This is a genomic window from Streptomyces sp. NPDC051173 (genome assembly GCF_040689515.1).
In the GTDB taxonomy this organism is placed as follows: Bacteria; Actinomycetota; Actinomycetes; order Streptomycetales; family Streptomycetaceae; genus Streptomyces.
Genome location: NZ_JBFBBD010000001.1, coordinates 112,383 through 170,053, shown reverse-complemented (window position 1 = coordinate 170,053; position 57,671 = coordinate 112,383). Strand labels below are relative to the sequence as shown.

Genomic DNA, 57,671 nt, shown 5'->3' with positions numbered 1-57,671 from the left:
GTTGGAGCTCTCGCTCGGCCCCGCGGCGGCCCACGAGGAGGCCCTCGGCGACCTGCTGGCCACCTGCCCGACGGACTGACCACGGCCGGGGCCTAGGCCGGGCCCCGTCGAGCGGAGCCCTCGGGCGACCGGAGCCAGGCCGTGTCCGGCGGATCTTTGTCAGTCTGCGGGCCCGTTGCCGCCTGCGGCGGGAACGCCCTTCGGGCGTGTCCTCAAGCGCCGGACAGGCTGAATTGCGCGCCCACATCAACCACATCCAGCCCGTTGGGGGCACCTCCCAGCGGTAGCTGGGGGAGATTGAGGACACCGCCGCGCAGCGGTGGTGCGCAGACGGCGCCACCCGCAGCACCGACCACAAGGTCCGCCGGACACGGCCTAACGCTCCGCCGGAAGCCGAGCGCGTCGCCCGCGGGCACACCGTGGCTGGTCACGCCCGCGCGGCGGAGCCGCGCGGCGTCACGGTCCCGCGCCCTTCGGGCGCGGCCGAACCGCACGGGACTTCGCCGAGCCCGCTCAGATCACGGCGCCGGGCGCGCCGGCGCCGTCGACGACCGGGCGGCCCGCGGCTTCCCAGACCTGCATGCCGCCGTCGACGTTCGCCGCGTCCAGGCCCTGCTGGACGAGGTAGGCGGTGACCTGGGCGGAGCGTCCGCCCGAGCGGCAGATGACGTTGATCCTGGCGCCGTCGGGGGCCTTCTCCGTCAACTCGCCGAAGCGGGCGACGAAGTCGCTCATCGGGATGTGGAGCGCGCCCTCGGCGTGCCCCGCCGCCCACTCGTCGTCCTCACGGACGTCCAGCAGGAAGTCTTCGGGCGCGAGAGCGTCGACGCCGACCGTGGGTACCCCAGAACCGAAATGCATGTCCCCGACGCTACCCGACCAGTGAGGCCAGCTGGGCCCTGCGCTCGGCGACCTGGGCGACGAGGCCCTCGGCGATCTCCTCCAGCAGCTGGTCCGGGTCGTCGGCCGCCATCTTGATCATCGAGCCGATCGCGGAGCCCTCCAGCTCGGCGGCCACCGCCGCCAGCATCTCCTTGCGCCGGGCCAGCCACTCCAGGCGGGCGTAGAGCTCCTCGGCGGGGCTCGGCCGCGGCTCCTCGGGGGCGGGGCCCGCGGCCCATTCCTCGGCCAGTTCCCGCAGCAGGGCCTCGGCCCCGTCCGCGTAAGCGGCGTTGACCCGCACGATGAACGCCTCGCGCCGTACGCGCTCCGCCTCGTCCTGTGCCAGGTCCGGGTGGGCCTTGCGGACGAGCTCGCGGAAGACCCGCCGGGCCTCGTCGCTCGGGCGCACCCGCTCCGGAGGCCGTACGGGCCGCTCCGTGAGCATCGCCGACGCCTCGGGCGACAGGCCCTCCGAGTCCATCCAGCCGCCGAGCAGCTCCTCCACTCCCGGCAGCGGCTGCACGAGGGCGCGTGCCTCGCGGGCCCGCCGGAGGTCCTCGGCGTCGCCGCTGCGGGCCGCCAGGGCCTCCGCGATCTGCGCGTCCAGCTCGTCGAGCTGTGCATACACGGGGCCGAGCCGCTGGTGGTGCAGCCGGGAGAAGTTCTCCACTTCCACCCGGAAGGTCTCCACCGCGATCTCGAACTCGATCAGCGCTTGTTCCGCGGCGCGGACGGCTTGGGCCAGGCGCTGGGTGCCCGGCTCCTCGGCGTGGAGATTCTCGGCTTCCGGATTCATCACCCGCCCAGCGTACGAGTTCCCACGCCCTCCGGGCCCCCGAGCCCCACCGGCCCCTCCGTCCTCAGCCGCCGGACCGGGCTCGGACCGCCGTCGGACGGGCGCGAAAGCCCGCCGCACGCGCCCTCGAAACCCCGGACGTGTCCGGACACACACCACGCCCCCGCGGCTACACCCCCATCTCGGCCGCCACCCGGCCGCTCCGCACCGCCGCCACGAGCTCCGCGTGGTCCGCCTCCGTGCGGTCCGCGTAGGCCACCGCGAAATCGGCCAGCGCCTCGTCCAGCTCGGGCGCCTTGCCGCAGTAGCCCGCTATGAGCCGGGGGTCCGCAGTGTGCGCGTGGGCCCGCGCGAGGAGCGCGCCCGTCATCCGGCCGTAGTCGTCGAGCTCACCGGGGGCGAGGGCGGCCGGGTCGACGCTGCCCTTGCGGTTGCGGAACTGCCGCACCTGATACGGCCTGCCGTCGGCAGTCGCCCACCCGAGCAGCACATCGCTGACCACCTGCATCCGCTTCTGCCCCAGCACCACCCGGCGGCCCTCGTGCCCCGCCGGGGGACGGCCGGGCGCGAAGCCGGCCTTCTTCGCGTACGGCAGCAGCGCCGAGGGCCGTGCCTCTTTGACCTGGAGCACGAGCGGCTCGCCGCGGTGGTCGAGCAGCAGCACCACGTAGGAGCGCAGCCCCACGCTCCCCGTGCCCACCACGCGGAACGCCACGTCCTGCACCTCGTAGCGCGCGAGCAACGGCAGCAGTTCCTCCGGCAGGGTGCCCAGATAGTCGCCCAGCGACAGGGCGACCGCCGCCGCCTCACCGGCCGGCACCCGGCTCAGCACGGGCGGGGCGTCCACGAAGCGCAGGCCCCCGCCCTCGGCCTTCTCGGTCGACTTCGCCGCGAAGCGGGCACTGGTGTTCCGCCGGGCCTTCGCCGCGACCCGCTCCAGCGTGCCCAGCAGCGCCCGCGCGTCGGCGTGCGCGACGAGCTCCTCGTCGGCGATGGCGTTCCAGGCGTCGGCGGCGGGCAGCTTGGCGAGCAGCCGCATCGTGTGCCGGTAGGCGCCCGCGGCGTCGCGCGCGGCGGCCCGGCAGGTGTCCTCGTCGGCGCCCGCCTCCCGCCCGGCCAGCACCAGGGAGGTGGCGAGGCGCTTGACGTCCCACTCCCACGGCCCGTGCAGGGTCTCGTCGAAGTCGTTGAGGTCGATGACGAGTCCACCGCGCGCGTCGCCGTAGAGACCGAAGTTGGCCGCGTGGGCGTCGCCGCAGATCTGCGCGCCGACACCCGTCACGGACGTACGCGCCATGTCGTGCCCCATCAGCCCGGCCGAGCCGCGCAGGAAGGCGAAAGGCGAGGCGGCCATCCGGCCGACCCGTATCGGCGTGAGCTCGGGAAGCCGGCCGGCGTTCGACGCCTCGACCGTCTCCACGGCCCCGGGGCGCCCCGCCTCGGCGGCCCACCCGGCGTGCGAGGACCTGGGCACACGCGCCCGCAGCGCCTTGCCCTCGGCCTTCGGCGAGCCCGGCTTCCCGGCTCCGCCCGCCCCCGCGAATCCTGGTACGTACGGCAGTCGCGACACAGCGCGCCCCTCCCCCTCGACGCCCAACTACCCAGAATCTACCGGCCCCCACTGACAACGGCCGGGCCCGACCGGGGCCGCACGTTCCTCAGCTGAACGCCTTCGGGCACTGCGCGCTGCTCTCCGGAAGGTGTTTCCCGGCCCACCGCCCCAGCTCCTTGAGCGCGGGTTCCAGCGCCGCGCCCGCCTCCGTCAGCCGGTACGCGACGCGCAGCGGCGGACCCGCGTGCACCTCCCGTACGAGCAGCCCGGCCGCGGCGAGCTGGGTGAGCCGGTCCGACAGCATGCGCTCGCTGATCCCCGGGATCGCCCGCCGCAGGTCGGCGAAGTGGACCGGGCCCTGCAGGAGGGTGGCGACGATCAGCCCCGTCCAGCGCTTGCCGAACAGCTCGAAGACCCGCGTCATGCCCTCGTCGACGCTCTTGCACGCCTGCTCACCACGGTCCGCCATGCGTCCAGGGTACTGCGTTCCCCATCGCTGCTATAGAAAAGTAAGTCCCTGTGTTATTAATAGTTGCATACGGAACTACACCCCCGTAGTCCCGTCCCGTCGGCGTCACGCCCGTCATCAGGAGAAACCCATGGCCACGCTGCTGCACCTCGACTCCTCCGCCCTCCCGCAGGGCTCCCACTCCCGCGATGTCACCGCCGCCTTCCGCAAGGCATGGGAGGAGCAGCACCCCGACGGCACGGTCATCTACCGCGACCTCTCCGCGAACCCGCTGCCGCACATCACCGCCGACGGCGTGCAGGCCCTCTTCGCCGCCCCGGAGGCGCGCACGGAGGAGCAGGCGGCCGCCTTCGCGCTGCGCACCGAACTGGCCGAGGAGCTGGAGCGCGCCGACGCCGTGCTGATCGGCGCCCCCATGTACAACTTCTCGATCCCCTCCAGCCTCAAGGCGTGGCTGGACCAGGTGATCATCATGGGCCGCACGGCCGGCGTGGAGACGCCCTCGGCCGCCGGTACGCCGACGACCGTCGTCGCCTCCCGCGGCGGTTCCTACGCGCCGGGCACCCCGCGCGAGGACGCCGAGTTCGTGACGACCTACCTGGCCAAGGTCCTGGGCGACATGCTCGGCCTGGACGTCGACTTCATCGTCCCCGAGCTGACCCTGGCCCGCTCCGTGCCCGCGATGGCCGCGCTCGTCGACAAGGCCGACGCCTCCCGCGCCCAGGCGCACGAGGACGCCGCCGCCAAGGGCAAGGAGATGGCCGCGCGCTTCGCGGCCTGACACCCGGGGCATATGCCGGGAGCCCCCGGACGGCCCGCCCCGACAACATCTGGCCGAAATCGACCGTTCGCCGCGTCATGCCTGGTCATGAGTGACCAGGCAGACCGAATCCCACCGCACTGACGGAATCTTTAGCCGAATCCAGGCTTTTAGCTAAGCCTAAAGGTGGCATTCTCTTCTGCAGAGGACTTCATGAGCCGCCGACGGCGGCCGAAGTGGCCGTCGGCACCACGGTCGACGCCGCGATTCTGGGGGGTAGCCATGGCCTGGCGCCACGGTACGGAGCGCAGCCGTCATGCCGATCTAGCGGGGGCCCGCGCGGCACGGCACGCCACAGCCTCACTCGCGGGTCTCGTCGCGGAACGGGGCATGTCCCGCAAGGAGTTGGCCGACCGGATGGGCGTCTCGCCCGGCAGGGTCAGCCAAATCCTCTCGGGCGACGAGAATCTGACGCTCCGTTCACTGGCGGCCGTCGCCGAAGCCCTGGACGTGAGCGTGGAGATCTCGTTCTGTGAGCAGCCCGCCGCCGAGCACCGAGAGCCGCTGGAGACCGTACGACCGGAGACCGCGGACCGGCTGCGCCCCTTAACTCCGTCCCACCACTGAACCGCACACCTCGTGCCGCAGAGCGAACAGCAGCTTGTCGTCGCTGCGCTTGCCGTACGCGTGTGCCAGATCGAGCAGATACGTGCAGAGGTGCTCGGCCTCGCCGAACGCCCTTCGCGCCTGCCGGATCTCCTCCCGCGTGCGTTCACGCCCCTGCTGCTCGCACAGCTTCTCGATCTTCGTCTCGATGGTGATCCACTTCTGGGCCGCGGTCCGCACGTCCCGATGGCGCTCGCAGATCTCCCGCTTGAGGTGGGTGCGCCCCCTGGCCGTACGCCCCGGGATGTCCACCCGTGTCATCAGATGCACCCTGACCCGGTCCGCGAAGGCGTCGAGGTCCCAGCCGTCGGGAAGGCCGGCCACCATCGCGTGACACCACTCCGCGCGGTCCGTCCGCAGGCGCAGGGCCAGGCTGTTGAGCAGCAGCGAGTCCCCGAGGGTCACGATCGCCATCAGCGGGTGCTCACCGGATTCCCCCGCCTTGCGCTTGGGCACCAGCCCCAGACCGGCCACGGCGCCCACCGCCGCCGGCGGCACGCTCGACGCGTGCGGCAGCAGCAGTCCACTGGCCAGGGCCGCCATGCCGGAGGTCCAGATCAGCACGGCGAGCGCCGCGGCGGCCGACCGCGCGGTCCCCAGCAGCCGCCCCTCCTCACGGAAGCGCCAGACCAGACACACCCAGGTCACAGGCGCGCAGACAACGGCGGGCAGCACCCACTCCGACAGCACGGACGACTGGCCCCACGCCACAGCGTCCCCCATTCCGGTTGCAGACGAGGCTCCCCGCGACACCGGACTCGACGCTCTTCACACAGAGCCCCAGCGCGATTACGGAATGATGTTCCCACTGCCGCCGCTACCGTGTGCAGCGATTCCGGCCAAGACTTCGCTCAGGACCCCGCAAATCCAGCCATGGTTCGAACAAGAGCTGGACAAGAGCGGGACAAAGCAAAACGGACCCCTCCGTGTGACTTACGTCACTTCGGAGAGGTCCGTTTCGATACCTCATGGTGCGCGAGGGGGGAGTTGAACCCCCACGCCCTTTCGGGCACTGGAACCTGAATCCAGCGCGTCTGCCTATTCCGCCACCCGCGCATGGGTGTTGTCTTCAGTCCTCCCGCACCGTCCCCGGACTTTTCGTCCGCTTCTTGTGCGTTCGCCTTCCGACATCGAGAACATTAGCACGCTGTGGCGGGTGTCTTCACACTCGTTCCTGGTGGGCGGGCGGGGCGGTCCCGGAGCGGTACGGAGCGGCGCAGAGCGGTGTCGGACCCCTCGTGACCTGCCCCGGACACGGAGCGTCCGCGGAGGGGAGCAGCGGGACGGAACCGGAGGCCGCCGGCCCCGCCGGAAGGTCATCCGGAAGGCCATCCCGACCCCGCCGGACCGGCGGGACCGCGGGCACCCCACCGGTTGCGGGACACTGGCTCGCAGCCGCCTCTACGATCCCTAGTGAAGGCGGCACCGGGACACCGGGTGAAGGCGACACTCGTCACTCCTGGCGCCGAAGGGGAACCAGCCGTTTTCCCGACGCGTGGATACGATCAGTAAGCAGTATCAGGAACGACACTGAGCATCAGGAACGTCACTGAGGGAAGGAGGTGCCCCGTGGGAGTACTGAAGCGCTTCGAGCAGCGACTCGAGGGTCTCGTGAACGGCACCTTCGCCAAGGTGTTCAAGTCCGAGGTGCAGCCGGTGGAGATCGCGGGCGCGCTCCAGCGCGAGTGCGACAACAACGCCACCATCTGGAACCGCGACCGCACCGTCGTCCCCAACGACTTCATCGTGGAGCTGAGCGCTCCGGACTTCGAGCGCCTCAGCCCGTACTCCGGCCAGCTGGGCGACGAGCTCTCCGGCATGGTCCGCGACTACGCCAAGCAGCAGCGCTACACCTTCATGGGGACCATCAAGGTCCACCTGGAGAAGGCCGACGACCTCGACACCGGGCTGTACCGGGTGCGCAGTCGCACCCTCGCCGCCAGTGAGTCGCAGGACCCGCAGGCCCAGCGCCCGGCCGCGCCCCGCCCCGGCGGCGGCAGCGGTCCCGTCACCCACGGTGCCGGCCATCCGGCGCCGCCCTCGGGGCTGCCGCCCATGCCCGCGGGCCCGCCGCCCGGCGGTGCCGGACGGGCACCGCGCAGCGCCGGACCCGGCCCCACGGCCGCTCCGGCGTCCGGTGGCCAGACCCGGCGCTGGATCGAGATCAACGGCACGCGGCACCAGATCTCACGCCCCACCCTCGTGCTGGGCCGCAGTACCGAAGCGGACGTACGGATCGACGACCCCGGCGTCTCCCGCCGGCACTGCGAGATCCGGGTCGGCACCCCCGCGACGATCCAGGATCTGGGGTCGACCAACGGCATCGTGGTGGACGGACAACACACCACGCGCGCTACGCTCCGCGACGGCTCACGCATCGTCGTGGGCAGCACCACCATCGTTTATCGGCAAGCCGAAGGGTGAAGCGGGGGCAATGTCAGAGCTGACCCTCACGGTCATGCGGTTGGGTTTCCTCGCCGTCTTGTGGCTGTTCGTCATCGTGGCCGTCCAGGTCATCCGCAGTGACCTCTTCGGCACGCGGGTCACCCAGCGCGGCTCCCGCCGCGGCGGCTCGGAGCGGCAGACGCAGCGCGCGCAGCAGCAGACCGCACCGCCGCAGCAGCGCCAACAGCAGCAGGGCGGCGGCCGGCGTGCCGACCGCGGCCGCCGCGGCGCGCCCACCAAGCTCGTGGTCTCCGAAGGCTCCCTGACCGGCACCACGGTGGCCCTCCAGGGCCAGACCATCTCGCTCGGCCGCGCCCACGACTCCACGATCGTGCTGGACGACGACTACGCCTCCAGCAGGCATGCCAGGATCTATCCGGACCGCGACGGCCAGTGGATCGTCGAGGACCTCGGTTCGACCAACGGCACCTATCTCGACCGGACCAGACTGACCACCCCGACCCCGATCCCGCTCGGCGCGCCGATCCGTATCGGCAAGACCGTCATCGAGCTGCGGAAGTAGTAGGACCATGACGACCGGAGGGTGGGCAGCGTGTCTGGGAAGGGGCTGTACCCGGAGCCGACGGGCGAGGTGCGCATGAGTCTGTCACTGCGTTTCGCCGCCGGATCGCACAAGGGCATGATCCGGGAGGGCAACGAGGACTCCGGTTACGCCGGCCCCCGCCTGCTCGCCATCGCCGACGGCATGGGCGGCCAGGCCGCCGGCGAGGTCGCCTCCTCCGAGGTGATCTCCACCCTGGTCACGCTCGACGACGACGTCCCGGGCTCCGACATCCTCACCTCCCTCGGCACGGCCGTGCAGCGCGCCAACGACCAGCTCCGGCTCATGGTCGAGGAGGACCCGCAGCTGGAGGGCATGGGCACCACGCTCACCGCCCTGCTGTGGACCGGGCAGCGGCTCGGCCTCGTCCACGTCGGCGACTCCCGCGCGTACCTCCTGCGCGACGGCGTGCTCACCCAGATCACCCAGGACCACACCTGGGTGCAGCGCCTCGTCGACGAGGGCCGGATCACCGAGGAAGAGGCCACCACCCACCCGCAGCGCTCCCTGCTGATGCGCGCGCTGGGCAGCGGCGACCACGTGGAGCCCGACCTCTCCGTCCGGGAGGTCCGGGCCGGGGACCGCTATCTCATCTGCTCCGACGGTCTGTCCGGCGTCGTCAGCCACCAGACGATGGAGGAGACGCTCGCCACCTACCAGGGCCCGCACGAGACCATCCAGGATCTGATCCAGCTCGCGCTGCGCGGCGGCGGCCCCGACAACATCACCTGCATCGTCGCCGACGTCCTCGACGTCGACGGCGGCGACACCATGGCCGGCCAGCTCAACGACACCCCGGTGATCGTCGGCGCGGTGGCCGAGAACCAGCTCCAGCCGGGCGACGACGGTGCCCTGCACACCCCGGCCGGCCGGGCCGCCGAGCACGCCCGCGCCAACCGTCCCGTGCCTCCGCAGGGCGGCGGCTTCGGCCCGCCCGGCAGCGGCGACACGGACATGGGCGGGACGCCCGAAGGCTCCTTCGGCGCCTTCATGGACGAGGAGTACGTCAAGCCCGTCCGCCGCGGCAGGTGGATCAAGCGGTCCCTCATCGTGGCGGTGGTGCTCAGCGTCGTCGCCGGCGGCCTCTACGGCGGCTACGGCTGGACCCAGACGCAGTACTTCGTGGGTGCCAAGGACAACGACCACGTGGCCGTCTACCAGGGCATCAACCAGAAGCTGGCCTGGGTCAGCCTGAGCAAGCTCTATCAGGACCACCCCGAGATCGAACTCAAGTACCTCCCGGTCGACCAGCGTGGCCGCGTCCAGGACACCATCGCGCTCGACGGCCGCGACAAGGCCGTGCAGAAGGTCAAGGACCTCGGCCTGCTCGCCGGCGCGTGCAAGAAGGAGGACGAGCGGCACAAGGCCGAGGAGCAGGCGCGGGAGAAGGAGAAGCAGAGCGGCGAGCGGGCCGGCGGCGCGGTGGGCGACACCGCCAAGGACCCGAAGGCCGACGCCAAGCCGGGCTCCCGGACCGCCCCCACGGCGTCGCCCACGCCCGCCCCTGGCCCCACCCTCAGCGAGGAAGAGCAGAAGTTGGTCCCGCAGTGCAGCACTCAGCAGTGAAGCCGTAGGGGGCCATCCAACTCATGTCAGCCATGTCATCCATGCCGGGTATCAGCAACACCACCACGATCAGCACGGTCGGCCCGCCCAGCAGACGCAACACCGAACTGGCGCTGCTCGCCTTCGCGGTGATCATCCCCTGCTTCGCGTACGCCAACGTGGGCCTCGCCCTCAGCGGTGAGATGCCCTCGGGCATGCTCGGCTACGGCCTGGGCCTCGGCCTGCTCGCCGGCGTCGGCCACCTCGTCATCCGCAAGTTCGCCAAGTACGCGGACCCGCTGCTGCTGCCGATGGCCACGCTGCTCAACGGGCTCGGCCTCGTCCTGATCTGGCGGCTGGACCAGTCGCCGCGGCTGGCCAACCTCGCCAAGAACCAGGGCTTCAAGTACGTCGCGTCGGCGCCCAACCAGCTGATGTACTCGGCGCTGGGCATCGGGCTCTTCGTCGCCGTGGTGATCTTCCTGAAGGACCACCGCATCCTCCAGCGCTACACCTACATCTCGATGGCGGCCGCGCTGGCCCTGCTGATCGCCCCGGTCTTCTTCCCGGCGAAGTTCGGCGCGCGCATCTGGATCACCCTGCCGGGCCTGGGCTCGATCCAGCCGGGCGAGTTCGCGAAGATCATCCTGGCGATCTTCTTCGCGGGCTATCTGATGGTGAAGCGCGACGCCCTGGCCCTGGCCAGCCGCCGCTTCATGGGGATCTATCTGCCGCGCGGCCGCGACCTCGGTCCGATCCTGGCCGTCTGGGCGTTCAGCATCCTCATCCTCGTCTTCGAGACCGACCTCGGCACCTCGCTGCTGTTCTTCGGCATGTTCGTCGTGATGCTCTACGTCGCGACCGAGCGCACCAGCTGGATCGTCTTCGGCCTGCTGATGTCCGCGGCCGGTGCCGTCGGCGTCGCCACCTTCGAGCCGCACGTCCAGGCCCGTGTGAACGCCTGGCTGGACCCGTTCGGCGGCTGGGGCAAGTCCGCGGCCAGCGAGCAGATCTCGCAGGCGCTGATGGCCTTCGGCTCCGGTGGCGTCTTCGGCTCGGGCTGGGGCCAGGGCTACTCCGACCTCATCGGCTTCGCCGCCAACTCCGACTTCATCCTCGGCACCGTCGGCGAGGAGCTCGGCCTGGCCGGCACCATGGCGATCCTGATGATCTACGCGGTCATCGTCGAACGCGGTGTGCGCACGGCCCTGGCCGCGCGTGACCCCTTCGGCAAGCTGCTCGCGTGCGGCCTGTCGGCGGCCTTCGGCATCCAGGTCTTCGTCGTCGCGGGCGGCGTCATGGGCCTCATCCCGCTGACCGGTATGACCCTGCCGTTCATGGCAGCCGGCGGCTCCTCCGTCATCGCCAACTGGGCCCTGATCGCCATCCTCATCAAGATCAGCGACACCGCGCGCCGCCCCGCGCCGGCGCCCGCTCCCTCCCCCGACGCCGAGATGACCCAGGTGGTCCGACCGTGAACAAGCCCGTGCGCCGGATCGCGATCTTCTGCGGGCTGCTCGTGCTGGCCCTGCTGCTGCGCGACAACTGGCTCCAGTTCGTCCAGGCGGACGAGCTCAAGACCAACAAGCACAACCACCGGGTCGCGATCGCCCGTTACAGCCAGCCGCGCGGCAACATCATCGTCGACGGCCAGGAAGTGACCGGCTCGGCCGAGACCAACGGCATCGACTACAAGTACAAGCGGACCTACAAGAACGGCGAGATGTGGGCGCCGGTCACCGGCTACAGCTCGCAGGTCTTCGACGGCTCCCAGCTGGAGAAGCTCTACGACAAGATCCTGACCGGCGACGACGACAAGCTGTTCTTCAACCGCACCGTCGACATGCTCACGGGCAAGGGCCAGAAGGGTGGCGACGTGATCACCACCCTCAACGCCAAGGCCCAGGAGGCCGCCTTCAAGGGCCTCGGTGACAAGCGCGGCGCGGTCGCCGCCCTCGACCCGCGCACGGGCAAGATCCTGGCCCTGGCATCCACCCCGTCGTACGACCCGTCGAAGATCGCGGGCGCGAACGACAGCGCGGCGTGGACGGCGCTGGAGAAGGACAAGAACCAGCCGATGCTCAACCGGGCGCTGCGGGCCACCTACCCGCCCGGTTCGACGTTCAAGGTCGTCACCGCGGCGGCGGCGCTGGAGAACGGGCTCTACTCGGACCCGGACCAGAAGACCCAGACGCCGAACAAGTACGTCCTTCCGGACTCCGCCACCGAGCTGAAGAACGAAGGCAGCATCCAGTGTGAGAACGCCACCATGCGCGAGGCTCTGCGGATCTCCTGCAACACCGTCTTCGGCAAGATGAGCGCCGACCTCGGCAACGACAAGATGAAGAAGGAAGCGGAGAAGTTCGGCTTCAACAGCGAGCTCCTCACGCCCGTACGCGCCGAGAAGAGCGTCTACCCCAAGGACGACCGGCCGCAGAACGCCATGGACGGCATCGGCCAGGCGTCCAACCGCGCCACCCCGCTCCAGATGGCCATGGTCGTCTCCGCGATCGCCAACAACGGCAAGCTCATGGAGCCGTACATGGTCGACAAGGTGCGCGCCCCGAACCTCAACGTGATCGAGACGCACCAGCCCAAGGAGATGGCGCAGCCGCTCTCCGCGCCGAACGCGCAGAAGATCCAGTCGATGATGGAGACCGTGGTCGAGAACGGCACCGGCACCAGCGCGAAGATCGACGACGTCTCCGGCGTCACGGTCGGCGGCAAGACCGGCACCGCCCAGCACGGTGTCGACAACAGCGGCAAGCCCTACGCCTGGTTCATCTCCTACGCCAAGACCGACAACGGCTCGCCCGTCGCAGTCGCCGTGGTCGTCGAAGGCGACGACAGCACCGCGCGTGACGACGTCGCCGGTGGCGCGCTCGCCGCGCCGATCGCCAAGAACGTCATGGAGGCCGTGCTCAAGACGTCGAAGTGACGCCGCTCACCCCACCAGCCGTGCGCCGCAGCTGACGGTACCGGTCGTGTATCGGGTGACGGTGGCGCCCGGAAGGGGCGCAGCGTGCCGGGTACGGTAAGCCCGGACAGCACACCGCCGGACCCACGCCGGTGCGGTCAGGAAAACGGAAGGGCTGGAGCTATGGAAGAGCCGCGTCGCCTCGGCGGCCGGTACGAGCTGGGCTCGGTGCTCGGCCGCGGTGGTATGGCCGAGGTCTATCTCGCCCACGACACCCGGCTCGGCCGCACCGTCGCCGTGAAGACGCTGCGGGTGGACCTCGCCCGCGATCCGTCCTTCCAGGCCCGGTTCCGCCGTGAGGCCCAGTCGGCCGCCTCGCTCAACCACCCGTCGATCGTCGCCGTCTACGACACCGGCGAGGACTACGTGGACGGGGTCTCGATCCCGTACATCGTCATGGAGTACGTCGACGGGTCCACCCTGCGCGAGCTGCTGCACTCCGGCCGGAAGCTGCTGCCCGAGCGCTCACTGGAGATGACCATCGGCGTCCTCCAGGCGCTGGAGTACTCGCACCGGGCCGGCATCGTCCACCGCGACATCAAGCCCGCGAACGTCATGCTGACGCGCACCGGCCAGGTCAAGGTCATGGACTTCGGCATCGCCCGCGCCATGGGTGACTCCGGCATGACGATGACGCAGACCGCGGCCGTCATCGGCACCGCCCAGTACCTCTCCCCGGAGCAGGCCAAGGGCGAGCAGGTCGACGCGCGTTCCGACCTCTACTCCACCGGCTGCCTGCTCTACGAGCTGCTGGCGGTGCGGCCCCCGTTCATCGGCGACTCCCCGGTGGCCGTCGCCTACCAGCACGTACGGGAAGAGCCGAACCCGCCGAGCGTCCACGACCCCGAGATCACGCCCGAGATGGACGCCATCGTCCTCAAGGCGCTGGCCAAGGCCCCGGACTACCGCTACCAGTCGGCCGACGAGATGCGGGCCGACATCGAGGCCGCCCTGGAGGGCCAGCCGGTGGCGGCCGCCGCGGGCGCGTACCGGCCCGCCGGCTACGGCGAGGACCAGCCGACCACCATGCTCCGTCCGCAGGACCACGGCGCCGGACAGACGTCCATGCTGCCGCCGGTGCGCGACGACGACGGGGGCTTCGGCGGGTACGACGACAGCGGCCGCAGGCGCGGCGGGGGCGGCAGGAAGAGCAGCCTCTCCACGATCCTGCTGATCATCGCGGGCATCCTGGTGCTCGTCGGCGCGATCTTCATCGGCAAGTCGCTGTTCGGCGGGAACTCCAACAGCTCCCAGGTGAGCGTGCCCAACCTCGTCGGGCAGACGCTCAAGGACGCCCAGCAGCAGGGCGTCAACGGCGACTTCAAGGTCGTCCAGAGCGATTCGAAGCCGTGTGACCAGGACAAGGGCAAGATCTGTGCCCAGGACCCCAAGGACGGCGGCAAGGTCGACCGGGGCGGCGAGGTCAAGGTGACCGTCTCCTCGGGCGCCGAGCAGATCGAGGTCCCGGACGTCACGGAGAAGCAGGCCGACAAGGCCCGCCAGATCCTGGAGGACAAGGGCTTCACCGTCGACGTGAAGACGACCGTCACCGACAGCGCCACCGCGGGCAGCGTCATGGACCAGGACCCCAAGGGCCTCACCAAGGCCGACAAGGGCTCCAAGGTCACGCTCACGGTCGCCGCGGCCCAGCAGGCAAAGCAGGTGCCGTCCGTGGTCGGCCAGGCCTTCGACGCGGCGAGCAAGCAGCTGTCGGACCTCGGCTTCGTGGTGAACAAGCAGGAGGAGGAGGCGGACCAGCAGCCGGGCACCGTCCTCCGGCAGAGCCCCGACGGCAACACCAACGCCAAGCCCGGCTCCACGGTCACCCTGACCGTCGCCAAGGCGAAGGCGAACCAGAAGGCGACCGTGCCCGCGCTGAGCAACCAGAAGCTCAAGGACGCGAAGAAGGCGCTGACGGACGCGGGTCTGAAGGTCGGCAACGTCTCCGGCCCGCAGGACGACAACGCGACCGTGATCGCGTCCGCCCCGGCCGCCGGCACCCAGCTCGACAAGAACACGCCGGTCAACCTCTTCACGCTGGCGGGAGCGCCGGGCGGGGCGAACGGTGACACGGGTCGGCCGGGGGACACCGGTGGTGACACCGGCTTCATCGGCGGGTTCACCGGCGGACGCCGCCACTGACCTTCTGCGAGAGGCTGTTCTCAAACGCCGGTGGGGCTGGAATTTTCCAGCCCCTCCGGCGTTCGTGTCAGCGCAGTTCCTTCGGCTTCGTCCGCGCGCTGTCGACCTTCTCCGTATGGTCGAGCTCCGCCCAGACGATGTAGCGGTAGTCCGAGGTGTAGACCGGGGTGCAGGTCGTCAGGGTCAGATAGCGGCCCGGCTTCGTCTTCCCGGACTCCTTCGGCACGGCGTCGAGGACGTCCACGTCGTACTTCGAGGTCTGCTTCAGCTCGGCGTAGACCTTGTAGACGTACCAGACGTCGCGCGTCTCGAAGACGACCGCGTCACCGGTCTTGATCTTGTCGATGTTGTGGAACTTCGCGCCGTGCCCGTCGCGGTGCGCCGCCAGGGTGAAGTTGCCCTGCTTGTCCCAGGGCATCGCGGCCTTCACGGGGTCGCGGTAGAAGCCGGCGACGCCCTCGTTGAGGACGTCGGTGCCGGTGCCGCCCTTGACGAGCACCTCGCCGTTCTTCATCGACGGCACGTGCAGGAAGCCGATGCCGTCCTTGGTGTCGAGGGCGCCCGGCCCCGGCTTGGCCCAGGTGTCGCGCACGTGGTTGCCCTGCCGCTTCGCCTCGCGGTCGGCGAGGACGTTCGTCCACCACAGGGAGTAGACGACGAAGAGGGCCATGAGCACGCCCGCGGTGATCAGCAGCTCGCCGATCACTCCGACGGTGGCGGCGATCCGCCTCCGGGCGGGCACCCGCCGCCGTGGCTCACCGTCGTCGTTCCGTGCCACCGCGCCGTACCCCGTTTCGTTCCACTGTTCCGCTGTGCCGCTTTGTGCCGTCAACTCGTTCACTCGACGAGGGCGTCCGGCTTGCCCTTGCTCCGGGGCCGCTCGTCGACCATCTTGCCCCAGACGATCATGCGGTACGTACTGGTGAATTCCGGCGTGCAGGTCGTGAGCGTGATGTAGCGGCCGGGCGCCGTGAACCCCGAACCCTTGGGTACGGGTGCGATGACCGTGACATTCTCCGGAGACGTCTGTTCCAGGCGGCTGGTCATCTCATAGGTGTAGAAGGTGCTCCGCGTCTCCACGACGATCTTGTCGCCGGGCTTCAGTCGGTTGACGTACCGGAACGGCTCGCCATGGGTGTTGCGATGGCCCGCCAGCGCGAAGTTCCCCTGCTTGTCCCAGGGCATCGCGGTCTTCAGCGGCTTCTCGCCGTAGTGGCCGACCATGCCCCGGTCCAGGACCTGGTGCTTGCCGGTGCCCTCGGCGATCGGGGCCTTCACGTCCAGCGCGGGGATGTAGATGATCGCGAAGCCCTCGCCGGGCGAGAACGCTCCCGCGTCCCGGTCCACGCCGGCGCCCTTGTCCCAGGTCCTCTGGAGGTGCTTGGCCGCGCCGCCCGCCTGCTGATGGGCTATCACGTTCGTCCACCACAGCTGATACGCGACGAACAGCAGCATCAGGGCGCCGGCGGTGATGAACAGCTCGCCCATCAGGCGGCACAGCAGAACGCCGAGGCTCTCCCTGGGCGCCACCCGGGCCGCGGCCGCCGCCTGGGGGCTCCGCTGCGCCTTGTGTGATCTGTGCGTCCTACGGGCCTTCTGAGCCTTGTGTGCCGCCTTCCGCCGCTCGGCCCGGCCGCCGGGTCGTACCGCCTGCGCCGGAACCACGGCGTCCACCCTGCGCAACTCCATGGTCGCGTGGTCCTCGGGCGGCAGCGGCTGCGATACGACCCTGGGGGCCGGTTCGGGGCGGAGCGTGGTCACGCCCCGGCCTTGCCCACCACCGGGGCGAGCCCCGCGGAGCGCTCCACCGCGTCCTTGTCACCGCACGTCACCAGCCAGTTGGCGAGCATCCGGTGGCCCCACTCGGTGAGCACCGACTCGGGGTGGAACTGGACGCCCTCGACCGGCAGGTCACGGTGGCGCAGGCCCATCGCGATGCCCGACTCCGTCCAGGCCGTGATCTCCAGCTCGTCCGGCCAGTTCTCGCGCTCGACGGCGAGCGAGTGGTAGCGGGTGGCCGTGAAGGGCGAGGGCAGGCCCTGGAAGACGCCGGAGCCGCCGTGCGTCACCAGCGAGGTCTTGCCGTGCAGCAGCTCGGGGGCCCGGCCGACGACACCGCCGTACGCGACGGCCATCGACTGCATGCCCAGGCACACGCCGAAGACCGGTACGCCCGTCGCGGCGCAGTGCCGCACCATGTCGATGCAGACGCCGGCCTGCTCGGGCGCGCCCGGACCGGGCGACAGGAGCACGCCGTCGAAGCCGTCCTGGGCATGGCTCAGTTCGACCTCGTCGTTGCGCAGGACCTCGCATTCGGCGCCGAGTTGGTAGAGGTACTGCACGAGGTTGAAGACGAAGCTGTCGTAGTTGTCCACGACGAGGATGCGCGCACTCACCGGTTGACCGCCATTCCGTTGTCGACCGTCACATCGTTGAACGGCAGCAGCGGTTCCGCCCAGGGGAAGACGTACTGGAACAGGACGTAGACGATCGCCAGCACGAGCAGCAGCGAGATCAGTGCCCGCACCCATGCGTTGCCCGGCAGATGCCGCCAGATCCAGCCGTACATGCTGTCCCCACTTGCCGATGACGTAGTCGATACAGGTCGATGGAGTATCGATTTGCAGCACCAGGGTAAGGGGCGCGGGAGAGCCGGGTGGGTCAGCTGAGCAAAGCCTTCGGCTTGCCCTCGGCGACCGGGCGGGTGGCGTCCAGGTGGGCCCAGACGATCAGCCGGTGGCTGTGGCCCCACTCGGGTTCGCAGGTGGTGAGGGTGAGATAGCGGCCGGGCCCGCGGTAGCCGGACTCGGCGGGCACGGGGTCGATGACGCCGATGTCGTCGGGGCGGGTCTTGTAGGGGGCGCCGTCGACGCGGTAGGTGAACCACGTCGTGCCGTCGGTCAGCACCACCGCGTCACCGGAGCGCAGTTCGGGGAGGTCCTTGAGGGGGTCCCCGTAGGTGCGGCGGTGCCCGGCGACCGCGAAGTTGCCCGTCTCGCCGAGCCCGGCGGTCCGGTCGTAGTGCCCGAGGCCCTTCTTGAGGATCGCGGTGGAGGTGCCCTGGAGGACGGGCTTGGCCCAGCCGGAGCCGAGGCGGGGGATGTACATGACGGCGAAGGCGTCCCCGGGGACGTAGGCGGAGGGCCGCTGCGGAACCGTTTCACCGCTGTCGCTCCGCCCACCCTCCGGTGGTGCCGCCGCCGACTCCGTCGCCCCTCCCGCCGGCTGACCCGCCGCTGGTCCCGGTGCTTGCCCCGGTGCCTGTCCCGGTGCTTGCCCCGCCGGCTGCGCGCTCGGCCCGTCCGTCGGCCGCTCCGTCGGCGGTGCGGCGGTCGACCAGCGTTCGTGGAGACGGTCCAGCTCGCCGTCCATCGCGCTGTCCGCCCGCACGCCGGTCCAGTAGAGGACGTAGACCACCAGCAGGACGATCAGAGTGCCGATGGTGACGCACAGCTCGCTGAGTGTCCGGACGACGAGTCTCGCGCTCATCGGCCGACCCCCTCCCGGGTTACCCCATGGGCTTGGCGTAGTGGAGATCCACTGTGCCCGAGTAGCCGGGAAGAGTCACCGCGTCGTGCTGGTCGACTTTCCAGCCGAGGCCGTACGCCGTCACGTACTGCAGGTAGTTCTGGATCGCGGGCGAGCCGTCCAGGGCCTTGCGCAGGGCGCCGCGGTCGCCGACGGCGGTCACCTTGTACGGCGGGGAGTAGACCCGGCCCTGGAGGATGAGGGTGTTGCCGACGCAGCGGACGGCGCTGGTCGAGATCAGCCGCTGGTCCATGACCTGGATGCCCTTGGCACCGCCCTGCCACAGGGCGTTGACCACGGCCTGGAGGTCCTGCTGATGGATCACCAGGTCGTTCGGCTGCGGGTCGGGGACGCCGGGGATCCGCGGGGTGGCGTTGGGCGGCGCGTCGGTGAGGGTGACCGAGAGGCCCGTGCCCTGGATCTTGCTGGTGCCCGCGTCCGCTTCCAGGTCGGCGAGCTTCTTGTTCTCGGCGGCGCTGTTGCCGTTGTCGCGCCGGGCGAGGGCGTCGACCTGCGAGCGCATGCCCGCGGCGCTGTCGTCCAGGTCGGCGTTCTTGCGGCTGCGTTCCTGGATGAGGTCGGACAGCCGGAGCATCGAGTCGTCGGTGCGGATGTTGGTGCCGTGCGCGGTGTTGAAGCTCGTCCAGAAGATGAGGCCGGCGAGCGCGAAGACCCCGCCGGTCAGCAGCCGCACCGGCCGGAATCGCCGGGAAGGCGTGCTGGTGGAGTCCGCAGAATTGCTCAACGTACCCTTATCCTCTCCGACGCCGCGGAAGCACTACGCTAACGGACGCCCGGGGGAAGGGAGCGTTCCCGGCGCTTCCCGACTCGGCGGCCAGCCCTTGTATCCCCAGCGCGGTCACGCAGCGCATCGACAGGAGAGTTCCTCGTGCCGAAGTCACGGATCCGCAAGAAGGACGACTTCACGCCACCGCAGGCGAAGCAACAGAACATCAAGCTGAGCAGCGGCCGCGGTTGGGTCGCCCCGCTGATGCTGGCGATGTTCCTGATCGGGCTGGCGTGGATCGTCGTCTTCTACGTGACCAGTGGCGATATGCCGGTCGAGTCGCTGCACAACTGGAACATCGTGGTCGGCTTCGGCTTCATCGCCGCGGGGTTCGTGGTCTCCACGCAGTGGAAGTAGGGGTCGCACCCGGGCTTCGCGCAAGCCCTCCGGTCGGCCTTCCGGGGAGTTATCCACAAGCTCGTCCACAGTGGGGAAAAACTCAGAAGATCTGTGGATAACTTCCCCGGCATTGACACCGGTGTGACTGATCACCGACGCGGTGTAGCACGGGTCACAGGGCCCCACCCAGCGGAAACGTAGCTCTGTGCGATGCCGGACAGCTGTTCCCCACGGCATGCACAAGATCCCGCACGCGCTGTGGACAACCCGGCTCACCGGCGCCTGGGACCTCTTGAGGAAAAGATCACCCGGTGAGCTGAAGCGTCCGGACCACCACGGTCCCCACGATCACCAGCAGCGCCAGCCCGCAGGTCGCCCGCTGCACCAGCACCCGCTTGTCCCTCGGGGCGTGCACCAGGCCGTACGCCACGGCGGTGCCCACCACCAGGCCGCCGATGTGTGCCTCCCAGGCGATGTTCGACCAGGCGAAGGTGAAGATCAGATTGAGCACGAGCAGCGCGACGACGGGCCGCATGTCGTAGTTCAGCCGCCGCATCAGCACGGCCGTCGCACCCAGCAGACCGAAGATCGCTCCGGAGGCGCCGAGCGAGGGCTGGGCCGGATCGGCGACCACGAAGGTCAGCGCGGAGCCGCCCAGACCGGCCAGCAGATAGAGCGTCAGATAGCGGGCGCGGCCGAGCGCGGCCTCCAGCGGGGGCCCGAGCCACCACAGCGAGAGCATGTTGAACGCGATGTGCATCGGCTCCTGGTGCAGGAACACCGATGTCAGCAGGCGGTACCACTGGCCTTCCGCGACGCCCTCGACCGGACCGCCGAAGGTCAGCCGCGCTCTGCCGAACAGCTCCAGGCCCTCCACGAGCCGGTCGCCCGCGATCATCACCACGATCCACAGGGCCACGTTGAGACCGAGGAGGATCTTGGTCACCAGGCGGGGGTCGGACGCGTGGACGGCGCCCGTGACCGTGCGCGGGGCACTGGCACGCGACGGCGGCGCGCCCTGGCCCGCGCTCCCGGCATGGCCGCCGACGCACTCCGGGCACTGGAAACCGACCGATGCGCTGACCATGCACTGCGGGCAGATCGGCCGCTCACAGCGGGTGCAGCGGATGCCTGTCTCCCGGTCCGGGTGCCGATAGCAGCCGAGAGCCTGGTCGTTCATGCGTTCCCCTTGTGCCTGTCACGGGCGGGCCTTGTCGGTGACGCGCGGCCCCGCCCGTCATACGGACGAGCAGGGCGCCGGGTTCCCGGAAGCCACGCCTCGTAAGGGTGAGGCCAACGACTCGGAAGGTGACGTCAGGCCTTGCGGGACTCGACGACGACCGACTCGATCACGACATCCTCCACCGGGCGGTCGGTGCGCCCGGTGGTCGCGGTGTTGGCGATGGCGTCGACGACCTTGCGCCCGGCCTCGCCGCTGACCTCGCCGAAGATCGTGTGCTTGCCGGTGAGCCAGACGGTGGGCGACACCGTGATGAAGAACTGCGAGCCGTTGGTGCCCGGGCCCGCGTTGGCCATGGCCAGCAGATAGGGCCTGGTGAAGGCGAGATCGGGGTGGAACTCGTCCGCGAAGGTGTAGCCCGGGCCGCCGGTGCCGTTGCCCAGCGGGTCGCCGCCCTGGATCATGAAGCCCTGGATGACGCGGTGGAAGACCGTGCCGTCGTAGAGCTTGTCCGTGGACTTCTGGCCGGTCTGCGGGTTGACCCACTCCCGCTCGCCCTTGGCGAGCTCGACGAAGTTCCGCACCGTCTTGGGCGCGTGGTCCGGCAGCAGCCGGATCTCGATGTCGCCCTGGGTGGTCTTCAGGGTGGCGTACAGCTGCTCGGCCACGTTCTACCTTCCGTAAGTCTTCGCCGGACGGCTACCGATCCTCGCACGGACGGCTTCGCGCCGAGTAGCGGGCAAACGCCCTCGCGCGGCGCGAAATCGTGGCATTGTCGATCGAAGCTCTTCGTAACCCGCTGATGCCCTCTCGGTGCTCATTGATGCCTACTGGCGTTCACCGGTGTGCCCGGTGCCGGAGCCCCGCTCGATGACCCGGATGCCCGCTCGCAGGTGCCGGACCGCCCACCGGCAGGCATGATTTTCCACTGGGTGGAAAGGCGACAAAACACACGCCACCGAGGAGGAGGTTCTCGTGACCCGCAAAGACAGCGTGCGCGCCGCGACCTGCACGGCGAAGGACAGCGTGCGGCACGCCGCGGAAGTGGTGGCGCCCTACGCCGGCACGGCCAGGGACGCCGCCGTGCACTACGCGCACGAAACCCGCACCCGGCTCGCTCCCAAGGTCTCGGCCGCCACACGACAGGCCCGCAGCAGCGCGGGCGAGCAGTACCACGCGCACCTGGCCCCGCGCCTGGAGCACGTCCGCGAGTCCCTGCCTCCGAAGGTCGACCAGGCCGCCGCCCGGGCCCGCGCCGCCGCCGAGCCGGTGCGCGACGAGGCCGTCGCCCGGGGCGCCGCGGCGATGGCCGCGCTGCGCGGCCAGGTGTCCGCCGCCGACATCGAGAAGCTGATGGCCAAGCGCGGCCGCCGCTGCCGAGCGGGCCGGGCCGCCAAGCGCTTCGTCCTCCTGGGGCTGCTGGCGGGAGGCGCGTACGCCGCCTGGAAGTGGTGGGACAAGCAGGCCAACCCGGACTGGCTGGTCGAGCCGCCCGCCCCCACCGAGGTCTCCGACCGGAACCCGCTGAGCTCGGTGGACGGCAGCTCCGCCTCCCTCGACCCCGACGTGCAGGCCAAGCAGGACCGGGAAGACCTCGCGGAGGACACCGCCGAGGAGCGCGACGACCGCATCTGACCTGGGCCGGCGCCGGCAGGACAGACGAAAAGCCGCGAGGCGGGAGACCGATCGGTCTCCCGCCTCGCGGCTTTTTCCCGTGGAGCCTAGGAGAGTCGAACTCCTGACATCCGCCATGCAAAGACGGCGCTCTACCAACTGAGCTAAGGCCCCTTCGCCGCTCAGGATACCCGGTGACGGCCTCCTTTCCCGACCGGGTATCGCCGCGACCCACCACTCTCCGTAGGATGCACCGCAAGATTCGCGGCAGCGAAGCGAAGGGGAGAGCGAGATGGACGCAGCACAGCAGGAAGCCACCGCCCGCGCACGGGAGCTCCAGCGGAGCTGGTACGGAGAGCCCCTGGGGGCGCTGTTCCGCCGTCTCATCGACGATCTCGGCCTCAACCAGGCCCGTCTCGCCTCCGTTCTCGGCCTGTCGGCGCCCATGCTCTCGCAGCTGATGAGCGGTCAGCGGGCGAAGATCGGCAACCCCGCGGTGGTGCAGCGGGTGCAGGCCCTCCAGGAGCTCTCCAGCCAGGTCGCCGACGGCAGCGTGAGCGCCGCCGAGGCCGCCGACCGGATGGAGGAGGTCAAGAAGAGCTCGGGCGGCTCGGTCCTCAACTCCACCCAGACCACGGCCAGCAGCGGCGCACCGACCGTGCGGCGCGTGGTGCGCGAGATCCAGTCGCTGCTGCGCTCGGTGGCCGGCGCGGGCGACATCATCGACGCCGCGCAGACCCTCGCCCCCACCCACCCCGAACTGGCCGAGTTCCTGCGGGTGTACGGCGCCGGGCGCACCGCCGAGGCGGTCGCCCACTACGAGGCGCACCAGAGCTGACCGACGCGAACGCGATGGGTGAGGTCTTCGCGGGGCGGTACGAGCTGGTCGACCCGATCGGGCGGGGCGGGGTGGGAGCCGTCTGGCGGGCCTGGGACCACCGCAGGCGGCGCTATGTGGCGGCGAAGGTGCTTCAGCAGAGCGATGCCCACACCCTGCTGAGATTCGTCCGCGAGCAGGGTCTGCGCATCGACCACCCCCATGTGCTGGCGCCGATGAGCTGGGCGGCGGACGACGACAAGGTGCTGTTCACCATGGATGTGGTGCGCGGCGGTTCGCTGGCCCATCTCATCGGTGACTACGGCCCGTTACCGCCGTATTTCGTATGTCTCGTGCTCGATCAGCTGCTGTCCGGCCTGTCGGCGGTGCATACGGAGGGGGTGGTGCACCGGGACATCAAACCGGCCAACGTCCTTTTGGAGGCGACCGGTACGGGCCGCCCGCACGTGCGGCTCTCCGACTTCGGGATCGCCATGCGCAAGGGCGAGCCGAGGCTGACGGACACCAACTATGTGATGGGGACGCCCGGTTATTTCGCGCCCGAGCAAATGCTGGGTGACGAGCCCGACTTCCCCGCGGACCTCTTCGCCGTCGGACTGATGGCCCTCTATCTCCTCACCGGCCGCAAACCCGACGCGGAAGCGCTGGTGCGGAGATTCCTGGAGCACGGCACACCGACCGCGCCGGAGGGCGTACCGGAACCGCTCTGGCATGTGCTCGCGAGTCTGCTGCAGCCCGACCCGTGCATGCGGTTCCGTACGGCCACGGGCGCCCGGAAGGCACTGGCCGAGGCCGTGGAGCTGATGGGCGGGCCGGGGCCGGACGAGGAACCGATCGAGGTCTTCGACCATCTGGGGCCGCTGCCACCGGGGTTCGGCCCCGAAGGGCCCGAGCCGCGCGGGACGCCCGAGGCACCCGGCCCCCCCGCGACGCCCCGGCTGCCGCCCGGTCAGCCGCCTGGAACGCCTCCTGAACCGCCCTTCGCGCCCGTCTCGGCCGCCACGCGCCGCCCCGCGCCCCCGACTGCCCCCGCCGTCCCGCCGACGCCTCCCGTGCCCGTACGGCCCCCCTCGCACGCGCCCGCGCGCCCGCCCGCCGGAGCCCCGCGCCCGCCGTCCCGGACGGTCGGGCCGCCGCCTGCGAAAGTCGCCGTGCCGGTGCTGATCGTGGCGCTGCTCTGCCTCGCGGTGGGCATCTGGGCGCTGACCGTGGGCTGATTCACGTTCGCAATCATTTTATTTACTGCCGCAAACACAGCAGGGCCCCGACCGCGTCGGCGGCCGGGGCCCTGCGTCAGGACTCTGTCGTCTTACACACCCGAACCTGCGGGCACGGAGTCGGTCGCCTCCGTCCACAGGTCCTGCTCGGCGCGATCCGCCTGGATCTGGCGGTACACGAGGAGCCCGCCGATGGCGGCCAGTGCGACCAGGAGGAGCTTCTTCACCGCGCGACCTCGTCTTTCCTTGACGTAAGGGGACCTCTGGTGGCCGATGATACACACCGACCGATACCGATCGGTGACCTGTGCCCGGTCCACTCCCCACACCCGGCGCGGGCCCAACTCCCCCACCACGGAAAACAGATCGGGCCGGACGGAGAATTCTCCGTCCGGCCCGATCGTGCGGTGGGGCTAACAGGACTTGAACCTGTGGCCTCTTCCTTATCAGGGAAGCGCTCTAACCGTCTGAGCTATAGCCCCGCGCGACACCGAAAGATTAGCGCACTTGGGGCCCAGTCCCAAAATCGTCCGGGCCCCCGGTGCAGGTCGGCGCTATTCGTCCTCGGCGAGGGTCAGCTCCACGCCGCCGACGAAGCCCGCCGAGAGGTTGTAGACAAAGGCCCCCAGCGTCGCCAGCGCGGTCGCCAGCACCACGTCGATCACCGCGATGACCGACGTGAAGAGGAGGACGTTCGGCAGCGACAGGAAGGACTGGAGGTCGAAGCCGCCGCCCTCGCTGGAGGTGGTGGCGTCACTGATCGTGCCGCCGACGGTGGAGATGACCCCCATGGCGTCCATGACCGTCCACAGCACCGCGGCCGCCACGATCGTGCACACGCCCAGCGCGATGGACAGCAGGAAGCTGACCTTCATCACCGACCACGGGTCGGCCTTGGCCACCCGCAGCCGTGCCGAGCGCGTACGCGGCGCGGGACGGGCCGCTGCCGCCGCCGGAGCCGCCGGGCGGGGCGCCCTGGGCTGCTGCTCCTCCGCGGCCCGCTGAGCGGGCGGACGGCCCTTGGCGGGACCCTTGGAGGCCGGGGCGCCCTGAGCCGCCGCCGGTGCCTTGGCGGCCGCCGCGGGGGCCTTCCCCGCCGGCTCCCCGGCGGAGGCGTCGCCGCTCTTCCCTGCGTCCTCGGCGGTCGCCTGGTTCTTCGTCTCCTTGGCGGGCTTCGCCGCCTTCCCGTCCTTCGAGCCCTTGGGGCTCGTGGAACCGGAACCCGAAGCGGAACCCTCCGCCGGCGGCTCGTACGCCTTCGGCGGGTGATAGGGCTTCGGGTCGCGGGTGTCCGTCACAGTCCCCCCCTTGGAGTCGGCCCCGGACGTGCCGGAGCCACGAGCGCCGGTCTTCTCTGCGGCAGGGGCGGCGGTGGTGGGTTTGGCACCCGCACCGCTTGCCGCGGCGCCCGTGGCTCGACTCACGACTTACTCCTCGGTGTCCTCGGCCGGGGGCTCCGCGCCCTCGGCCATCTGCGGCCCGTCGCCCGCGGCTGCGTCGGCCAACTCCTCGACCTCTTCAGCCTCGCGACCGGCCTCGGCGTTACGCGCGATACCCACGACGGCGTCGCGCTTGCCCAAGTTGATCAGCTGAACGCCCATGGTGTCACGGCCTGTCTCCCGCACCTCGTTGACCCGGGTCCGGATCACACCACCGCTGAGGGTGATGGCGAGGATCTCGTCGGTCTCCTCGACCACCAGAGCGCCGACCAGCGATCCACGATCCTCCACGATCTTGGCGGCCTTGATACCGAGGCCACCACGGCCCTGGACGCGGTACTCGTCGACGTTCGTCCGCTTCGCGTACCCGCCGTCGGTGGCGGTGAACACGAACGTCCCGGCCCGGACCACGTTCATCGAGAGCAGCTCGTCGCCCTCGCGGAAGCTCATGCCCTTGACGCCCGAGGTCGCGCGGCCCATGGGGCGGAGAGCTTCATCCGTTGCGGTGAACCGGATCGACTGTGCCTTCTTGCTGACCAGCAGCAGGTCGTCCTCGGCGGACACCAGCTCGGCACCGATCAGCTCGTCCTCCGCGCCGCTCTCCGTCTCACGGAGGTTGATGGCGATGACACCGCCCGAGCGGGGCGAGTCGTAGTCCTTCAGCGGAGTCTTCTTCACCAGGCCGGACTTGGTGGCGAGCACCAGATAGGGCGCCGCCTCGTAGTCGCGGATGGCGAGGATCTGGGCGATCTTCTCGTCCGGCTGGAAGGCCAGCAGGTTCGCCACGTGCTGACCGCGGGCGTCCCGGCCGGCGTCCGGCAGCTCGTACGCCTTGGCGCGGTAGACCCGGCCCTTGTTGGTGAAGAACAGCAGCCAGTGGTGGGTGGTCGAGACGAAGAAGTGGTCGACGATGTCGTCCTGCTTCAGCTTGGTGCCCCGGACGCCCTTGCCGCCGCGCTTCTGCGAGCGGTAGTCCTCGGTCTTGGTGCGCTTGACGTAACCACCGTTGGTGATGGTGACGACGATGTCCTCCTCGGCGATCAGGTCCTCGATGGACATGTCGCCGTCGAAGGGGATCAGCTTGGAGCGCCGGTCGTCGCCGAACTTCTCGACGATCGCGGTCAGTTCCTCGCTGATGATCATCCGCTGCCGCTCGGGCGAGGCGAGGATCGCGTTGTACTCGTTGATCTTCGCCTGGAGCTCGTCGTGCTCGGCGGTGATCTTCCGGTGCTCCAGGGCCGCCAGGCGGCGCAGCTGCATCTCCAGGATCGCGTTGGCCTGGACCTCGTCGATCGCCAGCAGGCCCATCAGGCCCTCGCGCGCGATCTCGACGGTGTCGCTGCGCCGGATCAGCGCGATGACCTCGTCAATGGCGTTGAGCGCCTTGAGCAGGCCGCGCAGGATGTGCGCGCGCTCCTCGGCCTTGCGCAGCCGGAAGCGGGTGCGCCGGACGATGACCTCGACCTGGTGGGTGACCCAGTTGCGGATGAAGGCGTCGATCGAGAGCGTGCGCGGCACACCGTCGACGAGCGCCAGCATGTTCGCGCCGAAGTTCGTCTGGAGGTCGGTGTGCTTGTAGAGGTTGTTGAGGACGACCTTGGCGACCGCGTCCCGCTTGAGCACGACGACCAGGCGCTGGCCCGTGCGGGAGGAGGTCTCGTCGCGGACGTCGGCGATGCCGCCGACCTTGCCGTCCTTCACGAGGTCGGCGATCTTCTGCGCGAGGTTGTCCGGGTTGACCTGGTAGGGCAGCTCGGTGACCACCAGGCACTGGCGGTTCTGGATCTCCTCGACCGCGACGACCGCGCGCATGGTGATCGAACCGCGGCCGGTGCGGTACGCCTCCTCGATGCCCTTGCGGCCCACCACGAGGGCGCCGGTCGGGAAGTCGGGGCCCTTGATCCGCTCGATGAGCGCCTCGAGGAGCTCCTCGGAGCTCGCCTCGGGGTTGGCCAGATACCACTGGGCGCCCTCGGCGACCTCGCGGAGGTTGTGCGGCGGGATGTTGGTGGCCATGCCGACCGCGATGCCCGCCGAACCGTTGATCAGCAGGTTCGGGAAGCGGGCCGGCAGGACCGTCGGCTCCTGGTTGCGGCCGTCGTAGTTGTCCTGGAAGTCGACGGTCTCCTCGTCGATGTCCCGGAGCATCTCCATGGACAGCGGCATCATCTTGCACTCGGTGTACCGCATGGCGGCGGCCGGGTCGTTGCCCGGGGAACCGAAGTTGCCGTTGGAGTCCACCAGCGGCATCCGCATCGACCAGTGCTGGGCGAGGCGGACGAGCGCGTCGTAGATCGAGGCGTCACCGTGCGGGTGGTACGTACCCATGACGTCACCGACGACACGGGCGCACTTGTAGAAGCCCTTCTCGGGGCGGTAGCCGCCGTCGTACATCGCGTAGAGCACGCGGCGGTGCACCGGCTTGAGGCCGTCCCGCACGTCCGGGAGCGCACGCGAGACGATGACGCTCATCGCGTAGTCGAGGTACGAGCGCTGCATCTCGGTCTCGAGCCCGACGGGCTCGACGCGCATCCCGACGCCCTCCAGCGGGGCGGCGGCGCCCTCGGGAGTCACTTCGGGCACGGGGGCGGTGGGAGTCTCAGGGGTCTCGTCGGCCATTGCTGTTCAAAGTCCTTTCGCGCTGCGGCTGTTTGTCGTGGGCCGACAGGCTCAGATGTCGAGGAAGCGGACGTCCTTGGCGTTGCGCTGGATGAAGGAGCGCCGTGCCTCGACGTCCTCGCCCATGAGCACCGAGAACAGGTCGTCCGCCTGCGCGGCGTCGTCCAGGGTGACCTGGCCGAGCACGCGGTGGTCGACGTCCATGGTGGTGACGCGCAGCTCCTCGGCGTTCATCTCACCGAGACCCTTGAAGCGCTGGACCGAGTCGTCCTTGATCCGCTTGCCGTTCTCCCGGCCGAGCTGGATCAGCGCGTCGCGCTCGCGGTCGGAGTAGGCGTACTCGAAGTCGTCCCGGCCCCACTTGATCTTGTAGAGCGGGGGACGGGAGAGGTAGACGTGACCGGCCTCGACCAGCGGCCGCATGAAGCGGAAGAGGAAGGTGAGCAGCAGGGTGTTGATGTGCTGACCGTCGACGTCGGCGTCCGCCATCAGGATGATCTTGTGATAGCGGAGCTTGGCGATGTCGAAGTCCTCGTGCACACCGGTGCCGAAGGCCGAGATGAGGGCCTGGACCTCGGTGTTCTGGAGGATCTTGTCGATCCGCGCCTTCTCGACGTTGAGGATCTTGCCGCGGATCGGGAGGATCGCCTGGTACTGCGGGTTACGGCCGGACTTGGCCGAGCCGCCGGCGGAGTCACCCTCGACGATGAAGATCTCGCACTTGGTCGGGTCGTTGGACTGGCAGTCGCTGAGCTTGCCCGGCAGCGACGCCGACTCCAGCAGGCCCTTGCGGCGGGTGAGGTCGCGGGCCTTGCGGGCCGCGACGCGCGCGGTCGCCGCCTGGATGGACTTGCGGATGATGTCCGCGGCCTCGTTGGGGTTGCGGTCCAGCCAGTCCGTCAGGTGCTCGTGGGCGACCTTCTGCACGAAGGTCTTCGCCTCGGTGTTGCCGAGCTTCGTCTTCGTCTGGCCCTCGAACTGCGGCTCGCCGAGCTTGATCGAGATGATCGCGGTCAGACCCTCGCGGATGTCCTCACCCGTGAGGTTGTCGTCCTTCTCGCGAAGCAGCTTCTTCTCGCGGGCGTAGCGGTTGATCAGACCGGTGAGCGCGGCGCGGAAGCCCTCTTCGTGGGTGCCGCCCTCGTGGGTGTGGATGGTGTTGGCGAAGCTGTAGACACCTTCGCTGTACTGGCTGTTCCACTGCATCGCGATCTCGACCGAGAGCATGCGCTCCTTGTCCTCGGCCTCGATGTCGATGACGGTCGGGTGGATCAGCTCGCCCTTGCGGGCGTTGAGGTACTTCACGAAGTCGACGATGCCGCCTTCGTAGTGGTAGCTCACGGCGAGGGGCTTGCCCTCCTCGTCGACGTGGTCGGCGCGCAGGTCCGTCAGCGAGATGCGCAGTCCCTTGTTGAGGAACGCCATCTCCTGGAAGCGCCGCGCGAGCGTCTCGAAGGAGTACTCGGTGGTCTCGAAGATGTCGCCGTCGGCCCAGAACGTGACGGAGGTGCCCGTCTCGTCGGTCGCCTCGTTCTTCTGGAGGGGGGCCGTGGGGACGCCGAGCTTGTAGTCCTGCGTCCAGCGGAAGCCGTCGGTCCTGACCTCGACCGCGACGCGCGTCGACAGGGCGTTGACGACCGAGACGCCGACGCCGTGCAGACCGCCGGAGACGGCGTAGCCGCCGCCGCCGAACTTGCCGCCCGCGTGCAGGACGGTGAGGACGACCTCGACGGCGGGCTTGCCCTCGGAGGGGACGATGCCGACCGGGATGCCGCGGCCGTTGTCCACGACGCGGACGCCGCCGTCGGGGAGGATCGTCACCTCGATGGTGTCCGCGTGACCGGCCATGGCCTCGTCGACGGAGTTGTCCACGACCTCCTGCACCAGGTGGTGCAGGCCACGCTCACCGGTCGAGCCGATGTACATGCCGGGTCGCTTGCGGACCGCGTCCAGACCCTCCAGAACGGTGATCGCGCTGGCGTCGTACGACGCCTCACCTGCGGGGGAGCCCGTGGGGGTCTCCTCGCTCGTGGAAGGGATGTTCTCGTTGGGGTTGCCGGAATCGGCCACGAAGCGCCCTTTCTGGCACAGCACAGGCCTTCCCCTGCCTACGGCGGGGAGACCCCACCCGGGGCAGGCAGGAGCGGCTGCGTCGTTCTGCGTTGGTCGACGTGTCCCGCGAACCGGCGGGATTGGCACCAGTCTACCGGTAGCACTGACATGAATGGGGGTTTGGCGGTGCCTGAGTCCTCACGTGCCGCCCTGAACCGGCATCAGCCGACTCCCTATATGTGGGCCCGGCCCTCAGGAGGCTCACAGCGGCACTCAGCGCTTCGGGCTGTCAACCGCCCGCTACCGTGAGCGGAGTCCCGGCCCGCGGCCGGCGCGCGGCGCCCGCACGCCGTGGGCGCGCCGGGTGCCGCCGGAGGTCGGCCGGACGTCAGCGGGACACACCGGATCACCCGTAGGTGTCGCCCGGCCCGGTGCTCCCCGGGGCCCGCAGCGGCCCGTACCTGCGGCCGGGACCGCCGGGCCCCAGCACCTTGATCACCTTCACCGTGCCCTGCCCGAGATCGGCGTTCAGGCGGGCCACCAGCTGCGGCGCCAGCAGCCGCAGCTGCGTCGCCCACGCCGTCGAGTCGCACTGCACGGTCAGCACCCGGGCGTCCTCGTCGTACTTCTGCGGCTCGCAGTGCAGCGCGACGTCCGGCCCCACCATCTGCGGCCAGCGGCCCATCACCCCGCCCACCGCGGCGGGCGCCTCCCAACCGCGCTCGGTGATCAGGCGGTTGATCGCGGCGCCCAGCGGCAGCGGGTCCCGGCCGTCCGCCCGCGCACCAGAGCGCAGGCCGCCGCGGCGCGCCTGCTTCTTCTGCTGCACGGCGTTGCCCCGCGCCCGCGCCTGCTCCTTCGCGGCCCGCAGCGCCACCCGCGCGAGATCCACGCCGGACGGCTCGGCCGCCTTGGGCGGCTCGGGGTTCTCCGGGCCCTGGGTGGTCATACGCGCTCGACCGTGCCTTCCGCGACCGCGTACCGCGCGCCCACCAGCACGCCCGGCACGTCGTCGTCCACCGCAGCCGTCACCAGCACCTGCTCGCCCGGAGCCACCAGCTCCGCCAGCCGCTCGCGGCGGCGGGCGTCCAGCTCGGCGAAGACGTCGTCGAGCACGAGCACCGGCTCGTTGCCCTCGGAGCGCAGCAGGTCGTACGAGGCCAGGCGCAGCGCCAGCGCGTACGACCAGGACTCGCCGTGGCTGGCGTACCCCTTGGCGGGCAGCCGGCCGAGGTTGAGGAGGAGTTCGTCGCGGTGGGGGCCGACCAGGGTCATGCCGCGCTCGATCTCCTGCTTGCGGACGTCCGCGAGCGCGGTGATCAGCGCCTCGTACAGCTCGTCGCGGGTGTGGGCGCCCTCGATGGCCGCGGGGCCGCGGTATTCGAGGCCGACCGGGCCGCCGCCGGGCGCCAGCTGTTCGTACGCCTTGTCCGCCAGCGGCCGGAGCGTGGCGATCAGGTCGAGGCGCTGGGCCAGCAGCTCGGCACCGGCGCGGGCCAGGTGCTGGTCCCAGATGTCGAGGGTGGAGAGGTCCAGACCGCGACCGCCATGCCGGCGGGCCATGGCCGCGCTCTTCAGCAGGGTGTTGCGCTGCTTGAGGACCCGGTCGTAGTCGGAGCGCACACTGGCCATGCGCGGGGAGCGCGCGGTGATCAGCTCGTCCAGGAAACGGCGGCGCTCGCCCGGGTCGCCCTTGACCAGGGCCAGGTCCTCGGGGGCGAACAGCACCGTACGCACGATGCCGAGCACGTCGCGGGGGCGGACCTGCGAGGAACGGTTGATCCGGGCCCGGTTCGCCCGGCCGGGGTTGAGCTCCAGCTCGATCAGCTGCTGCCGCTCACCCTGCACGACGGCGGCCCGGACGATCGCGCGCTCCGCGCCCATCCGCACCAGCGGCGCGTCGGAGGAGACCCGGTGGCTGCCCAGCGTCGCCAGATAGCCGACCGCCTCGACGAGGTTGGTCTTGCCCTGGCCGTTGGGCCCCACGAAGGCCGTGACGCCCGGGTCGAGCGGGACCTCGACCCGGGCGTACGAGCGGAAGTCGGCCAGCGACAGATGCGATACGTGCATGGGGTGGCGCCGACCTCTCCCGGCTGCTGCTTCGCTGCTTCTTACTTCTTGCTCTCGACCGCGTGGCCACCGAACTGGTTGCGCAGCGCGGCGATCATCTTCATCTGCGGGGAGTCGTCCTGGCGGGACGCGAAGCGGGCGAACAGCGACGCGGTGATCGCGGGCAGCGGCACGGCGTTGTCGATCGCGGCCTCGACCGTCCAGCGGCCCTCGCCGGAGTCCGCGGCGTAGCCCCGCAGCTTGTCCAGGTGCTCGTCGTCGTCCAGGGCGTTGACGGCGAGGTCGAGCAGCCAGGAGCGGATGACCGTGCCCTCCTGCCAGCTGCGGAAGACCTCGCGCACGTCGGTGACGGAGTCGACCTTCTCCAGCAGCTCCCAGCCCTCGGCGTACGCCTGCATCATGGCGTACTCGATGCCGTTGTGGACCATCTTCGCGAAGTGGCCCGCGCCGACCTTGCCCGCGTGGACGGCGCCGAAGTCGCCCTCGGGCTTGAGCGCGTCGAAGATCGGCTGGACCCGTGCGACGTTGGCGGCGTCGCCGCCGTACATCAGGGCGTAGCCGTTCTCCAGGCCCCAGACGCCGCCGGAGACACCGCAGTCCACGAAGCCGATGCCCTTGGCCGCGAGCTCCTCGGCGTGCTTCTCGTCGTCCGTCCAGCGGCTGTTGCCGCCGTCGACGACGATGTCGCCGGGGGAGAGCAGCTCGCCCAGCTCGTCGACGGTGGACTGGGTCGCGGCGCCGGCCGGGACCATGACCCAGACGACGCGGGGACCCTCGAGGGAATCCACAAGCTCCTTGAGGCTGTGGACATCCCCGAGGTCCGGATTGCGGTCGTACCCGATGACGGTGTGGCCCGCGCGGCGGATGCGCTCGCGCATGTTGCCGCCCATCTTGCCGAGACCGATGAGACCGAGCTCCATGGGTGATCCTCTATGCCTTGATTTCCGTGACGTCCGGGTCCGAGCCTACGCCCGCCGGCCCGCGCACACCTGTGGGCTCGGGCGCTCAACAGTCGAGTGGGCCGGCCGTGGCCGGCCGACCCACTCCTACCGCGAGTTTTCGCAGGTCAGCCGGACAGGCGCACCGGCATGATCAGGTACTTGTACGCGTCGTCCGCCTCGGCGTCCACCGCGGGCTTGCCGCTGAGCAGCGCCGGCTTGGTGGAGGTCGTGAAGGAGAGCTGGGCGACCGGGGAGTCGATCGCGGAGAGGCCCTCCAGCAGGAAGCCCGGGTTGAAGGCGATCGAGATGTCGTCGCCGTCGAGCTGGGCGTCCACCCGCTCCACAGCCTGTGCGTCGTCGCTGGAACCGGCCTCCAGGATCAGCACGCCCTGCTCGAAGCTCAGCCGCACCGGGGTGTTCCGCTCGGCGACGAGCGCCACGCGCTTGACGGCCTCCACGAAGGGGGCGGTCTCGATCACGGCGACGGAGTTGAACTCCGTCGGGAACAGCGTGCGGTACTTCGGGAGGTCGCCCTCCAGCAGCCGCGTGGTCGTACGGCGGCCGGCGCCCTCGAAGCCGATGAGGCCCTCGCCCGCGCCGGAACCGGCCAGGGCGATGGAGACCGTGTCGCCGCCGCTGAGCGACTTGGCGGTGTCCAGCAGGGTCTTGGCGGGCACCAGGGCGACCGCGGAGATGTCCGGGGTCTCGGGCTTCCACATGAACTCGCGGACCGCGAAGCGGTAGCGGTCGGTGGAGGCCAGGGTGACCGTGTCGCCCTCGATCTCGATCCGGACACCGGTGAGCACCGGCAGCGTGTCGTCACGGCCGGCGGCGATGGCGACCTGGGCGGCGGCCGCGGCGAAGACCTCACCGGGGACGGTGCCCGTGGCGGTCGGCATCTGCGGCAGCGCCGGGTACTCCTCCACAGGAAGGGTGTGGAGTGTGAATCGCGAGGAGCCGCAGACGACCGTGACGCGCACACCGTCGGTGGAGATCTCCACAGGCCTGTTGGGAAGTGCGCGGCAGATGTCGGCGAGCAGGCGGCCGGAGACGAGGACGGTGCCGTCCTCCTCCACGTCCGCGTCGACCGAGACGCGGGCCGAGACCTCGTAGTCGAAGCCGGAGAGGCTCAGGGAGCCCTCCTCCGCCTTCAGCAGCAGGCCCGCGAGGACGGGCACCGGCGGACGGGCCGGGAGGCTGCGGGCCGCCCAGGCCACTGCCTCCGCGAGTACATCGCGCTCCACCCGGATCTTCACCGGAACCGCCTCCTGCTTGTTGCTGGCTCGCCCTGCTGGCTACGTCGTCGGCCGATTTGCCGGAGACCAGTCTGACGCACGTCGCTGACAGTCGGTGCGCCTCGGGGTCAAGTCAGGTCGGAGGGCGTGGCGCGGCCCGCGGCCGAGTTGTGCACAGGCCCCACTTCGAAACGAGTTCCCCGCTAGATCTCTGTGGTCGTAGTAGTAGGGCCTGTGGAAACGGTGGAAAACCGTCTTTGCCCAGGTCAGCACGGATTTTTTGTCCACCGGCCCTGTGGGCGGCGACGGTGGAAAAGCGGGGTGGTCTGTGGACCACGGAAAGTTCTGCACACCCCGTGCACAGGCGGGGGGTACTTCTCCCCAGCGCTGTCCCCAGTTTTACCCACGTTCCCCACAGCCCAACCCGGCAACTTCGTGTGACGCCTTTCACTCGGGGCGGTGAGCGGGGGTGTTTTGTTACCGAACAGTGGACAGGGGTGTGGAAAGACTGTGTACAACATCCACTTCCCTGTGGGCGGCCGGTGGACAACCGCGAGGGGGCCTTGTGGGTGAATCCTTCGTCCACAGGGTGTGGATTGTCGTCGACCACAAATCCACACCCCGCTGACCTCCCCTGATGGCCTATCAACAGGCTCCTCTGTGGACAGCATCTGGACAACTTCGCGATCCCCAGGGTGTGGACAGCCGGTCGGCCGGAAATCTGTGGAGAACCGGCACCTGAGGCTCCGTATTCGAACAAGGGTGGGGACGCGCGGCCGCTCCGGAGCTCCTCCAGGACCGCTCCCGGGCCCTTCCGGACCGCTCCACAGGGGCCTTCGCGACGGTTTCCGCGTCGTCCGCGCGGCGCTGAGGATCGCTCTGAGGAAACGGCTGAGGAAATGTCCGAGGGCGCCCCGGGAGGCTCCCGAGACGCCCTCAGTGGTGCGTGAGCGGCCCGCAGCGGCGGTCCGTCAGCCGTTCTTGATGCGGTTCGTCAGCTCCGTCACCTGGTTGTAGATCGACCGCCGCTCGGCCATCAGCGCGCGGATCTTGCGGTCCGCGTGCATGACCGTCGTGTGGTCACGGCCGCCGAACTGCGCGCCGATCTTCGGCAGCGACAGGTCCGTGAGCTCCCGGCAGAGGTACATCGCGATCTGCCGGGCCGTCACCAGCACCCGGCTGCGCGAGGCTCCGCACAGGTCCTCCACCGTGTGCCCGAAGTAGTCGGCGGTCGCCGCCATGATGGCGGGCGCGGTGATCTCCGGCGAGGCGTCCTCGCCGCCCGGGATCAGGTCCTTGAGGACGATCTCGGTGAGCCCGAGGTCGACCGGCTGCCGGTTCAGGCTCGCGAAGGCGGTGACCCGGATCAGCGCGCCCTCCAGCTCGCGGATGTTGCGCGAGATGCGGGAGGCGATGAACTCCAGGACCTCCGGCGGGGCGTTGAGCTGCTCCTGGACCGCCTTCTTGCGGAGGATCGCGATGCGCGTCTCCAGCTCCGGCGGCTGCACGTCCGTGATCAGACCCCACTCGAAGCGGTTCCGCAGCCGGTCCTCCAGGGTCACCAGCTGCTTGGGCGGCCGGTCCGAGGACAGCACGATCTGCTTGTTCGCGTTGTGGAGCGTGTTGAACGTGTGGAAGAACTCCTCCTGCGTCGACTCCTTGCTCGCGAGGAACTGGATGTCGTCGACCAGCAGGATGTCCATGTCGCGGTAGCGCTTGCGGAACGCGTCCGCCTTGCCGTCGCGGATGGAGTTGATGAACTCGTTGGTGAACTCCTCGGAGCTCACGTAGCGCACGCGCGTGCCCGGGTAGAGGCTGCGCGCGTAGTGCCCGATGGCGTGCAGCAGGTGGGTCTTGCCCAGCCCCGACTCGCCGTAGATGAAGAGGGGGTTGTACGCCTTGGCCGGCGCCTCGGCGACAGCCACCGCGGCCGCGTGCGCGAAGCGGTTGGACGCGCCGATGACGAAGGTGTCGAAGAGGTACTTCGGGTTCAGCCTGGCGGTCGGTTCGGCCGAGCCCGCGGAGGACGCCGGCTTCGACGCGAGCGCCCCGGGCGTGCCACCGGACGCGGGCGGACCGCCCTGGGCGCCCCGGCCGTGGCTCTCGGGCGGCTCACGCCGCTGCGGCGGCTCGTACGGAAGGCGCTCGGGCTGCTGGGAGCGGTAGTCCTGCTGCTGCTCGTACGGGGCGTGCTGCTGCCCGTTGTGCGAGGCGTACGGATCGCGCTCGGCTTCCTGGAAGCCGCCGAGGCGGGGCTGCTGCCAGCCGTAGTCGCCGCGGTCCGGCGCGGGCGGCCCCTGCTGGTGGCGCGGCCAGGCGCCCGGCTCGGGGCGGGGCTGCTGGTAGTCGGGGTACGCGGGGCGGACGGACGGCAGCTCGTCGGCGGGCGACTGGCGGCCGTAGCTCTCCCGGCCGTCGTAGCCGCTGTGGCTGTCGTAGTTCTCGTAGGTGTCGCGCGCGTCACGGCTCTCGTACGCGTCGCGGCCCTGGCCGCCGGTGTGCGGGCCCGTGGGCTCCTCGTAACGCGACTGCTGGGGGGCCTGCTGCCGCTCGGGGGGAGGCTCGCCGGCGGAGTCGTCGACGGTGATCGCGATCCGGATGGGGCGGCCGCACTCGCGGCTCAGGGTCTCGCTGACGATCGGCGCGAGCCGGCCCTCCAGTACGCCCTTGGCGAATTCGTTGGGCACGGCGAGCAGCGCGGTGTCGGCGACCAGCGCGAGCGGCTGGCACCGCTTGATCCAGTGCTCGTCCTTGCCCTCGACGCCCTGGCCGCCCGGGCCCCGGCCCTCGCCCAGGAGCTGTTCGAGCACGCGCGGCCACACTGCGGCAAGATCGGCAGGCAGGTCAGCCACAGGGCACGCTCTCTCAGTCAGCGGGGGCGCCCACCAGTCCCACGAATGTGTGGTTCTCGGGACGGGCGGGAAGGATTCAGAGTTCAGCCACGGTAGTCAGGCCGAGGTCTGCGGTTCAAGTCGTTGTCCACAGGGTGTGTACAAATGTGCCATGGCGTGAGGCGTGGCACCTCCCCGGCCTGTGGGAGGCTACGGTGTATCCCTGGTGCACTGCCGGTTTGACCGAATGGCGTAGCCGCGCGTACCGTGACCAGGTCGAGTTGTCGATGGCTGCTGCCGCCTGCCTCCGATGGGCAACGGCCGCGTTCCACCAGGATCGCGGTCATGAAGCGGTGCACTCGGGCGTATTGCGAGCTTCTCGTGGGCGCACGGTGACAGCCAGGCGATGTCCCGCCATCACACGATTCATTTCTGGAGCCCCCGAGTGAGCAAGCGCACCTTCCAGCCGAACAACCGTCGTCGCGCGAAGACCCACGGTTTCCGCCTGCGCATGCGTACCCGTGCCGGCCGCGCGATCCTCGCGTCCCGCCGTGGCAAGGGTCGCGCAACGCTGTCGGCCTGACCAGCCCGACGGCAAGGTCCATGACGTGCTGCCTTCCAAGTCTCGACTGAGGCGGCGCGAGGACTTTGCGACCGCGGTTCGCCGAGGGCGCCGGGCCGGCCGCCCGCTCCTCGTCGTCCACCTACGTACCGGTACAACGGACCCGCACACGCCTGGGGAGACTGCTCCCCCGGCGCGTGCGGGTTTCGTCGTGAGCAAGGCCGTCGGTGTCGCCGTCGTACGCAATCTGGTGAAGCGAAGGCTGCGCCACCTCATGCGTGAACGGCTGGATCTGCTGCCCGCCGGTAGCCTGGTGGTGGTACGGGCCCTGCCCGGAGCGGGCGAGGCGGACCACGATCAGCTGGCCCGCGACCTCGACACCGCGCTGCAGCGGCTGCTGGGAGGGGCGCCGCGCTGTTCCGGTCCCCCGGGGGAGACTCCCCGGAACCCCGGCCGAGGCCCGGGAGGGAGCGCACAGTGAAGTATCCGCTGCTGTGGTTGATCAAGCTCTACCAGTGGACCATCAGCCCACTCCTGGGCCCGGTCTGCAAGTACTACCCGTCGTGCTCGCATTACGGCTATACAGCCATTGACCGGCACGGCGCGGTCAAAGGAACGGCGCTGACGGCCTGGCGCATCCTGCGCTGCAACCCGTGGTCGCTCGGTGGCGTCGACCACGTTCCTCCCCGGAAGCGTCCGGTCTGGCACCAGCGGCTGAGGAGCCGACTGGGTGGGCATCCCGCCGTGGGTCCCGCCGCACAGCCCGAGACTCAGCCCAACGCCCAAGGAGCCTGATTCGTGGACACGATCCTCGGTCCTCTCTATACCGCTGTTTCCTGGATCATCGTCCAGTTCCACTCGTTCTACAGTCTGATCTTCGACAAGGACAGTGGCGCGGCGTGGGGTCTGTCCATCGTCTCGCTGGTGGTACTGATCCGTATCTGCCTGATCCCGCTCTTCGTGAAGCAGATCAAGGCGACGCGGAACATGCAGGCGCTCCAGCCGAAGATGAAGGCGATCCAGGAGCGCTACAAGAGCGACAAGCAGCGCCAGTCCGAAGAGATGATGAAGCTCTACAAGGAGACGGGCACCAACCCGCTCTCGAGCTGTCTCCCGATTCTGGCCCAGTCGCCCTTCTTCATCTCGCTGTACCAGGTCCTGAACCACATCGCTCAGGGCAAGGTCGTCGGTGTCATCGACACGGACCTGCTGAACAGCGCGCGTAAGGCGCACATCTTCGGTGCTCCGCTGTCCGTGAAGTTCATGGACTCCGCGTCCAAGGTCGAGGCACTGGGCGCCACGCTGACCGACGTCCGGGTCGTCACGATCATCATGATCGTCCTGATGTCGCTGTCGCAGTTCTACACTCAGCGCCAGCTGATGACGAAGAACGTCGACCTCTCGGTGAAGACGCCGTTCATGCAGCAGCAGAAGATGCTGATGTACGTCTTCCCGATCATGTTCGCCGTCTTCGGCATCAACTTCCCGGTCGGTGTCCTCGTCTACTGGCTGACCACCAACGTGTGGACCCTGGGCCAGCAGATGTTCGTCATCCGCCGCAACCCGACCCCGGGCAGCATCGCCTTCAAGCAGCGCCAGGAGCGGCTGCGGGCCAAGGGCAAGCTCAAGGAGGACCCGGCGGAGGTCGAGGCGAAGAAGGCCGCCGAGGTCGCCCGCGCCAACCGGCAGCAGCCCAAGCGGCAGCCGAAGGCCAAGCGCCAGCTCGCGAGCACTCCGCAGGCCGAGGAGGCGTCCGGTGCCGAGGCGCAGAAGTCCTCGCCCTCGCTGGAGAAGCAGCAGCCCGGTGACGCCAAGCCCAAGCAGGGCGGCGGCTCCTCCCGCACCGCCAAGTCCGGGCAGCGCAAGGGCCCGCAGCGCCCCAAGCACCCGTCCAAGAAGTAATGAAGGAGTCCACCGTGACGGACACGCAGCGTCAGACCAGTGAGGTCGCCGCCGAGGGCACCGACACCATGTCCCGCCTGGAGCAGGAGGGCGAGATCGCGGCCGACTACCTCGAGGGTCTGCTGGACATCGCCGACCTCGACGGCGACATCGACATGGATGTCGAGGCCGACCGCGCTGCCGTGTCGATCATCAGCGACTCGACCAGCCGCGACCTCCAGAAGCTGGTCGGCCGCGACGGCGAGGTGCTGGAGGCGCTCCAGGAGCTCACCCGGCTGGCGGTGAACCGGGAGACCGGTGACCGCAGCCGCCTCATGCTCGACATCGCCGGCTTCCGGGCGCGCAAGCGCGAGGAGCTGGCGCAGGTGGGTGCCAAGGCCGCGGAAGAGGCCAAGAGCACCGGCGGGGCCGTCAAGCTCGACCCGATGACGCCCTTCGAGCGCAAGGTCGTCCACGACGCGGTGGCCGCCGCGGGGCTGCGCAGCGAGTCCGAGGGCGAGGAGCCGCAGCGCCGCGTGGTCGTCCTCCCGGCCTGATCTTTACCCTTCTCCATCCCACTTCCAGGTGGGTACGGCCCCGTCTGCTCGCAGGCGGGGCCGATCCTTGTCAGCCTGACATTCAGACTCTGACTCTCAGAGAGACGTCGTACGGAAGGACGGTTCCCCGTGGAAGAGGCAGCGGAGCTCCCCCCGGCGCCCCCGGAGGCGGAGGCGGTTTTCGGCGACCGCCTGCCAGAGGCCGTCCGGTACGCGGAACTGCTCGCGGACGCGGGCGTGCGGCGCGGACTGATCGGCCCCCGTGAGGTGCCGAGGCTCTGGGAGCGGCACCTGCTGAACTGCGCGGTGCTCTCCGAGGCCGTGCCCGACGGCGTCTCGGTGTGCGACGTGGGCTCCGGCGCCGGCCTCCCCGGCATCCCGCTGGCCCTGGTGCGCCCGGACCTCCAGATCACCCTGCTGGAGCCGCTGCTGCGGCGCACGACGTTCCTCCAGGAGGTCGTCGAACTGCTGGGTCTCGACCATGTGACGGTCGTCCGCGGCCGCGCCGAGGAGATGCTCGGCAAGGTGCAGCCCGTCCATGTGGTGACGGCCCGCGCGGTGGCCCCGCTGGACCGCCTCGCCGGCTGGGGTGTGCCGCTCCTGCGTCCGTACGGCGAGATGCTGGCCCTCAAGGGCGACACGGCAGAGGAGGAGCTCAAGGGCGCCCGCGCCGCGCTGAGCAAGCTCGGCGTCGTGCGTACCTCGGTGCTCCAGGTCGGCGAGGGCGTGGTGGACCCGATGTCCACCGTCGTCCGGGTCGAGGTCGGGGAGAGCCCCGGCGGTGTGCGCTTCGCGGCGAAGCGGGCCAAGGCGGCCCGGGTCGGCCGGGTCACGCGTCGACGGCGCTGACCCGCGGTTCCGCCGTCCGGCAGCCTGGCCGTGCTCCATACAAGCTGCCAAAACTACCCATTACGGAGTGTCGTGACACCGTAGCGGAGCGTCCGGTGCATCGTGTTTCACGTGAAACGTCGCTCCTTGCTGCTGGGAATCATCGGTCGTGGTCGCATGGAGGACACTCCGCGCGACCATCCGGCGTCCGGAAGCCCAGGTTCATCCACAGGCTCGGTGGATTCATCCACAGGAGAACGGGCCTCGCTGGTTCACGACCCCGAAAGCATGGCAGGCTCTGTCTACTGCGAGCCTGATGTCGAGGAGAGTGAATCCTTGCGGTCCGACGCCAATATCGCGGGGCCGATGGCCGACCCGGTCCCCGGTCCCCGTCCTGCCGACACCGAGCCAGGGATCGACCCCGGTCCCCTGGCCGCCGGTGAGGTCGTTTCACGTGAAACGCCACCGCCGCCGATGCCCCGGCCGGACCAGACCCGGGTGATGGTGGTCGCCAACCAGAAGGGCGGGGTGGGCAAGACCACCACGACCGTGAACCTGGCGGCATCGCTGGCGCTGCACGGCAACCGTGTGCTGGTCATCGACCTGGACCCCCAGGGCAACGCCTCGACGGCGCTGGGCATCGACCACCACGCCGATGTGCCGTCGATCTACGACGTTCTGATCGACAGCCGGAAGCTCTCCGACGTGGTGCAGCCGGTGCGCGACGTGGAAGGGCTCTTCTGCGCCCCGGCCACCATCGACCTGGCGGGCGCGGAGATCGAGCTGGTCTCCCTGGTGGCCCGTGAGAGCCGCCTCGACCGGGCGATCCAGGCGTACGAGCAGCCGCTGGACTACATCCTCATCGACTGCCCGCCCTCGCTCGGCCTGCTGACGGTCAACGCCCTCGTCGCCGGCGCGGAGGTGCTGATCCCGATCCAGTGCGAGTATTACGCGCTGGAGGGGCTGGGCCAGCTGCTGCGCAATGTCGAGCTGGTGAAGGGGCACCTCAACCCCAAGCTCCATATGTCGACGATCCTGCTGACGATGTACGACGGCCGTACCCGGCTGGCCTCCCAGGTGGCGGACGAGGTCCGCACCCACTTCGGCCACGAGGTGCTGCGCACCAGCATCCCCCGGTCGGTGCGTATCTCCGAGGCGCCCAGTTACGGGCAGACCGTTCTTACCTATGACCCGGGTTCCAGTGGGGCGCTGTCCTATCTGGAGGCGGCCCGGGAGATCGCGCTGCGGGGGGTCGGCGTGCGTTACGACGGCAGTAAGGCCCACGTGGTGGGCCGTCAACCACAGCAGGACCAGCACAGCATGTCGGAGGGGCTTCAGTGAGTGAGCGACGTAGAGGACTGGGCCGGGGGCTCGGTGCGCTGATTCCGGCGGCGCCGAAGACCCCGGACAGCGCGGGGGCGACCGTGGGGCCCGGCGCGACGTCGCCCAGCGCGGTGCCGGTGCTGACGGCCGAGCGCACCATGGCGGCGTCGAGGATGGCGTCCCTGTCCGTGGAGGACGTCGCCGTTTCACGTGAAACGGAAGCGGTGCCGTCCAAGGCGGCCGCGTCGGTGGGAGAGGGGGCCGTGGCCGGTGCTCACTTCGCCGAGCTGCCGCTGGACTCCATCACGCCCAACCCCCGTCAGCCCCGCGAGGTGTTCGACGAGGATGCCTTGGCCGAGCTGGTCACCTCCATCCGTGAGGTCGGACTGCTCCAGCCGGTGGTCGTACGGCAGCTGGGCCCCGAGCGCTACGAGCTCATCATGGGCGAGCGGCGTTGGCGGGCCTGCCGTGAGGCCGGGCTGGAGAGTATCCCGGCCATCATCCGGGCGACCGACGACGAGAAGCTGCTGCTCGACGCGCTGCTGGAGAACCTGCACCGTGCTCAGCTGAACCCCCTTGAGGAGGCGGCCGCTTACGACCAGCTGCTCAAGGACTTCAACTGCACCCACGACCAGCTGGCGGACCGGATCGGGCGGTCACGCCCGCAGGTCTCCAACACGCTGCGGCTGCTGAAGCTGTCACCCGCGGTGCAGCGTCGGGTCGCGGCCGGTGTGCTGTCCGCCGGGCATGCCCGTGCCCTGCTGTCCGTCGACGACTCCGCGGTGCAGGACGAGCTCGCCACTCGTATCGTCGCCCAGGGGCTGTCGGTGCGTGCGGTGGAAGAGATCGTGACCTTGATGAGGTCGGAGGCCCGGAGCTCGGCGAAGCCCAAGGGGCCGCGTGCCGGCGCTCGGGTCTCCCCGGCGCTCAACAGCCTGGCCACGCGGCTGTCGGACCGCTTCGAGACTCGGGTGAAGGTCGACCTCGGGCAGAAGAAGGGCAAGATCGTCGTCGAGTTCGCCTCGATGGAGGACCTTGAGCGGATCCTGGGCACGCTCGCCCCTGGTGAGGGCCGGGTGCTGGAGCAGAAGCTCGCGGCCCAGGACGAGGCGGACGCGGAGTAGGCCGGCGGGGCATCGTGACTTCGGGCGGGTTGTGTTTCACGTGGAACACAACCCGCCCTTTGCCTTCCTCCGCTTTTCGCTCAATCCCCGCCCGGATACGATGCGTTGGGTATGGCGCATCCACGTTGGACACAGTTCACGGAGGGCGGGTCCATGCGAACGGTGAGCCGGACCGGACTGGTGGCAACGGGCCTCGGCCTGGGGGCGATCGGCGGTTTCGTCGGAAGCCTCTTCAGGGAGCGCAGCGCGCTGAGCGCCGCCCGGGGGGTGGCCCACGACGGAAATGAGGATTTGGCTCCATGGGGCGTCGGCTCGTACCGCTCACGCTGGACAACCTCCCGGACCTCCCCAAGCGCTGTCGCTCCTGCGTCTTCTGGGAGTTGGACCCCGTCAGCGGCGAAGCCGCGCTGAGGGCGGGCCGCCCGGAACTGGAGAAGGAAGCCTGGATCTCGGCCGTCCTGCTGGAGTGGGGGTCCTGCGGCCGGGTGGTCTATGTCGACGAGGTGCCGGTTGGCTTCGTGCTCTACGCCCCGCCGGCCTATGTCCCACGCTCGGCGGCGTTCTCCACCAGCCCCGTTGCCGCGGACGCCGTGCAGTTGATGACCGCCTGGCTGGCACCGGCCTATCAGGGCCAGGGGCTGGGACGGACCATGGTGCAGACGGTCGCCAAGGATGTGCTCCGGCGCGGCTTCAAGGCGATCGAGGCGTTCGGCGACGCCCATTGGAAGGAACCGGCGTGTGTACTGCCGGCGGATCACCTGCTGGCGGTGGGCTTCAAGACCGTACGGCCGCACCCTCGGTATCCCCGGCTGCGGCTGGAACTGCGCACGGCGCTCTCCTGGAAGGAGGACGTCGAGCTGGCGCTGGACCGACTGCTCGGCGCGGTGCAGAAGGAGCCCGCTCTCCGGCCGCTGTAGCCGTCACAGTTGGCTGACATGCGAACGGGCCCGCTCCCCTTCGAGGGGCGGGCCCGTTTCACGTGAAACAGAGCTGCTGCTTACTTGGCACCGATGAACGGGTCCAGGTCGCGCTCAAGGGCGGCCTTGGGCTTGGCGCCGACGATGGTCTTGACGACCTCGCCACCCTGGTAGACGTTCAGCGTCGGGATCGACATGACGCCGTACTTGGCGGCGGTCGTCGGGTTCTGGTCGATGTTCAGCTTGACGATCTCGATCTGGTCGCCGTGCTCGGCGGCGATCGCCTCCAGGGACGGGGCGATCTGGCGGCACGGGCCGCACCACTCGGCCCAGAAGTCCACCAGGACGGGCTTGTCGCTCTTGAGAACGTCCTCGTCGAAGGACGCGTCGGTTACGGCCTTGAGAGCCACGGAGGTCTCCTCATCTTCTGCGGGTGGGGGGTGGGGGTCAGGCGGTCTTCTCGGGCTCCCGGACGCTCTCGCTGTCCGAGAGGGACGCGAGGTAGCGCTCGGCGTCGAGAGCGGAGGAGCAGCCGGTACCGGCGGCGGTGATCGCCTGGCGGTAGGTGTGGTCCACGACATCACCCGCGGCGAAGACGCCGGTCAGGTTGGTGCGCGTGGAGGGAGCGTCGACCTTGAGGTAGCCCTCGTCGTCCAGGTCGAGCTGGCCCTTGAACAGCTCGGTGCGCGGGTCGTGGCCGATCGCGATGAACAGACCGGTCACCGGCAGCTCGGAGGTCTCACCGGTCTTGAGGTTGCGCAGGGTCAGACCGGAGAGCTTGTTCTCGCCGTGGATCTCGGCGACCTCGCTGTCCCACACGAAGGAGATCTTCGGGTCCGCGAAAGCACGCTCCTGCATGGCCTTGCTGGCGCGGAGGGAGTCACGGCGGTGGACGACGGTGACGGACTTCGCGAACCGCGAGAGGAAGGTGGCCTCCTCCATCGCGGTGTCGCCGCCGCCGATCACGGCGATGTCCTGGTCCTTGAAGAAGAACCCGTCGCAGGTGGCGCACCAGGAGACGCCACGGCCGGAGAGCTCGTCCTCGCGCGGCAGGCCCAGCTTGCGGTGCTGGGAGCCGGTGGTGACGATGACGGCCTTGGCGCGGTGGACGGTGCCGGCGGAGTCCGTGACGGTCTTGATCTCGTCGCTCAGGTCAACCGAGATGACGTCGTCCGGGATCAGCTCGGCGCCGAAGCGCTCGGCCTGGGCCCGCATGTTGTCCATGAGGTCCGGGCCCATGATCCCCTCGCGGAAGCCGGGGAAGTTCTCCACGTCGGTGGTGTTCATCAGCGCACCGCCGGCGGTCACGGCGCCCTCGAAGACCAGCGGCTTCAGGGAGGCACGGGCGGTGTAGAGCGCGGCGGTGTAACCCGCGGGCCCGGAACCGATGATGATCACGTTGCGGACGTCGCTCACGGGAGTCTTCCTTGTCTGCCGACTGCTGTCTCGGGTCCTTGCGGGGTCTCACCCCACCCAACGGATCCTACGGGGCGAGCATTCCCGAGAGGCGCCGGCAGTGCTCAGGAGCCACTCAGTAGCGAGGCAAGGTCTGCTTCAGCAGGACCTTCCCGGGCGCCGTGGGAGTGGTGCCGACACAGGCCGACGCGACGACATAGGCATCGACGAGCGACGCGTCGGTGGGGTGCGGCATGACCACCAGATAAGCGCTCTCGCCCTTATAGCTGTCCGGCTGTGCGGCGAGGGAGGGTTCCGGGCGGCCGATGCCCTGTTGGACGCAGGCGGGGGCGTCGGCGCCGTTGTCGCGCAACATCGTCTCGGGAGCGTTCTCCGAGCTCTTGCCCCGGGGCTCCGTGGCCTTGAAGGACACCTTCAGCAGGTCGTGCACCCGGGTCTTGAGGTCACCCGAGGCGAGGGCGGCCGGGGACTGGCTCTCCTGCGCCTGGGGGCTGTGGTGGCCCTCACTGCCCTCGGACGGGAGGAAGAGGCTGCCCACTCCGAGCACGGCGGCGGCACACGCGGTGCCGAGGAGGACCCTGGGCCACCGTCGGGAGCGACCCGGGCGGGGCCTGCCGGGTGAAGGTGCCTGTCGGCCCGGCCCGGTCGCGGCGCGAGGGCGTGCGGCCGGGCGGTGGTCGCTGGTTTCACGTGAAACACGCTCGGGAGCGGGCGCCGCGGTTTCACGTGAAACGTGCCGCGAGGTCCGTGCCGCCGTTTCACGTGAAACGGGCTCAGGGGTGCTCGTTCCACGTGAAACCAGCGCGTCGTCGTCATCCATGACGGTCGCGGTGTGTGCGGTGGAGTCGAGGAGGGCCTCCGCGGCGAGGGCCGCGTCGATGCGTTCGGCGATGTCGTCGGGCATCCGGGTGGGACCGGGAAGGGTGCCCAGCAGGGTGCGGATCTCGTCCAGGGAGGTCCGGACATCCGCGCACAGCGGGCAGTCGGCCAAGTGCTCCCGCACGTCCGCCGACCGCGACGGCGACAGAGCGCCCTCGGCGAGCGCGGAGATCTCCGCGACCTCCGGGTGCTCATCCGTGCCGGTCGTCGAAGTCACGCTCGCCCACCTCCACCCTTCACTGGATCCGCGTCACTCTGTCCTGCCGGTGGTGGGACGGACGTCCCCTGCGACCGGTTCCTTCCCCCGTCGAGGGGCGGGCTACCCATGCCGTCGGCGCGCAGATGGGTGAGCATGGGCAGCAGCCTGGCCCGTCCTCGCGCGCATCTGCTCTTCACGGTGCCGATGGGCACGCCCAGCACCTCGGCCGCTTCGGCGACGGGATACCCCTGCATGTCGACCAGGACGAGGGCCGCGCGTTGGTCGGGTGGCAGGGTGGCCAGTGCCTGGAGCAGCTCGCGGTGCAGATCGCCGCGCTCCGCGGGCGCGGCCGCGGACTCATGGGGTTCGAGGAGTTGCTCGAGCCGCTCGGTCTCGGCGAGCGGTGCGGTGCGCCGGGAGGCGGCCTTGCGGGCCCGGTCCAGACAGGCGTTGACGGTGATGCGGTGCAGCCAGGTGGTGACGGCGGACTGGCCGCGGAAGGTGTGGGCGGCCCGGTAGGCGGAGACCAGCGCGTCCTGGACGGCGTCGGCGGCCTCTTCCCGGTCGCCGAGTGTGCGGAGCGCCACGGCCCAGAGGCGGTCCCGGTGGCGCCGCACTATTTCCGAGAAGGCGTCAGGATCGCCGTCCACGTGGCGGGCGAGGAGTTCGGCGTCGCTCGTGCCGTTGCGCGTGACGTCGTCCAACGTCGAGACCCTCCCCCCTGGGCTCGGAGTGGCTAGCTGCCGAGAACCTTGATCTCCTTGATGCCGCCTCGGTAGGCGCCGCCTCCAGGCTCCGGCGGCAGGTCGGTGATGTGGATCAGTACGTAGCGCGTCTTCACCGGCTTGCCGGCGTTCGCCTTCAGCTCGCCGCCGACCTGGTCGCTACCGATGATCTTCGTCGGGAAGTCGTCGAGCTGCGAGGGAGCGGATGCCGACGGGTCTGCGCCGAGCACCTCCACGGTCTGCCCCGCCGCGTACATGTTCACGTCGACGCCGGTGACACTCTTGACGCTGCCGAGGTCGACGACGATGCCGCTGCCCTCCGAGCGGTTGCCGAGATTCCCGAAGTTCGAGTGGCCGTAGAACGCCTTGGTGATCCAGGCGGTATTGGGGTCACCGTCGACGGCCAGGGCGGCTTTGGCTCCGGCCATGGGGCTGTCCTTGGGCGAGAACTCGGTCGCCTGCTGGATGGGCAGCTTCTTTATGGCCGGCTTCTTGTCGCTCTCGCTGTCGTCGGACGGCGCGTGGTTCCCGCCGCTGGAGGAGTCCCCCTCCTTGAGCAGCGTGTCCGCCAGCTGCCAGCTGCCCAGCCCCAGCGCCGCGATGAGCAGGGCGGAGACGCACCACTTCAGTGCCCTCCCCGTGCGGCTCTGGAGCGGGGGCGGCGGGGGCACCGGCGCGGGCTGCGCGGCCCGGCCGCCGCCGGCCGGCGGCCCTCCGTACGTGCCTTGCTGGTACGTCGTGCGGGGATAGCCGCTCGACGGCGTGGTGAAGGAGGGCTCCGGCGGCCGGATGCGCGGCATCGCGGCGACAGCCTTGGCCAGCTCCTCCGGCGTGGCGCACGGCTTTTCCTGTCGTGACGCGGTGGCCCCGTCGTTGACGAGCGCGCGCATCGCCAGCTCCGAGAGGCCCCGGTGGACCCCGGCCCGCACCTGGTCGGGGGCGATGAGGCCGGTGCCCTTGGGCAGGCCCGGCAGGCCGTACGCGTTGCTCTCGTAGGGCCAGCGCTGGGTCAGCGCGGCGTACAGCAGGGCGCCGATGGCCTCGGTGTCGGTGCGCTGGGGGTGGTCGGAGGAGATGCCGCGGAGGGCGGCCATGACGGCGAGGCCGCGGATGCGGTACTGCCCGGACTCGGTGCGCAGCACGGAGCCGGGGTGGAGCCGGAGGTGGGCGAGGCCCTCGCGGTGGGCCGCCGCCATGGCCTGGGAGACCTGGCTGACGAGCTGATAGGCGTCGTGCGGCTCCATGGGACCGGAGGCCAGCACGGAGCTGAGCTCGGTGGCGTCCGGCAGCCATTCGTGGACGACGTAGACGAGCTCGTTCTCCTCGACGGCGTCGAGGACCTGGACGAAGCGGGGGTCGCCGAGCAGGGCGGCGGAGCGGGCGGCGGCGAGCACCGGGCGGGCGCGCGGATGCTCGGCGGGGAGGATGTGGACGCCGACGGCGCGGCGGAGTTTCTCGTCGACCGCGCGCCAGCTGCTGAATCCCTCCAGACGGGTGACGCACTCCTCCAAGCGGTACCGCTTGGCGAGCTTGTGGCCGCTGTGGAGTTCGGGACTCTCGGCGTCGCGCGCGGTGCTCGGGGCTTCCGCGCGCGCGGTGTCCTTGTGCGTACCGGTCTTGATCGCGGCCTGCGCCCCGTCGGTCGTGGCCTTGTCCGCCTTGGCGGTCAGCGGCTTGCCGCCGCTGTTGTCTGCCACGTCGACGGCAGCTGTGCTCCGTTCCGCCACCGTCGTTCCTGCCTCCCCATCCGTTGCACGCTGTCCACAGCCAAGACAATTGTGCCCACAGTCCGGCGCTATGCACGACACGCGGCGGCGGGCGATGGTTGTGCTCCGGTCAGCGTCCGAGCCGTCCGCGGACCATACCGACCATGGCGGTCAGTTCCTCTACGCGCATCCGCTTGGCGGCGATATAGAAGACGCCGATCAGGATGAGACCGCCGCCGATCAGAGCCGCGAGCGAACCGGCAAATCCGTGACCGAGAACTTCACCGATGCCGTAGGCGACGGCCCCGCCGATGAGGGCGGCGGGGATGCACGCGCCGGCCAGGCGGGCGTAGGTGCGGATGACGTGGGAGCCGTCCAGGTCGCCGCCGAGGCGGGTACGCAGCCGGCGCCAGGCGACGACGACACCCACGGCGTAGGCCAGGCCGTACGAGGCGGCCATGCCGGCCACGGCCCAGCGGGCCGGCAGGACGACGAAGCTGAGGGCGGCACCGACCGCGTTGACGCCCGCGACGATCACGGTGTTGTAGAAGGGGGTGCGGGTGTCCTCGTAGGCGTAGAAACCGCGCAGGATCACGTACTGCGCGGAGTACGGGATGAGGCCGAGGCCGAAGGCCATCAGGATGAAGCCGATGTTCATGGCGCCGCCGGTGCCGGAGCTGGAGAACATCAGCGTGGCCATCGGCACGCCGAGCGCGAGGAACGCGAAGGCGCAGGGCACGATCGCGACGGCCGAGGTGCGCAGACCGTGGGAGAGGTCGTCGCGGACGGCCGCGACGTCGCCGTCGTGGGCGGCGCGGGAGATCCGGGGGAGGACCGCGGTCATCACCGAGACCGTGATGATGGCCTGCGGCATCTGCCAGAGCTGGAGCGCGAAGTTGTAGGCCGTGATGCCGGTGCCCTGGTGGTGCGCCTTCTCGGCGAGGGCGCCCGCGCGGGTGGCGAGCTGGGTGACGACGACCATGCCGAGCTGGTTGGCGAGGACGAAGAAGAACGTCCACTTGGCGAGACCCATGGCCTTGCCGAGGCCGTGGCCGCGCCAGTCGAACCGCAGCCGCAGCCGGAAGCCGGTCTCGCGGAGGTACGGGAACATCGCCAGCGCCTGCACCACGAGGCCGAGCAGGGTGCCGATGCCGAGCAGCCGCACGCCCTCGGAGGGGATGTTGGCCGCGCTGACGCCGCTTGTGTGGAAGCCGCCGTAGACCCAGATGAAGGCGCCGAAGGTGGCGATGACGACGACGTTGTTGAGGACCGGGGTCCACATCATGGCGCCGAACTTGCCGCGGGCGTTGAGGATCTGGCCCATGACGATGTGCACGCCCATGAAGAACATGGTGGGCAGGCAGTAGCGGGCGAACGCCACGGCGACGTCGAACTGGCCGGGGCTGTCGCCGTTGTCCGGCATCATCAGGCCGACCAGCAGCGGAGCCGCCAGGACACAGACGGTCGTGACCGCGCCCATGAGGACCACGACGAGGGTGAAGAGCCGGTTGGCGTACGCCTCGCCGCCGTCCTCGTCGTTCTTCATCGACCGCACGAGCTGCGGGATGAACACGGCGTTCAGCGCGCCGCCACCGACGAGGATGTAGATCATCGTCGGCAGGGTGTTGGCGACCTGGTAGCTGTCGTTGAGCGTGCCGACGCCGAGCGCCGCCGCCATCACGAGGTTGCGGGCGAAGCCCAGGATGCGGGAGACGAAGCTGCCCGCGGCCATCACCGCGCTCGACTTCAGCAGGCTCGCCGCCTTGCCGCCCTTCACCGGGGCCGACGGGGCCTCCGTCTCGGAGACGGACGCGGGCTCGGGCACCGGCGCCGGGGCCTGCGGGGCCGGGGCGGTGTACTGGCCGGGCGCCGGGACCGGCTGACCGGACGGGCGCTGCGGCTCGTACGGCTGCTGCTGGTCCCGGTACAGGTGCGCGAAGGCGTCCCGCTCCGGGCGGTCGTCGGGGGAGGCCGGCCCGGCGAGCCCGCCGATCCCCGGGAACTGCGTCGTGGGCTCGTCGCCGTACGGACGCGCGGGGGCGCCGGGCTGCTGCGGCTCGGGCGCCCACAGCAGGGGGTCCGGGCCCTGCTGCGGGGCGGACTGCTGCTGGTGGAGCGGGAAGGTGTTCTGGTACGTGCCGGGCGGCGGCGGGGGATGCGCGGCACGGTCGTAGAGCGCGTCGCTCACCGGGTCCTGGGCGGCCGGGTCGTGCTCGGGGTAGGGGTGCGCGGCGTACGCGTCCCGGAGATAGGGGTCCTGGGCGTACGGGCCCGGACGGGACGAGTCCGGGGCAGGCGGAGGCGGCGGGTACGGACCCCGCTGTTCACCGCCCGCGCCCTGCCCGCGGTCACCGTCGTACGGCGCGTTCATCGCTACCCCACCTCATCGTCCGCGGCCGGCCGGCCCCACTACACGTCAACGGTCCACTTTCTCACCTGCGCCGGATCGGTCAGTGCTTTCCGATCCGGTGTCCGGAGCCGGGTCGTCCGGCTGCTGGGGGCTGTCGTCGCCCGGACCGCCGGTCCCGGAGTCTCCCCCGTCCGCCGTCCCACCCGCGGCGGACCGCTTGCGCTGGATGTAGATGCGCAGGCCCGCGAGGACCAGAAGGAGTACGCCACCGGCGATGACGACCAGCACCATAGGGGTGATGGACGTGACATGCACAGTGAAGTAGATGGGGTCGCCGTAGGGCTGGCCGTCGTCCGTGTACAGCCGCGCCGTCACTTGGACGGGGCCGTTGGCATTGGCGTGCGTCTCGAACTTCACCGACTGGCTGTGTCCGCCGTCGATCTTGATCTGCTGGGCCTCGCCCACCTTGAGGCGGTTCGGCCGGCTGGATTCGAGGACGAGCCGGAGCCCGGAGATGCCCTGGAGGAGGCCGTTGCGCACTGTCACGGGGATCGTCGCGCTGCGCCCTGACAGGGTGGCGTCGGACTTCGGGATGAGCTGCACCTGGCGCTTGAGCTGGTCCAGATATGACTGCACGGCGTTGCGGAACTCCGCCGCACCGCGGCTGTCACCGCGCCAGGAGTTGGACATCTCCCGCATGATCGCGCTGCCGAACGGGGTGACCACCCGGTCCTGCGAGGTCAGGATCACCTTGAAGCTGTCCAGGGTCTCCTGGGTCTTCTGGATCTCCTCGAACGCGTCGGTGGACAGCTCCTGCTTGCGCAGCGACTCGGGGTACGCGCCCGGGCCCGGCACCTGCTGGTTGGCGGCCGGGTCGGGTTTGGCCTTGGCCGCGTCGCCGAGGTCGACGGGCTGCGTCCAGCGCCCGTCCGTCAGGCCGCCCAGGGCCGCCGCCATCGCCTGCGCCTGGCTCGTGGTGGGCATGCGCTGCGGAGCGACGACGATGCTGCGCTCGTCGTCCGGCGCCTGCTTGTTCACCAGCAGGCTCTGGGCCAGGAAGCGCTGCATGGCGAGCGAGGAGTCGTCGGCCCGGATCAGATCGCCCTGGAACGCGGTGGACATCCGGTCGTCCGCGACGACGGCCGTGTTGCCACCGCCGATCTGGCGGGCCGCGCTGGGGGTGTACGAGGCGCGGTTCTCGCGGAGGCTGTCGCTGCGGGCGATGACGTTGTGGGCGCCCGCGGAGGTGGCCACGTCGATGATCGAGGAGTCGACCGCGCCCTCGTAGGGCCAGGTGAAGTCCGTGCGCGGCTTCACACCGAGGATGGTGTCCACGGTGGTCGCGGCGAGCTCCGTGGCGGACTGCAGGTGGCTGAGGCTGCCCGGGACCTCCTTGCCGTGGTGCGCGAGCGACGCCAGGTCCGGGTCACCGAACGGCAGCGCCACCACCTGATCGCCGGCGACGGCTGTCTGGAGCTGGCTGAGCCACTGCTTGGCGACCAGCTGGCCCTTGCCCGGCGTGCTCTTACCGTCCGGGCCGTCGACCTTGTAGCTCTTGGTCATGGCCTCGACTGTGGCGAGCAGATCGGGGTCGATCACCCAGGTGATCGGCAGGTTCTTGCCCAGCGCCACCAGCTGCTGGAGCCGGCCGCCCGGCGCGAGGTCCGCGGCGAGGTCGTCGTTGGGGAAGATCGGCGTCTGCTGCTGGTCGGACTCCGTGCGGGCGGTCAGATGCGTCGCGGAGACCAGCGGCCACAGGAAGGTGAGCCGCGTCTTCTTGCCCTCTGTCGCGGACGGCTGCCAGGGGAGCAGGGTCCGCTGGATGCCCAGCACCCGCTCGTACGGCTGGCCGGAGGTCTGTCCGGAGAGGGAGACGCCCAGTTGATAGACGCCGTCCCCGCCGAGGTTCAGGTCCTTCGCGGGCAGCGAGACGCTGAATTCGCGGCTGACACCCGGAGCCAGCTTGTCGATCTTCTGCGTGTGGCCGCCGAGCTCGGGCCCGTCGGAGCCCTCCGAGAAGCCGGACCGGCCGCCGATGTCGTCGATGTCGCTGCGCCCGCTGACCTGCGGGCCCACCCGCAGGCCCACGTGGGCGTCGGTGACCGTGGAGCCGCCGTTGTTGGTGACCGTGCCCGAGACGGTGACCGTGTCGTTCTGCGTGGGCGCGACGGGCGTCAGGGAGCCGATGGAGACGTCGACCGTGCGGGAGCCGGCCGACTCGGCGTGGGCCCGCGGTGCCGCCGGGAGCTGCACCAGACCCATGAGCAGCAGCAGACCGACCAGCACCGTCGCGAGGTGCCGGGCCCACCGGCAGGCAGGAGCGGAGGTCGTCCCCTGGAACTCTGCCGCCTCGGCCACGCGCTCGCCCGTCCCTCGTCGTCGTCAGTGGTCGTCGGTTATGCGTCCACGAATGGTAACGAGGCCCGCTGTGGCGAAGTGCCGCGGTCCGCTCCGCAAGATCGCCACCGCGCCCGATGTCCCGGCTGCGCCCGCTTTGTGCTGACCGGCGCCATGCGCCCGTAACGAGGAGGCCCTCGGGCGTGTGGCCACGTACCCTGTTCTGTTGTGCCGAACGCCAACAATGACAGCCACCTCCAGTCGTCGACGAACGAGCTCAGCCACGTGCAGCGCCGTGCCGTGAGCGAGCTCCTGCGGGTCTCCCCCGTGGCCGACGACCTCGCCCGCCGATTCCAGGAGGCCGGGTTCACGCTTGCCCTGGTCGGCGGGTCGGTGCGGGACGCGCTGCTCGGCCGGCTCGGCAACGACCTGGACTTCACCACCGACGCCCGCCCCGATGACGTACTGAAGATCGTCCGGCCGTGGGCCGACGCGGTCTGGGAGGTCGGCATCGCCTTCGGGACCGTGGGATGCCGCAAGTCCGACTTCGACATCGAGGTCACGACATACCGGTCGGAAGCGTACGACCGCACCTCGCGCAAGCCGGAGGTCTCCTACGGCGACTCCATCGAGGACGACCTCGTCCGTCGTGACTTCACAGTCAACGCGATGGCCGTCGCGCTGCCTCAGAAGGAGTTCATCGACCCGCACAACGGCCTGGAGGACCTGGCCGCGCGGGTCCTGCGCACCCCCGGCACCCCGGAGGAGTCCTTCTCCGACGACCCGCTGCGCATGATGCGGGCCGCCCGCTTCGCCGCGCAGCTGGACTTCGAGGTCGCGCCCGAGGTCGTCACCGCGATGACGGAGATGTCCGGCCGCCTGGAGATCGTCTCCGCCGAGCGGGTCCGGGACGAGCTCAACAAGCTGATCCTCTCCGCCCACCCCCGCGAGGGCCTCAAGCTCCTCGTCGACACCGGCCTCGCCGACCTCGTCCTGCCGGAGCTCCCGGCGCTGCGCCTGGAGCGCGACGAGCACCACCGGCACAAGGACGTGTACGAGCACACGCTCATCGTCCTGGAGCAGGCCATCGACCTGGAGGCCCCGCGCGACGTGCCCGGGGGCGGCCCGGACCTGGTCCTGCGCCTGGCGGCGCTGCTGCACGACATCGGCAAGCCGCGGACCCGTCGCTTCGAGAAGGACGGCCGGGTCTCCTTCCACCACCACGAGGTGGTGGGCGCGAAGATGACCAAGGCCCGGATGACCAAGCTCAAGTATTCGAACGAGCTGGTGAAGGACGTCTCGAAGCTCGTCGAGCTCCACCTGCGCTTCCACGGCTACGGCACGGGCGAGTGGACCGACTCCGCCGTGCGCCGGTACGTCCGGGACGCGGGTCCGCTGCTGGAGCGGCTCCACAAGCTGACGCGCTCCGACTGCACGACGCGCAACAAGCGCAAGGCCAACGCTCTGTCGCGCGCGTACGACGGCCTGGAGGAGCGCATCGCGCGGCTCCAGGAGCAGGAAGAGCTGGACGCGATCCGTCCGGACCTGGACGGCAACGACATCATGGAGATCCTCGGCGTCGGCCCGGGCCCGCAGATCGGCAAGGCGTACAAGCACCTCCTGGAGCTGCGTCTGGAGAACGGCCCGATGGAGCGGGACGCTGCCGTCGCGGCTCTCAAGGAGTGGTGGGCCACGCAGGACTGAGGCCCGAGGCCGCTGTTTCACGTGAAACAGCGGCGAGTGGTGTCGCCGAGGGGCGGTGTTTCACGTGAAACACCGCCCCTTCGTCTGTCAGGAACGGCGGAGCCCCGCCAGGGCCGCGGCGACCGCGGCGTAGATCAGGGCCACGGTCACCACCAGCGCGGGCGACCTGCCATCGGGTGGCAGCATCAGGGCCGCCACGCCCGCGGCGCCGACGAAGGCCGTGTTGAAGAGGACGTCGTAGAGCGAGAAGACCCGCCCCCGGAAAGCGTCGTCGACCGATGACTGGACCACCGTGTCCGTGGCGATCTTCGCGCCCTGTGTGGTGAGGCCCAGGACGAAGGCGGCGATCAGCATGGGGCCGTGTTCGAAGGGGAGGCCGAGCGCGGGCTCCAGGACGGCCGCGGCCAGCGCGCAGACCAGCATCCAGCCGAGCCGCCCCAGCCGGCCCACGGCCCAGGGGGTGATGACCGCCGCCGCGAAGAACCCCGCCCCCGAGACCGCGACGGCGAGGCCGAGGAGGGCCAGCCCGTCGGACTCCGAGTCCGCCCACGCGTAGCGGCAGAGCATCAGGACGGTGACGGTCAGCGCGCCGTAGCAGAACCGCATCAGGGTCATCGCCGCGAGAGCGCGGGCGGCGGTGCGGCGCTCCGCGAGGTGCCGCAGTCCGGCGGCCAGCCCGCCGACGGTGGCCAGCAGCGTCGTGCGCAGCTCCGACCTGGGCGTGCGGACGTCCGGCCCCAGCAGGTCGACGGGCATGCTCAGGGAGCACAGGGCGGCGGCCAGATAGAGCAGCGCGCCGAAGAGGACGACCACGGCGTCGGAGCTCGTGCCCTCGGGGGCCACCAGGCGCACGATGAAGGCGAGCCCGCCGCCCGCGGTCGCCGCGAGCGTCCCGGCCGTCGGCGAGAGGGCATTGGCCATGACCAGGCGGTCCGGCGAGTCGACGACGCGGGGCAGGGAGGCGGAGAGCCCGGCGAGGACGAAGCGGTTGACGGCGGTGACCGACAGGGCGGAGGCGTAGAAGAGCCAGTCGGGGACGCGGGCGACGATGAGGATCGCGGTGCCGGTGGCCAGCGCCGTACGCAGCAGATTGCCGTGCAGCAGGACCTGGCGGCGGCGCCAGCGGTCCAGCAGCACGCCGGCGAACGGGCCGAGGAGCGAGTACGGCAGCAGCAGGACGGCCATGGCGGAGGCGATGGCGGCGGGGGATGCCTGTTTCTCGGGGGAGAAGACGACGTACGCGGCGAGCGCGACCTGGTAGACGCCGTCAGCCCCCTGCGACAGCAGTCGGACGGTCAGCAGGCGCCGGAAGTCCGGCAGTTGGAGCAGGACGTGCAGGTCGCGCACAACAGGCATGCGGCCCAGCCTCACACACCGCGTGGGCCCCCGGGTGCATTACCCGGGGGCCCACGATCACCGCGGTGGATCAGTCACCCGTGGTGCGTCAGGCACAGCCAGAGCGGGGTGCGGCGTCCCGCACGGCGCTCCGCGGCCTCTGTGCGCTGCTTCAGCGCTCGACCTCGCCCTTGATGAACTTCTCGACGTTCTCACGGGCCTCGTCGTCGAAGTACTGCACCGGCGGCGACTTCATGAAGTACGAGGAGGCGGAGAGGATCGGGCCGCCGATGCCGCGGTCCTTGGCGATCTTGGCGGCACGCACGGCGTCGATGATGACAC

The 57,671-nt window shown here is 70.1% G+C and carries 52 protein-coding genes, 3 tRNA genes and 2 pseudogenes (2 of these 57 cut by a window edge); 23 read left to right on the top strand and 34 right to left on the bottom strand.

From position 1 onward, the window contains the following. A protein-coding gene (locus AB0435_RS00800) for an acyl-CoA dehydrogenase family protein (protein WP_366425856.1) crosses the window boundary here: on the top strand, positions 1-79 show its 3' portion. Its footprint begins 1,070 nt before the window's first position; only the last 79 of its 1,149 coding nucleotides appear in the window; its start codon lies off the left edge, out of view; its stop codon occupies positions 77-79. 434 nt (positions 80-513) lie between these two features. Here the strand turns inward: AB0435_RS00800 and AB0435_RS00795 are convergent, their stop codons facing one another. From AB0435_RS00795 to AB0435_RS00780, 4 genes are all read right to left on the bottom strand, one after another. Further along, on the bottom strand, positions 514-861 hold the full coding sequence (locus AB0435_RS00795; RefSeq protein ID WP_366002119.1) for a rhodanese-like domain-containing protein: 348 nt from the start codon (positions 859-861) through the stop codon (positions 514-516). A gap of 10 nt (positions 862-871) precedes the next feature. Further along, complete coding sequence (locus tag AB0435_RS00790) at positions 872-1,678, bottom strand: hypothetical protein (RefSeq protein ID WP_366002188.1); 807 nt, start codon at positions 1,676-1,678, stop codon at positions 872-874. Positions 1,679-1,847: 169 nt separating this feature from the next. Continuing rightward, positions 1,848-3,248: a DUF2252 domain-containing protein gene (locus tag AB0435_RS00785; protein WP_366002120.1), complete on the bottom strand. Its 1,401-nt coding sequence runs from the start codon at positions 3,246-3,248 to the stop codon at positions 1,848-1,850. An 88-nt stretch (positions 3,249-3,336) separates the two neighbouring features. Then, positions 3,337-3,699, bottom strand: coding sequence for a helix-turn-helix domain-containing protein (locus AB0435_RS00780; protein WP_366002121.1), 363 nt, complete (start codon positions 3,697-3,699; stop codon positions 3,337-3,339). 130 nt (positions 3,700-3,829) lie between these two features. Between AB0435_RS00780 and AB0435_RS00775 the strand changes: the two genes are divergently transcribed. Continuing rightward, entirely contained in the window at positions 3,830-4,480 is a 651-nt protein-coding gene (locus tag AB0435_RS00775; RefSeq protein ID WP_366002122.1) for an NAD(P)H-dependent oxidoreductase, read from the top strand. 192 nt (positions 4,481-4,672) lie between these two features. Next, positions 4,673-5,086, top strand: coding sequence for a helix-turn-helix transcriptional regulator (locus AB0435_RS00770; RefSeq protein WP_366425906.1), 414 nt, complete (start codon positions 4,673-4,675; stop codon positions 5,084-5,086). Here AB0435_RS00770 and AB0435_RS00765 read toward each other — a convergent pair. Both AB0435_RS00765 and AB0435_RS00760 read right to left on the bottom strand, forming a co-directional pair. Beyond that, a complete protein-coding gene (locus AB0435_RS00765; RefSeq protein WP_366425855.1) occupies positions 5,066-5,848 on the bottom strand; it encodes a hypothetical protein in 783 nt (260 codons plus the stop codon). The two genes, AB0435_RS00770 and AB0435_RS00765, sit on opposite strands and share 21 nt — an antisense overlap. A 246-nt stretch (positions 5,849-6,094) precedes the next feature. Further along, positions 6,095-6,181 (bottom strand) — tRNA-Leu (locus AB0435_RS00760). 513 nt (positions 6,182-6,694) lie between these two features. Between AB0435_RS00760 and AB0435_RS00755 the strand changes: the two genes are divergently transcribed. From AB0435_RS00755 to pknB, 6 genes are all read left to right on the top strand, one after another. Beyond that, complete coding sequence (locus tag AB0435_RS00755) at positions 6,695-7,549, top strand: DUF3662 and FHA domain-containing protein (protein WP_366002125.1); 855 nt, start codon at positions 6,695-6,697, stop codon at positions 7,547-7,549. Between the two features lie 10 nt (positions 7,550-7,559). Then, positions 7,560-8,093, top strand: a complete 534-nt coding sequence (locus AB0435_RS00750; protein WP_366002126.1) for an FHA domain-containing protein — start codon at positions 7,560-7,562, stop codon at positions 8,091-8,093. A 75-nt stretch (positions 8,094-8,168) separates the two neighbouring features. Next, positions 8,169-9,698: a PP2C family serine/threonine-protein phosphatase gene (locus AB0435_RS00745; RefSeq protein ID WP_366425854.1), complete on the top strand. Its 1,530-nt coding sequence runs from the start codon at positions 8,169-8,171 to the stop codon at positions 9,696-9,698. A gap of 41 nt (positions 9,699-9,739) precedes the next feature. Next, complete coding sequence (locus AB0435_RS00740) at positions 9,740-11,155, top strand: FtsW/RodA/SpoVE family cell cycle protein (protein ID WP_366002190.1); 1,416 nt, start codon at positions 9,740-9,742, stop codon at positions 11,153-11,155. After that, positions 11,152-12,615: a penicillin-binding transpeptidase domain-containing protein gene (locus AB0435_RS00735; protein WP_366425853.1), complete on the top strand. Its 1,464-nt coding sequence runs from the start codon at positions 11,152-11,154 to the stop codon at positions 12,613-12,615. Before AB0435_RS00740 ends, AB0435_RS00735 begins: the two co-directional genes overlap by 4 nt. 162 nt (positions 12,616-12,777) lie before the next feature. Continuing rightward, the gene (gene pknB, locus AB0435_RS00730; RefSeq protein ID WP_366425852.1) at positions 12,778-14,796 is read left to right on the top strand and encodes a Stk1 family PASTA domain-containing Ser/Thr kinase; all 2,019 of its coding nucleotides are present in this window, start codon (positions 12,778-12,780) and stop codon (positions 14,794-14,796) included. Positions 14,797-14,863: 67 nt separating this feature from the next. On the opposite strand, the gene AB0435_RS00725 is transcribed toward pknB, so the two are convergent. The 6 genes and pseudogenes from AB0435_RS00725 to AB0435_RS00700 form a co-directional block, all read right to left on the bottom strand. Further along, positions 14,864-15,574 (bottom strand): class E sortase, encoded by a 711-nt coding sequence (locus AB0435_RS00725; RefSeq protein ID WP_366425851.1) that lies wholly within the window; start codon positions 15,572-15,574, stop codon positions 14,864-14,866. A 59-nt stretch (positions 15,575-15,633) separates the two neighbouring features. Beyond that, a pseudogene (locus tag AB0435_RS00720) lies at positions 15,634-16,491 on the bottom strand (class E sortase); the annotation flags it as partial. 62 nt (positions 16,492-16,553) lie between these two features. Continuing rightward, positions 16,554-17,192: an aminodeoxychorismate/anthranilate synthase component II gene (locus AB0435_RS00715; protein ID WP_361523992.1), complete on the bottom strand. Its 639-nt coding sequence runs from the start codon at positions 17,190-17,192 to the stop codon at positions 16,554-16,556. Continuing rightward, a complete protein-coding gene (locus AB0435_RS00710; RefSeq protein WP_366002130.1) occupies positions 17,189-17,365 on the bottom strand; it encodes a hypothetical protein in 177 nt (58 codons plus the stop codon). Before AB0435_RS00710 ends, AB0435_RS00715 begins: the two co-directional genes overlap by 4 nt. A 92-nt stretch (positions 17,366-17,457) precedes the next feature. After that, a complete protein-coding gene (locus AB0435_RS00705; RefSeq protein ID WP_366425850.1) occupies positions 17,458-18,285 on the bottom strand; it encodes a class E sortase in 828 nt (275 codons plus the stop codon). Between the two features lie 19 nt (positions 18,286-18,304). Further along, positions 18,305-19,069, bottom strand: a complete 765-nt coding sequence (locus tag AB0435_RS00700; protein ID WP_366002132.1) for a DUF881 domain-containing protein — start codon at positions 19,067-19,069, stop codon at positions 18,305-18,307. Positions 19,070-19,213: 144 nt separating this feature from the next. Here AB0435_RS00700 and crgA point away from each other — a divergent pair, with 144 nt between their 5' ends. After that, on the top strand, positions 19,214-19,468 hold the full coding sequence (gene crgA, locus AB0435_RS00695) for a cell division protein CrgA (protein ID WP_366002133.1): 255 nt from the start codon (positions 19,214-19,216) through the stop codon (positions 19,466-19,468). Positions 19,469-19,754: 286 nt separating this feature from the next. On the opposite strand, the gene AB0435_RS00690 is transcribed toward crgA, so the two are convergent. Together AB0435_RS00690 and AB0435_RS00685 are read right to left on the bottom strand one after the other, a co-directional pair. After that, complete coding sequence (locus AB0435_RS00690; protein ID WP_366002134.1) at positions 19,755-20,630, bottom strand: rhomboid family intramembrane serine protease; 876 nt, start codon at positions 20,628-20,630, stop codon at positions 19,755-19,757. A 134-nt stretch (positions 20,631-20,764) separates the two neighbouring features. Then, on the bottom strand, positions 20,765-21,298 hold the full coding sequence (locus tag AB0435_RS00685; RefSeq protein WP_366425849.1) for a peptidylprolyl isomerase: 534 nt from the start codon (positions 21,296-21,298) through the stop codon (positions 20,765-20,767). 307 nt (positions 21,299-21,605) lie between these two features. On the opposite strand from AB0435_RS00685, the gene AB0435_RS00680 reads away from it, so the two are divergent. After that, entirely contained in the window at positions 21,606-22,265 is a 660-nt protein-coding gene (locus AB0435_RS00680; RefSeq protein WP_366002137.1) for a DUF5324 family protein, read from the top strand. An 80-nt stretch (positions 22,266-22,345) separates the two neighbouring features. On the opposite strand, the gene AB0435_RS00675 is transcribed toward AB0435_RS00680, so the two are convergent. After that, positions 22,346-22,418, bottom strand: a tRNA-Ala gene (locus tag AB0435_RS00675). 118 nt (positions 22,419-22,536) lie between these two features. Here AB0435_RS00675 and AB0435_RS00670 point away from each other — a divergent pair. Together AB0435_RS00670 and AB0435_RS00665 are read left to right on the top strand one after the other, a co-directional pair. Further along, a complete protein-coding gene (locus AB0435_RS00670) occupies positions 22,537-23,082 on the top strand; it encodes a DNA-binding protein (protein WP_301894166.1) in 546 nt (181 codons plus the stop codon). A gap of 14 nt (positions 23,083-23,096) precedes the next feature. Further along, on the top strand, positions 23,097-24,299 hold the full coding sequence (locus tag AB0435_RS00665) for a serine/threonine-protein kinase (protein ID WP_366425848.1): 1,203 nt from the start codon (positions 23,097-23,099) through the stop codon (positions 24,297-24,299). Positions 24,300-24,391: 92 nt separating this feature from the next. On the opposite strand, the gene AB0435_RS00660 is transcribed toward AB0435_RS00665, so the two are convergent. From AB0435_RS00660 to dnaA, 10 genes are all read right to left on the bottom strand, one after another. Beyond that, positions 24,392-24,526: a DLW-39 family protein gene (locus AB0435_RS00660; RefSeq protein ID WP_003958712.1), complete on the bottom strand. Its 135-nt coding sequence runs from the start codon at positions 24,524-24,526 to the stop codon at positions 24,392-24,394. 181 nt (positions 24,527-24,707) lie between these two features. Further along, positions 24,708-24,781: transfer RNA gene (locus AB0435_RS00655), tRNA-Ile, on the bottom strand. 72 nt (positions 24,782-24,853) lie between these two features. Beyond that, a complete protein-coding gene (locus AB0435_RS00650; protein WP_366425847.1) occupies positions 24,854-25,597 on the bottom strand; it encodes a DUF3566 domain-containing protein in 744 nt (247 codons plus the stop codon). Positions 25,598-25,726: 129 nt separating this feature from the next. Next, a complete protein-coding gene (gene gyrA, locus AB0435_RS00645; RefSeq protein ID WP_366425846.1) occupies positions 25,727-28,357 on the bottom strand; it encodes a DNA gyrase subunit A in 2,631 nt (876 codons plus the stop codon). A 51-nt stretch (positions 28,358-28,408) separates the two neighbouring features. Next, the gene (gene gyrB, locus AB0435_RS00640) at positions 28,409-30,451 is read right to left on the bottom strand and encodes a DNA topoisomerase (ATP-hydrolyzing) subunit B (RefSeq protein WP_366002141.1); all 2,043 of its coding nucleotides are present in this window, start codon (positions 30,449-30,451) and stop codon (positions 28,409-28,411) included. Positions 30,452-30,815: 364 nt separating this feature from the next. Further along, positions 30,816-31,358 carry a DciA family protein gene (locus tag AB0435_RS00635; protein WP_366002142.1) on the bottom strand — a complete coding sequence of 181 codons (543 nt, stop codon included), beginning with the start codon at positions 31,356-31,358 and terminating at the stop codon, positions 30,816-30,818. Beyond that, positions 31,355-32,479 (bottom strand): DNA replication/repair protein RecF, encoded by a 1,125-nt coding sequence (gene recF, locus AB0435_RS00630; RefSeq protein ID WP_366002143.1) that lies wholly within the window; start codon positions 32,477-32,479, stop codon positions 31,355-31,357. Before recF ends, AB0435_RS00635 begins: the two co-directional genes overlap by 4 nt. 41 nt (positions 32,480-32,520) lie before the next feature. After that, positions 32,521-33,399 carry a phosphogluconate dehydrogenase (NAD(+)-dependent, decarboxylating) gene (gene gnd / locus AB0435_RS00625; RefSeq protein WP_366002144.1) on the bottom strand — a complete coding sequence of 293 codons (879 nt, stop codon included), beginning with the start codon at positions 33,397-33,399 and terminating at the stop codon, positions 32,521-32,523. Between the two features lie 146 nt (positions 33,400-33,545). Beyond that, positions 33,546-34,676: a DNA polymerase III subunit beta gene (dnaN, locus tag AB0435_RS00620; protein ID WP_116212842.1), complete on the bottom strand. Its 1,131-nt coding sequence runs from the start codon at positions 34,674-34,676 to the stop codon at positions 33,546-33,548. A 950-nt stretch (positions 34,677-35,626) separates the two neighbouring features. Further along, the gene (dnaA, locus tag AB0435_RS00615) at positions 35,627-37,507 is read right to left on the bottom strand and encodes a chromosomal replication initiator protein DnaA (RefSeq protein ID WP_366425845.1); all 1,881 of its coding nucleotides are present in this window, start codon (positions 37,505-37,507) and stop codon (positions 35,627-35,629) included. Positions 37,508-37,931: 424 nt separating this feature from the next. On the opposite strand from dnaA, the gene rpmH reads away from it, so the two are divergent. The 9 genes and pseudogenes from rpmH to AB0435_RS00570 all read left to right on the top strand — a co-directional run bounded on the left by rpmH (position 37,932) and on the right by AB0435_RS00570 (position 44,678). Then, entirely contained in the window at positions 37,932-38,069 is a 138-nt protein-coding gene (gene rpmH, locus AB0435_RS00610) for a 50S ribosomal protein L34 (RefSeq protein ID WP_116212844.1), read from the top strand. A 25-nt stretch (positions 38,070-38,094) separates the two neighbouring features. Continuing rightward, positions 38,095-38,463: pseudogene (gene rnpA, locus AB0435_RS00605) on the top strand (ribonuclease P protein component); the annotation flags it as partial. A gap of 62 nt (positions 38,464-38,525) precedes the next feature. Next, positions 38,526-38,843: a membrane protein insertion efficiency factor YidD gene (yidD, locus tag AB0435_RS00600; protein WP_116212846.1), complete on the top strand. Its 318-nt coding sequence runs from the start codon at positions 38,526-38,528 to the stop codon at positions 38,841-38,843. A 3-nt stretch (positions 38,844-38,846) separates the two neighbouring features. Further along, complete coding sequence (yidC, locus tag AB0435_RS00595; protein ID WP_366002146.1) at positions 38,847-39,950, top strand: membrane protein insertase YidC; 1,104 nt, start codon at positions 38,847-38,849, stop codon at positions 39,948-39,950. Positions 39,951-40,018: 68 nt separating this feature from the next. After that, positions 40,019-40,486 (top strand): R3H domain-containing nucleic acid-binding protein, encoded by a 468-nt coding sequence (locus AB0435_RS00590; protein ID WP_366425905.1) that lies wholly within the window; start codon positions 40,019-40,021, stop codon positions 40,484-40,486. A 129-nt stretch (positions 40,487-40,615) separates the two neighbouring features. Next, a complete protein-coding gene (gene rsmG, locus AB0435_RS00585) occupies positions 40,616-41,335 on the top strand; it encodes a 16S rRNA (guanine(527)-N(7))-methyltransferase RsmG (RefSeq protein WP_366002147.1) in 720 nt (239 codons plus the stop codon). Between the two features lie 267 nt (positions 41,336-41,602). Continuing rightward, positions 41,603-42,655, top strand: coding sequence for a ParA family protein (locus tag AB0435_RS00580; protein ID WP_366425844.1), 1,053 nt, complete (start codon positions 41,603-41,605; stop codon positions 42,653-42,655). Further along, positions 42,652-43,761: a ParB/RepB/Spo0J family partition protein gene (locus AB0435_RS00575; protein ID WP_366002149.1), complete on the top strand. Its 1,110-nt coding sequence runs from the start codon at positions 42,652-42,654 to the stop codon at positions 43,759-43,761. Before AB0435_RS00580 ends, AB0435_RS00575 begins: the two co-directional genes overlap by 4 nt. A gap of 299 nt (positions 43,762-44,060) precedes the next feature. Then, entirely contained in the window at positions 44,061-44,678 is a 618-nt protein-coding gene (locus tag AB0435_RS00570; protein ID WP_366002150.1) for a GNAT family N-acetyltransferase, read from the top strand. A gap of 80 nt (positions 44,679-44,758) precedes the next feature. On the opposite strand, the gene trxA is transcribed toward AB0435_RS00570, so the two are convergent. The 7 genes from trxA to AB0435_RS00535 all read right to left on the bottom strand — a co-directional run bounded on the left by trxA (position 44,759) and on the right by AB0435_RS00535 (position 54,311). Continuing rightward, positions 44,759-45,088, bottom strand: coding sequence for a thioredoxin (gene trxA, locus AB0435_RS00565; protein WP_366002151.1), 330 nt, complete (start codon positions 45,086-45,088; stop codon positions 44,759-44,761). A gap of 37 nt (positions 45,089-45,125) precedes the next feature. Then, positions 45,126-46,094 (bottom strand): thioredoxin-disulfide reductase, encoded by a 969-nt coding sequence (gene trxB / locus AB0435_RS00560; RefSeq protein ID WP_366002152.1) that lies wholly within the window; start codon positions 46,092-46,094, stop codon positions 45,126-45,128. Positions 46,095-46,209: 115 nt separating this feature from the next. After that, positions 46,210-47,190, bottom strand: a complete 981-nt coding sequence (locus tag AB0435_RS00555; RefSeq protein WP_366425843.1) for an anti-sigma factor — start codon at positions 47,188-47,190, stop codon at positions 46,210-46,212. Next, positions 47,187-47,876: an RNA polymerase sigma factor SigM gene (gene sigM / locus AB0435_RS00550; RefSeq protein ID WP_366002154.1), complete on the bottom strand. Its 690-nt coding sequence runs from the start codon at positions 47,874-47,876 to the stop codon at positions 47,187-47,189. Before sigM ends, AB0435_RS00555 begins: the two co-directional genes overlap by 4 nt. 32 nt (positions 47,877-47,908) lie before the next feature. Then, positions 47,909-49,624 carry a protein kinase family protein gene (locus tag AB0435_RS00545; protein ID WP_366425842.1) on the bottom strand — a complete coding sequence of 572 codons (1,716 nt, stop codon included), beginning with the start codon at positions 49,622-49,624 and terminating at the stop codon, positions 47,909-47,911. Between the two features lie 109 nt (positions 49,625-49,733). Next, complete coding sequence (gene murJ, locus AB0435_RS00540; protein ID WP_366002156.1) at positions 49,734-51,974, bottom strand: murein biosynthesis integral membrane protein MurJ; 2,241 nt, start codon at positions 51,972-51,974, stop codon at positions 49,734-49,736. 45 nt (positions 51,975-52,019) lie between these two features. Then, entirely contained in the window at positions 52,020-54,311 is a 2,292-nt protein-coding gene (locus AB0435_RS00535) for a DUF6049 family protein (protein ID WP_366002157.1), read from the bottom strand. 207 nt (positions 54,312-54,518) lie between these two features. Here AB0435_RS00535 and AB0435_RS00530 point away from each other — a divergent pair, with 207 nt between their 5' ends. After that, entirely contained in the window at positions 54,519-55,994 is a 1,476-nt protein-coding gene (locus AB0435_RS00530) for a CCA tRNA nucleotidyltransferase (protein WP_366002158.1), read from the top strand. Positions 55,995-56,081: 87 nt separating this feature from the next. Here the strand turns inward: AB0435_RS00530 and AB0435_RS00525 are convergent, their stop codons facing one another. Continuing rightward, positions 56,082-57,350, bottom strand: a complete 1,269-nt coding sequence (locus AB0435_RS00525) for an MFS transporter (protein ID WP_366002159.1) — start codon at positions 57,348-57,350, stop codon at positions 56,082-56,084. 151 nt (positions 57,351-57,501) lie between these two features. Next, positions 57,502-57,671: the end of an inositol-3-phosphate synthase gene (locus tag AB0435_RS00520; protein WP_366425841.1), read on the bottom strand. It continues 913 nt past the right edge of the window; the window shows 170 of its 1,083 coding nt (coding positions 914-1,083); the start codon falls outside the window, past its right edge; the stop codon is at positions 57,502-57,504.

Bases quoted from the DNA above. Each gene is read 5' to 3' on its own strand.
- AB0435_RS00795 (WP_366002119.1), bottom strand. From the start codon at position 861: ATGCATTTCGGTTCTGGGGTACCCACGGTCGGCGTCGACGCTCTCGCG.
- AB0435_RS00790 (WP_366002188.1), bottom strand. From the start codon at position 1,678: ATGAATCCGGAAGCCGAGAATCTCCACGCCGAGGAGCCGGGCACCCAG.
- AB0435_RS00780 (WP_366002121.1), bottom strand. From the start codon at position 3,699: ATGGCGGACCGTGGTGAGCAGGCGTGCAAGAGCGTCGACGAGGGCATG.
- AB0435_RS00775 (WP_366002122.1), top strand. From the start codon at position 3,830: ATGGCCACGCTGCTGCACCTCGACTCCTCCGCCCTCCCGCAGGGCTCC.
- AB0435_RS00770 (WP_366425906.1), top strand. From the start codon at position 4,673: ATGAGCCGCCGACGGCGGCCGAAGTGGCCGTCGGCACCACGGTCGACG.
- AB0435_RS00765 (WP_366425855.1), bottom strand. From the start codon at position 5,848: ATGGGGGACGCTGTGGCGTGGGGCCAGTCGTCCGTGCTGTCGGAGTGG.
- AB0435_RS00750 (WP_366002126.1), top strand. From the start codon at position 7,560: ATGTCAGAGCTGACCCTCACGGTCATGCGGTTGGGTTTCCTCGCCGTC.
- AB0435_RS00745 (WP_366425854.1), top strand. From the start codon at position 8,169: ATGAGTCTGTCACTGCGTTTCGCCGCCGGATCGCACAAGGGCATGATC.
- AB0435_RS00740 (WP_366002190.1), top strand. From the start codon at position 9,740: ATGCCGGGTATCAGCAACACCACCACGATCAGCACGGTCGGCCCGCCC.
- pknB (WP_366425852.1), top strand. From the start codon at position 12,778: ATGGAAGAGCCGCGTCGCCTCGGCGGCCGGTACGAGCTGGGCTCGGTG.
- AB0435_RS00710 (WP_366002130.1), bottom strand. From the start codon at position 17,365: ATGTACGGCTGGATCTGGCGGCATCTGCCGGGCAACGCATGGGTGCGG.
- AB0435_RS00705 (WP_366425850.1), bottom strand. From the start codon at position 18,285: ATGAGCGCGAGACTCGTCGTCCGGACACTCAGCGAGCTGTGCGTCACC.
- AB0435_RS00690 (WP_366002134.1), bottom strand. From the start codon at position 20,630: ATGAACGACCAGGCTCTCGGCTGCTATCGGCACCCGGACCGGGAGACA.
- AB0435_RS00670 (WP_301894166.1), top strand. From the start codon at position 22,537: ATGGACGCAGCACAGCAGGAAGCCACCGCCCGCGCACGGGAGCTCCAG.
- AB0435_RS00665 (WP_366425848.1), top strand. From the start codon at position 23,097: ATGGGTGAGGTCTTCGCGGGGCGGTACGAGCTGGTCGACCCGATCGGG.
- gyrA (WP_366425846.1), bottom strand. From the start codon at position 28,357: ATGGCCGACGAGACCCCTGAGACTCCCACCGCCCCCGTGCCCGAAGTG.
- AB0435_RS00635 (WP_366002142.1), bottom strand. From the start codon at position 31,358: ATGACCACCCAGGGCCCGGAGAACCCCGAGCCGCCCAAGGCGGCCGAG.
- recF (WP_366002143.1), bottom strand. From the start codon at position 32,479: ATGCACGTATCGCATCTGTCGCTGGCCGACTTCCGCTCGTACGCCCGG.
- gnd (WP_366002144.1), bottom strand. From the start codon at position 33,399: ATGGAGCTCGGTCTCATCGGTCTCGGCAAGATGGGCGGCAACATGCGC.
- AB0435_RS00590 (WP_366425905.1), top strand. From the start codon at position 40,019: ATGTCCCGCCTGGAGCAGGAGGGCGAGATCGCGGCCGACTACCTCGAG.
- AB0435_RS00580 (WP_366425844.1), top strand. From the start codon at position 41,603: ATGGCAGGCTCTGTCTACTGCGAGCCTGATGTCGAGGAGAGTGAATCC.
- AB0435_RS00570 (WP_366002150.1), top strand. From the start codon at position 44,061: ATGGGGCGTCGGCTCGTACCGCTCACGCTGGACAACCTCCCGGACCTC.
- murJ (WP_366002156.1), bottom strand. From the start codon at position 51,974: ATGAACGCGCCGTACGACGGTGACCGCGGGCAGGGCGCGGGCGGTGAA.
- AB0435_RS00525 (WP_366002159.1), bottom strand. From the start codon at position 57,350: ATGCCTGTTGTGCGCGACCTGCACGTCCTGCTCCAACTGCCGGACTTC.